The 57,276-nt window shown below is 69.1% G+C and carries 51 protein-coding genes, 1 tRNA gene and 1 pseudogene (1 of these 53 only partly in view); 23 read left to right on the top strand and 30 right to left on the bottom strand.

Annotated features, from left to right (window positions below; translation table 11 throughout):
* Positions 1 to 888, bottom strand: the 5' portion of a protein-coding gene (locus tag AC5Y43_RS21405) for an SDR family oxidoreductase (RefSeq protein ID WP_499975785.1). 45 nt of this gene lie to the left of the window's left edge; only the first 888 of its 933 coding nucleotides appear in the window; the start codon lies at positions 886 to 888; the stop codon falls past the left edge of the window.
* Positions 889 to 952: 64 nt separating this feature from the next.
* Between AC5Y43_RS21405 and AC5Y43_RS21400 the strand changes: the two genes are divergently transcribed.
* Positions 953 to 1,840, top strand: a complete 888-nt coding sequence (locus AC5Y43_RS21400; RefSeq protein ID WP_499975783.1) for a helix-turn-helix domain-containing protein — start codon at positions 953 to 955, stop codon at positions 1,838 to 1,840.
* Here AC5Y43_RS21400 and AC5Y43_RS21395 read toward each other — a convergent pair.
* From AC5Y43_RS21395 to AC5Y43_RS21370, 6 genes are all read right to left on the bottom strand, one after another.
* Complete coding sequence (locus tag AC5Y43_RS21395) at positions 1,837 to 3,111, bottom strand: amidohydrolase family protein (RefSeq protein ID WP_499975782.1); 1,275 nt, start codon at positions 3,109 to 3,111, stop codon at positions 1,837 to 1,839. The genes AC5Y43_RS21400 and AC5Y43_RS21395 overlap by 4 nt on opposite strands.
* A 262-nt stretch (positions 3,112 to 3,373) precedes the next feature.
* Positions 3,374 to 3,449: transfer RNA gene (locus AC5Y43_RS21390), tRNA-Ala, on the bottom strand.
* Between the two features lie 51 nt (positions 3,450 to 3,500).
* Entirely contained in the window at positions 3,501 to 4,511 is a 1,011-nt protein-coding gene (gene sepX / locus AC5Y43_RS21385; protein ID WP_499975779.1) for a divisome protein SepX/GlpR, read from the bottom strand.
* 172 nt (positions 4,512 to 4,683) lie between these two features.
* On the bottom strand, positions 4,684 to 5,337 hold the full coding sequence (locus AC5Y43_RS21380) for a GNAT family N-acetyltransferase (protein ID WP_499975777.1): 654 nt from the start codon (positions 5,335 to 5,337) through the stop codon (positions 4,684 to 4,686).
* A 15-nt stretch (positions 5,338 to 5,352) separates the two neighbouring features.
* The gene (gene glp, locus AC5Y43_RS21375; RefSeq protein ID WP_499975776.1) at positions 5,353 to 6,642 is read right to left on the bottom strand and encodes a molybdotransferase-like divisome protein Glp; all 1,290 of its coding nucleotides are present in this window, start codon (positions 6,640 to 6,642) and stop codon (positions 5,353 to 5,355) included.
* 40 nt (positions 6,643 to 6,682) lie between these two features.
* Positions 6,683 to 7,594 (bottom strand): UTP--glucose-1-phosphate uridylyltransferase, encoded by a 912-nt coding sequence (locus tag AC5Y43_RS21370; RefSeq protein ID WP_499975775.1) that lies wholly within the window; start codon positions 7,592 to 7,594, stop codon positions 6,683 to 6,685.
* 77 nt (positions 7,595 to 7,671) lie between these two features.
* On the opposite strand from AC5Y43_RS21370, the gene AC5Y43_RS21365 reads away from it, so the two are divergent.
* The 4 genes from AC5Y43_RS21365 to mscL all read left to right on the top strand — a co-directional run bounded on the left by AC5Y43_RS21365 (position 7,672) and on the right by mscL (position 9,968).
* Entirely contained in the window at positions 7,672 to 8,265 is a 594-nt protein-coding gene (locus tag AC5Y43_RS21365; protein ID WP_499975773.1) for a 5-formyltetrahydrofolate cyclo-ligase, read from the top strand.
* A 75-nt stretch (positions 8,266 to 8,340) separates the two neighbouring features.
* A complete protein-coding gene (locus AC5Y43_RS21360) occupies positions 8,341 to 8,688 on the top strand; it encodes an FmdB family zinc ribbon protein (protein ID WP_499975772.1) in 348 nt (115 codons plus the stop codon).
* Positions 8,689 to 8,753: 65 nt separating this feature from the next.
* Positions 8,754 to 9,437, top strand: coding sequence for an SAF domain-containing protein (locus AC5Y43_RS21355; protein ID WP_499975770.1), 684 nt, complete (start codon positions 8,754 to 8,756; stop codon positions 9,435 to 9,437).
* 66 nt (positions 9,438 to 9,503) lie between these two features.
* Complete coding sequence (gene mscL / locus AC5Y43_RS21350; RefSeq protein WP_499975768.1) at positions 9,504 to 9,968, top strand: large-conductance mechanosensitive channel protein MscL; 465 nt, start codon at positions 9,504 to 9,506, stop codon at positions 9,966 to 9,968.
* A gap of 7 nt (positions 9,969 to 9,975) precedes the next feature.
* Here the strand turns inward: mscL and AC5Y43_RS21345 are convergent, their stop codons facing one another.
* The 5 genes from AC5Y43_RS21345 to rpmF form a co-directional block, all read right to left on the bottom strand.
* Positions 9,976 to 10,536, bottom strand: coding sequence for a MogA/MoaB family molybdenum cofactor biosynthesis protein (locus tag AC5Y43_RS21345; RefSeq protein ID WP_499967408.1), 561 nt, complete (start codon positions 10,534 to 10,536; stop codon positions 9,976 to 9,978).
* Positions 10,536 to 12,011, bottom strand: coding sequence for a S1C family serine protease (locus AC5Y43_RS21340; RefSeq protein WP_499975765.1), 1,476 nt, complete (start codon positions 12,009 to 12,011; stop codon positions 10,536 to 10,538). Before AC5Y43_RS21340 ends, AC5Y43_RS21345 begins: the two co-directional genes overlap by 1 nt.
* 72 nt (positions 12,012 to 12,083) lie before the next feature.
* Positions 12,084 to 13,622: a HAMP domain-containing sensor histidine kinase gene (locus AC5Y43_RS21335; protein ID WP_499975761.1), complete on the bottom strand. Its 1,539-nt coding sequence runs from the start codon at positions 13,620 to 13,622 to the stop codon at positions 12,084 to 12,086.
* A complete protein-coding gene (mprA, locus tag AC5Y43_RS21330) occupies positions 13,622 to 14,308 on the bottom strand; it encodes a two-component system response regulator MprA (RefSeq protein WP_499975757.1) in 687 nt (228 codons plus the stop codon). The genes AC5Y43_RS21335 and mprA overlap by 1 nt, the downstream gene beginning before the upstream one ends.
* Positions 14,309 to 14,382: 74 nt before the next feature.
* Entirely contained in the window at positions 14,383 to 14,556 is a 174-nt protein-coding gene (rpmF, locus tag AC5Y43_RS21325) for a 50S ribosomal protein L32 (protein WP_007168835.1), read from the bottom strand.
* 270 nt (positions 14,557 to 14,826) lie between these two features.
* On the opposite strand from rpmF, the gene AC5Y43_RS21320 reads away from it, so the two are divergent.
* The 7 genes from AC5Y43_RS21320 (at position 14,827) to AC5Y43_RS21290 (ending at position 23,954) form a co-directional block, all read left to right on the top strand.
* Positions 14,827 to 16,536, top strand: a complete 1,710-nt coding sequence (locus AC5Y43_RS21320; RefSeq protein WP_499975754.1) for an acyclic terpene utilization AtuA family protein — start codon at positions 14,827 to 14,829, stop codon at positions 16,534 to 16,536.
* Positions 16,533 to 17,681, top strand: coding sequence for an acyl-CoA dehydrogenase family protein (locus tag AC5Y43_RS21315; RefSeq protein WP_499975750.1), 1,149 nt, complete (start codon positions 16,533 to 16,535; stop codon positions 17,679 to 17,681). The genes AC5Y43_RS21320 and AC5Y43_RS21315 overlap by 4 nt, the downstream gene beginning before the upstream one ends.
* The gene (locus tag AC5Y43_RS21310) at positions 17,678 to 19,273 is read left to right on the top strand and encodes an acyl-CoA carboxylase subunit beta (protein WP_499975747.1); all 1,596 of its coding nucleotides are present in this window, start codon (positions 17,678 to 17,680) and stop codon (positions 19,271 to 19,273) included. The genes AC5Y43_RS21315 and AC5Y43_RS21310 overlap by 4 nt, the downstream gene beginning before the upstream one ends.
* Before the next feature lie 5 nt (positions 19,274 to 19,278).
* On the top strand, positions 19,279 to 21,261 hold the full coding sequence (locus tag AC5Y43_RS21305; RefSeq protein WP_499975744.1) for an acetyl/propionyl/methylcrotonyl-CoA carboxylase subunit alpha: 1,983 nt from the start codon (positions 19,279 to 19,281) through the stop codon (positions 21,259 to 21,261).
* The gene (locus AC5Y43_RS21300; RefSeq protein WP_499975741.1) at positions 21,258 to 22,424 is read left to right on the top strand and encodes an acyl-CoA dehydrogenase family protein; all 1,167 of its coding nucleotides are present in this window, start codon (positions 21,258 to 21,260) and stop codon (positions 22,422 to 22,424) included. The genes AC5Y43_RS21305 and AC5Y43_RS21300 overlap by 4 nt, the downstream gene beginning before the upstream one ends.
* Entirely contained in the window at positions 22,424 to 23,209 is a 786-nt protein-coding gene (locus tag AC5Y43_RS21295) for an enoyl-CoA hydratase family protein (RefSeq protein ID WP_499975739.1), read from the top strand. Before AC5Y43_RS21300 ends, AC5Y43_RS21295 begins: the two co-directional genes overlap by 1 nt.
* A 124-nt stretch (positions 23,210 to 23,333) precedes the next feature.
* Entirely contained in the window at positions 23,334 to 23,954 is a 621-nt protein-coding gene (locus tag AC5Y43_RS21290) for a DUF1707 SHOCT-like domain-containing protein (RefSeq protein WP_499975738.1), read from the top strand.
* 31 nt (positions 23,955 to 23,985) lie between these two features.
* Here the strand turns inward: AC5Y43_RS21290 and AC5Y43_RS21285 are convergent, their stop codons facing one another.
* The 7 genes from AC5Y43_RS21285 to AC5Y43_RS21255 form a co-directional block, all read right to left on the bottom strand.
* Positions 23,986 to 24,834: an aldo/keto reductase gene (locus AC5Y43_RS21285; RefSeq protein ID WP_499975736.1), complete on the bottom strand. Its 849-nt coding sequence runs from the start codon at positions 24,832 to 24,834 to the stop codon at positions 23,986 to 23,988.
* 13 nt (positions 24,835 to 24,847) lie between these two features.
* Entirely contained in the window at positions 24,848 to 26,824 is a 1,977-nt protein-coding gene (locus AC5Y43_RS21280) for a vWA domain-containing protein (protein ID WP_499975734.1), read from the bottom strand.
* Positions 26,817 to 28,202, bottom strand: coding sequence for a sigma 54-interacting transcriptional regulator (locus AC5Y43_RS21275; RefSeq protein WP_499975732.1), 1,386 nt, complete (start codon positions 28,200 to 28,202; stop codon positions 26,817 to 26,819). The genes AC5Y43_RS21280 and AC5Y43_RS21275 overlap by 8 nt, the downstream gene beginning before the upstream one ends.
* 41 nt (positions 28,203 to 28,243) lie before the next feature.
* Entirely contained in the window at positions 28,244 to 29,815 is a 1,572-nt protein-coding gene (gene purH, locus AC5Y43_RS21270; RefSeq protein ID WP_499975731.1) for a bifunctional phosphoribosylaminoimidazolecarboxamide formyltransferase/IMP cyclohydrolase, read from the bottom strand.
* Positions 29,816 to 29,822: 7 nt separating this feature from the next.
* Positions 29,823 to 30,452 carry a phosphoribosylglycinamide formyltransferase gene (purN, locus tag AC5Y43_RS21265; RefSeq protein ID WP_499975729.1) on the bottom strand — a complete coding sequence of 210 codons (630 nt, stop codon included), beginning with the start codon at positions 30,450 to 30,452 and terminating at the stop codon, positions 29,823 to 29,825.
* 90 nt (positions 30,453 to 30,542) lie between these two features.
* Positions 30,543 to 31,844 (bottom strand): cell division protein PerM, encoded by a 1,302-nt coding sequence (locus tag AC5Y43_RS21260; protein ID WP_499975728.1) that lies wholly within the window; start codon positions 31,842 to 31,844, stop codon positions 30,543 to 30,545.
* A gap of 39 nt (positions 31,845 to 31,883) precedes the next feature.
* Positions 31,884 to 32,774: a DUF5336 domain-containing protein gene (locus AC5Y43_RS21255; protein WP_499975727.1), complete on the bottom strand. Its 891-nt coding sequence runs from the start codon at positions 32,772 to 32,774 to the stop codon at positions 31,884 to 31,886.
* A 217-nt stretch (positions 32,775 to 32,991) separates the two neighbouring features.
* Between AC5Y43_RS21255 and AC5Y43_RS21250 the strand changes: the two genes are divergently transcribed.
* The gene (locus tag AC5Y43_RS21250; protein ID WP_499975726.1) at positions 32,992 to 33,840 is read left to right on the top strand and encodes an LLM class F420-dependent oxidoreductase; all 849 of its coding nucleotides are present in this window, start codon (positions 32,992 to 32,994) and stop codon (positions 33,838 to 33,840) included.
* 57 nt (positions 33,841 to 33,897) lie between these two features.
* On the opposite strand, the gene AC5Y43_RS21245 is transcribed toward AC5Y43_RS21250, so the two are convergent.
* From AC5Y43_RS21245 to sucC, 3 genes are all read right to left on the bottom strand, one after another.
* Positions 33,898 to 35,427, bottom strand: coding sequence for an acetyl-CoA acetyltransferase (locus AC5Y43_RS21245; RefSeq protein ID WP_499975724.1), 1,530 nt, complete (start codon positions 35,425 to 35,427; stop codon positions 33,898 to 33,900).
* An 82-nt stretch (positions 35,428 to 35,509) separates the two neighbouring features.
* Positions 35,510 to 36,412 (bottom strand): succinate--CoA ligase subunit alpha, encoded by a 903-nt coding sequence (sucD, locus tag AC5Y43_RS21240; protein WP_499975721.1) that lies wholly within the window; start codon positions 36,410 to 36,412, stop codon positions 35,510 to 35,512.
* A gap of 16 nt (positions 36,413 to 36,428) precedes the next feature.
* Positions 36,429 to 37,592, bottom strand: a complete 1,164-nt coding sequence (sucC, locus tag AC5Y43_RS21235; RefSeq protein WP_499975719.1) for an ADP-forming succinate--CoA ligase subunit beta — start codon at positions 37,590 to 37,592, stop codon at positions 36,429 to 36,431.
* A gap of 241 nt (positions 37,593 to 37,833) precedes the next feature.
* Between sucC and AC5Y43_RS21230 the strand changes: the two genes are divergently transcribed.
* Positions 37,834 to 38,922, top strand: a complete 1,089-nt coding sequence (locus AC5Y43_RS21230) for a M23 family metallopeptidase (RefSeq protein ID WP_499975716.1) — start codon at positions 37,834 to 37,836, stop codon at positions 38,920 to 38,922.
* A 1-nt stretch (position 38,923) separates the two neighbouring features.
* Entirely contained in the window at positions 38,924 to 39,499 is a 576-nt protein-coding gene (locus AC5Y43_RS21225) for a hypothetical protein (protein WP_499975714.1), read from the top strand.
* 11 nt (positions 39,500 to 39,510) lie between these two features.
* Here the strand turns inward: AC5Y43_RS21225 and pcrA are convergent, their stop codons facing one another.
* Complete coding sequence (pcrA, locus tag AC5Y43_RS21220) at positions 39,511 to 41,946, bottom strand: DNA helicase PcrA (RefSeq protein WP_499975713.1); 2,436 nt, start codon at positions 41,944 to 41,946, stop codon at positions 39,511 to 39,513.
* A 133-nt stretch (positions 41,947 to 42,079) separates the two neighbouring features.
* On the opposite strand from pcrA, the gene ric reads away from it, so the two are divergent.
* Positions 42,080 to 42,757, top strand: a complete 678-nt coding sequence (ric, locus tag AC5Y43_RS21215) for an iron-sulfur cluster repair di-iron protein (protein ID WP_499975711.1) — start codon at positions 42,080 to 42,082, stop codon at positions 42,755 to 42,757.
* A 78-nt stretch (positions 42,758 to 42,835) separates the two neighbouring features.
* Here the strand turns inward: ric and AC5Y43_RS21210 are convergent, their stop codons facing one another.
* Positions 42,836 to 44,854 (bottom strand): PPE family protein, encoded by a 2,019-nt coding sequence (locus AC5Y43_RS21210; RefSeq protein WP_499975708.1) that lies wholly within the window; start codon positions 44,852 to 44,854, stop codon positions 42,836 to 42,838.
* 393 nt (positions 44,855 to 45,247) lie between these two features.
* Between AC5Y43_RS21210 and AC5Y43_RS21205 the strand changes: the two genes are divergently transcribed.
* Positions 45,248 to 45,565 (top strand): chorismate mutase, encoded by a 318-nt coding sequence (locus tag AC5Y43_RS21205; protein ID WP_499975705.1) that lies wholly within the window; start codon positions 45,248 to 45,250, stop codon positions 45,563 to 45,565.
* Positions 45,566 to 45,650: 85 nt separating this feature from the next.
* Positions 45,651 to 47,315, top strand: coding sequence for a glucose-6-phosphate isomerase (gene pgi / locus AC5Y43_RS21200; RefSeq protein ID WP_499975703.1), 1,665 nt, complete (start codon positions 45,651 to 45,653; stop codon positions 47,313 to 47,315).
* Here pgi and AC5Y43_RS21195 read toward each other — a convergent pair.
* Positions 47,312 to 47,881, bottom strand: coding sequence for a TetR/AcrR family transcriptional regulator (locus AC5Y43_RS21195; protein ID WP_499975902.1), 570 nt, complete (start codon positions 47,879 to 47,881; stop codon positions 47,312 to 47,314). The two genes, pgi and AC5Y43_RS21195, sit on opposite strands and share 4 nt — an antisense overlap.
* Before the next feature lie 92 nt (positions 47,882 to 47,973).
* Between AC5Y43_RS21195 and AC5Y43_RS21190 the strand changes: the two genes are divergently transcribed.
* Positions 47,974 to 49,293 (top strand): oxygenase MpaB family protein, encoded by a 1,320-nt coding sequence (locus AC5Y43_RS21190; RefSeq protein ID WP_499975702.1) that lies wholly within the window; start codon positions 47,974 to 47,976, stop codon positions 49,291 to 49,293.
* A gap of 206 nt (positions 49,294 to 49,499) precedes the next feature.
* Here the strand turns inward: AC5Y43_RS21190 and AC5Y43_RS21185 are convergent, their stop codons facing one another.
* The 4 genes and pseudogenes from AC5Y43_RS21185 to cobF form a co-directional block, all read right to left on the bottom strand.
* Positions 49,500 to 50,249 (bottom strand): SDR family oxidoreductase, encoded by a 750-nt coding sequence (locus AC5Y43_RS21185; RefSeq protein WP_499975700.1) that lies wholly within the window; start codon positions 50,247 to 50,249, stop codon positions 49,500 to 49,502.
* Between the two features lie 41 nt (positions 50,250 to 50,290).
* On the bottom strand, positions 50,291 to 50,761 hold the full coding sequence (locus AC5Y43_RS21180) for a zinc finger domain-containing protein (RefSeq protein ID WP_499975898.1): 471 nt from the start codon (positions 50,759 to 50,761) through the stop codon (positions 50,291 to 50,293).
* A gap of 150 nt (positions 50,762 to 50,911) precedes the next feature.
* Positions 50,912 to 51,154, bottom strand: a pseudogene (locus AC5Y43_RS21175) (DNA-formamidopyrimidine glycosylase family protein); the annotation flags it as partial.
* A gap of 63 nt (positions 51,155 to 51,217) precedes the next feature.
* Positions 51,218 to 51,964: a precorrin-6A synthase (deacetylating) gene (cobF, locus tag AC5Y43_RS21170; protein ID WP_499975699.1), complete on the bottom strand. Its 747-nt coding sequence runs from the start codon at positions 51,962 to 51,964 to the stop codon at positions 51,218 to 51,220.
* 119 nt (positions 51,965 to 52,083) lie between these two features.
* On the opposite strand from cobF, the gene AC5Y43_RS21165 reads away from it, so the two are divergent.
* The 4 genes from AC5Y43_RS21165 (at position 52,084) to AC5Y43_RS21150 (ending at position 56,286) form a co-directional block, all read left to right on the top strand.
* On the top strand, positions 52,084 to 52,992 hold the full coding sequence (locus tag AC5Y43_RS21165; RefSeq protein WP_499975697.1) for an AurF N-oxygenase family protein: 909 nt from the start codon (positions 52,084 to 52,086) through the stop codon (positions 52,990 to 52,992).
* On the top strand, positions 52,989 to 54,224 hold the full coding sequence (locus AC5Y43_RS21160; protein WP_499975696.1) for a DUF4873 domain-containing protein: 1,236 nt from the start codon (positions 52,989 to 52,991) through the stop codon (positions 54,222 to 54,224). Before AC5Y43_RS21165 ends, AC5Y43_RS21160 begins: the two co-directional genes overlap by 4 nt.
* Before the next feature lie 322 nt (positions 54,225 to 54,546).
* Complete coding sequence (locus AC5Y43_RS21155) at positions 54,547 to 55,320, top strand: STAS domain-containing protein (protein ID WP_499975694.1); 774 nt, start codon at positions 54,547 to 54,549, stop codon at positions 55,318 to 55,320.
* A 96-nt stretch (positions 55,321 to 55,416) separates the two neighbouring features.
* Complete coding sequence (locus AC5Y43_RS21150) at positions 55,417 to 56,286, top strand: LLM class flavin-dependent oxidoreductase (protein WP_499975693.1); 870 nt, start codon at positions 55,417 to 55,419, stop codon at positions 56,284 to 56,286.
* A 10-nt stretch (positions 56,287 to 56,296) separates the two neighbouring features.
* On the opposite strand, the gene AC5Y43_RS21145 is transcribed toward AC5Y43_RS21150, so the two are convergent.
* Positions 56,297 to 57,094, bottom strand: a complete 798-nt coding sequence (locus AC5Y43_RS21145; protein WP_499975896.1) for an enoyl-CoA hydratase/isomerase family protein — start codon at positions 57,092 to 57,094, stop codon at positions 56,297 to 56,299.
* Positions 57,095 to 57,276: the final 182 nt, after the last annotated feature.

Here is a 57,276-nt window from a genome sequence, read left to right as displayed (position 1 = left end):
GACGTCGACCAGGTAGTCGGGTGCGCCGCGCGCCAGGATCGACGCCGCCTTGCGGCTCACGACGTCGTCGGCGGGCGTGGGTGGGCCCATCATCCAGAAGCGGTCCGCCCGGATGCCGTCCACCACCTGGTCGGCGACGGTCTCGAGCGGGGTGAACTCGACGTGTGCGCCGGCGGCCTCGAAGCGGGCCACGACCTTGTCCAGCGTCTGGTCGGGGGTGCGACGTTGTTGGGTCGGTGCGTAGCGCTGCGGGCGGTGCCGCCACGACTCCCAGATGCCGGTGTTCAAAAAGCCGCCGGGGAACAGGACGTGCGCCCGCACCCGTGTGCCGGTCATCGCCAGGTGCGTGTAGAGGCTCTCGCTCAGGCAGAGCACCGCGGCCTTGGTCATCGGGTAGACCGCCTGGCCGGGTCCGCCCATCGCGCCGCGGGCGATCGGCGCGAAACCGCCGTTGCCCGAGCAGGTGTTGACGACGTGCCCCTCGCCCTGCTCGAGCAGGAGGGGCACGAAGGCCTTGATGCCGTGGATGACGCCCAGCACGTTGACGTCGATCCCCCAGCGCCAGTCGGCCAGGTCGTGTTCCCACATGTAGCCCTCGGAGACCCCGCCGGTGCCGGCGTTGTTGCACACCACGTGCACGGCGCCGAAGCGTTCGAGAGCGTCCTTGGCCAGCGCCTCGACCGAGGAGTAGTCGGTGACGTCGGTGACCACGCCGGCCGCCTCGATGCCGTCGCCGGTGAGTTCGCGGGTGGCCGCGTCCAGGGGTTCGGCGAGGACGTCGGCGAGCACCACCTTCATGCCCTCGCGGCCGAAGCGCCTGCCCATGGCCCGGCCGATGCCACCGGCGCCGCCGGTCACGACCGCTACCTTGCCCCGAAGGTCCGTCATCGTGAGCATCGTCACACGGTCGCGCATATCACCGCAAGAAGTCGCATTATGCGACCATTGGCGGGTGGCTCCGCGCCCCTCCCCGCAGACCGAACGGGTCGTGAACCTGTTCGAGCTGTTGGCGGGTGATGGGGGCGGCGGCATGACGTTGGCCGAGGTGTCGCGCCACCTGAGCGTGCACAAGGCCAGCTGCCACTCGATGCTGTCCGAGTTGCTGCGGGCCGGCTGGCTGCTGCGCGACCCCGTCGCCAAGACCTACCACCTCGGCCCCGCGCTGGTCCGGTTCGGCCGGGAGGCGGCGAGCCGCTATCCGGCGCTGGTGTTGGCCCGCTCCGCGATGGCGGAGCTGGCGGCCACGACGGGCGCGCATTGCGTCGCCTTCTCGGTGAGCGAGGATCACTCCACCGTCGTCGATCAGGTCCGCAGCCCGCGCGGTGGCGGCCACCCGATGCCGGTCGGCACCCAGTTTCCCCACCGCCCGCCGTACGGCGCGTCGACCGTTGCCTGGGCCGGGCTTCAGGCGCGCGAGCGCTGGCTGGCCGCCTTACCCGACGGCGTGCGCGGCCGCTACCGCGAGGCCATCGCCGCCGCCGCCGAGCGCGGCTACGCGGTCGGTCTGCACATCCTGCCCGATCTGCGGCTGCGCGAGCTGGCCCAGATCGTGCGCAGCGCCGAGGTGCGTTCCACCCGGCTCAGCCAGCTGGCGCAGGAGTTGACCGACGAGCTGATCCACCAGGAGGACTGGTTTCCGGTCAGCCTGGACCCGGACCGTACCTACGAAGTGAGCCACATCGACTCCCCGATCCTCGAGCCGGGGCCGCGCATCGCGCTGATGCTCAGCCTGGTCCCCAGCGCCGAGCCCATGAGCGGCGCGGCGGTCACCCGGGTTGGGGCGCAGCTCGCCGCGGCGACCCGACGGCTCAGCGCCGCCCTGGCCGAAGAGTCCGGTTAGCGCCGTTCCGGGGCCACCCGCTTGAGGGCCAACCCGCCTTCGAACGGCCGGAAGCCGAACGCGGCCGGTGCTTGATAGCCGGTGTCCTCGAGGGGCGTGTGCACCTCGGCGACGGTGGGCCCGATCTTGGCGGCCACCGGAACCAAGGCGTCGAGATCGAAACGGTAGAGGCGAGCGGCGTTGCCGCCCAAGATCTTTCGGCAGGCGTCCTCGGGCCTGTCGTGCAGGGCCCAGCGGATCGCCAACTTCGAGTGCGGCGCGAAGCCCTCCTCGTGGGGGTAGTCGCTGCCCCACATGATGTGGTCGGGCCCCATGAAGTCGATCATTCCGCCCTCGTACGGCGTCAGCTCGGTGGCCAGATAGCAGTTGCGCTGGGTGTATTCACTCGGCGTGAGGGTCAGCTCGTCGACCGACGACCCGCCGAACATTCCGTAGGTGCGGTTGCCGGCGTCGGACTTCATGGTGGGCACCATCGCGTCGAGAATGGCCAATTGCCCGGGCACCCAAAAGGTTCCCTGCTCGGTCGGCACGAAGCGCAGCGTCGGATGCCGCTCGAACACGCCGGCCAGGATCAGGTGGCCGAGGGTGCGCTGCGCCCAGATGGCCATCTCGGTGATCAGCACCGCGTTGGACGCGGGCTGGTCCATTGGCATCTCGGGACTTCCGGCCCCGGCATGCTGGACGATCGTCAGGTCCAGGTCGGCGCACAGCGCCCAGAGCCGTTCGTAGCGGGTGTGAAACAGTGGGGCGACTTGCGGGTCGCCGGGCGAGACCGGCGGAAGGAGCACGCCGCCGAAGCAGTCCTGTTCGGCGCCCCAACGGATTTCGTCCAGCGCCAGCTCGACGTCGTTGGGAAAGACCTGGATCAATCCTCGGCGCCGGGCCGGGGCCAGCGAGCAGAAGTCGATCTGCCACCGGTTGTGGGCCTGCACACCGGCCCAACGCTTTTCGAATTCGTCCCGCGTGCGGGGCAGGCTGATGGTGATGTTGGGGGTGGTCGGGAAGAACGGCGGCACCGTGTTGGGCAGCAGCACCTCGGCGGCGACGCCGTCGGCGTCCATTTCCGTGATCCGAAGGTCGTGGTCCCAGTTGCGGTTGGCCGTGGCCACGATCAGGTCGTCGAACGGGCTGGCGTAGGCCTTGGCCCACGCGTCGAACTCCTGGTGCAGCCGCGCCGGCAGATACGGCTTGTAGTCGTAGAGGTCCGCCCCGGCATGGGTGTCGGTCGAGATGACGACATAGCGATCCAGCGTGTCCCAGGTAGTAGCCATCGCACCTCCGTCGGTACGTCGAGTGTAGGAGAACGGGTCCCGAGCGCGAAGGACCTGTCCCGGTGACCGAGACGACGGCGCTGCGCTAAGTGCCGAGCTGCCGGTACCTCTGCGAGCGGTAGGGCAGCACGCCTGTTCAGCGACGATCTCGACGACGTCGCAGCGGATCTGGATGCGGCGATGCGCGCTGCCGGGACACAGCGGGCCCGACCGGAGATTGGGGCCGGGCCCAGCCCAAAAATCGTACTGACCTGCTCAAATGTGGTGGAGCTAAGGGGATTCGAACCCCTGACCTTCTCGATGCGAACGAGACGCGCTACCAACTGCGCCATAGCCCCTGATCGCTAGCAGGCTACCAGCCCCGGCACCAACAAACCGAACCGCCGGCGCTACTCGCCGACGGCGCGCGGCAGGTCCCGCGGCCAGCCGAACGTGCGCATCGGCATCGCGTAGTCGAGGTGCTCGAAGATCGGGTCCTCGTCGTCGATCTCGAGCACGACGGCGCCGGGGCGCCGCAGCCGCGAGGGGACCAGGTCGTACTCGCGGTCGTAGGCGTTCTCCACACCCAGACGCGCGCGGGCCATCCGCTGCATCCGGCGGCGGCGCACCCGCTCCTCGATCCGGGTCTGGCGACGCAGATAGGCCAGGTACAGCAGGGTCACCGCGGTGGCGGCGCCGCACACCCACCAGGCCGTCCGCGAAATCTCGAACGCGGCCGTGGCCGTGCCCACCAGGACGACGGCCATCACCATCAGCACCCGCTTGCGAAAGGCGTACTTGCGCGCGCTGACCGCCGCCGCCGTCTTCGGGTCGAATCGGCGCCGCCGGGATGCGCCCTGCGGGACGAACGCCCGCGGATCCTCGTCCTCGTCGCGATCGTCCTCGGGCTCCAAACCCGAAGAGTCCTCGACGTATTCGTACTCGTCGTCGGCCTCGGTGTGCTGCGCGACGGCGTCGGTCTCGGACTCGTCGGCCTCCTCCGGCTCGGCCACCTCGGCACTGACGCCAGCCGGGAGTGCGCCGGAATCCTCGATGACGTCGACGTCGAGGTAGTCGGGCTCGGCCTCCCCGGCGGCCTCCACGACGGCCTCCACGGCCGCGGCCTTCACGATGACCGGACGCGCCGCCAGGGCGTCGGTGTCCCCCTCCGGCTCCTCGGCATCCTCGTACTCGTCCTGGTCAACCGCGTCTTCCTCCGGCTTCCAGTGCGGGTCGCTGCGATGACCGGCGGCGGGCCCGCCGCGCTTCAGCAGCCGGGAACCGTTGACCACCCGGGTCGCCAGCGCCACGTCGCTGGTGCGCCGCACGGCGTCGCGCTTGCTGATGAGCATCGGAACCAGCACGAACAGCCACAGCACCACGAGCGAGATCCACAACAGCGACTGCGGGATGCTTGGCATGATGTCTTGCTCCTAACTGGACCTGACCCCCGCGAGGATGGCCGGCGCGGCCGGGCCAAGGTGACCAGCACAATTACACACCTGTAATTTGCCTCTCACAAGCACCACATGTCACTCGTGTCGCGCTAGCCACATTCCCGGGCACACCCGCCCCGCCCGCGGACCCGAAGGTTCACGCCCAGCCGGCCTGTCCGGCGCGGACCAGCGTCGATGCCGCCGACCCCTGCACCTCTTCGGCCGTGATGGCCATCAGCAGGTGGTCGCGCCAGGCCCGGTCCACCTCGAGGTAGCGCTGCAGCAGGCCCTCTTCCCGGAACCCGACCTTTGCCAGCACGGCGCGGCTGGCGGCGTTCTCCGGGCGCACGGTGGCCTCGACGCGATGCAACATCACCGGACCGAAGCAGTGGTCCAGGCCCAGGGCCAGCGCCGCCGTCGCCACCCCGCCGCCGGTGGCCGAGCTGGACACCCAGTAGCCGATCCACGCCGAGCGCAACGCCCCATGCGTGACGTTGCCGATGGTCAGCTGGCCGCAGAACCGCCCGTCGAGCTCGATGACGTAGGGCAGCATGCGGCCCTTGCGGGCCTCGGCGCGCAGGCCCGAACACAACGCCGGCCACGCGGCAACCGTGTGCCGGATCGTCCAATCGCCGTCGGCGCTGGGCTCCCAGGGCTCGAGGTGCGCGCGGTCGGCCAACCGGATCCGGCTCCACTGCGCGCCGTCGCGCATCCGCACCGCGCGCAACCGGACCACGCCGGCGGGCACCCGCAGCGGTCCCACATCCAGGGGCCAACCGGGATGACGAGAAGTGTTGCGCAGCAGGTTCATCGGGAGTAGGTCTGCCTAGCCGCGCTGGGCCAGGAACGCGACGTCGACGATCTCCCCGGTGCGGATCTGCTCGGCGCCGCTGGGCACCACGACCAGACAGTTCGCCTCGGCCAGGGTCGCCAGCAGGTGCGACGACCCGGGCGCCCCACCGAGGGCCTGCACCAGGTATTCGCCGCTGTCCTGGTCGCGCATCAGCTGACCGCGCAGGTAGCCCTTGCGCCCGACGACCGAGGTGATCGGCGACAGGGCGCGGGCCTGCACGATGCGGCGCATCGGCTGGCGCTTGCCCAGCGACAGCCGGATCAGCGGCCGCACCATCACCTCGAAGACCACCAGCGCGCTGACCGGGTTGGCCGGCAGCAGAAACGTCGGCACGCCCTCGCGGCCCAGCTGCCCGAAGCCCTGCACCGATCCCGGGTGCATGGCGACGCGCACGACCTCCATCTCGCCGAGCTCGGAGAGCACCAGGCGCACCGCCTCGGCGGCCGCGCCGCCGACCGCGCCGGCGATCACCACGACCTCGGCACGATTGATCTGGCCCTCGACGACTTCGCGCAGCTGCCTGGGGTCGTTGCTGACGATGCCGATGCGGTTGACCTCCGCGCCGGCGTCGCGCGCGGCCGCCGCCAACGCGTAGGAGTTGACGTCGTAGACCTGCCCGTTGCCCGGGCTGCGGGTGATGTCGACCAGCTCGCCGCCCACCGCGATGACCGACAGCCGCGGGCGCGGATGCACCAGCACCCGGTCGCGGCCCACCGCCGCCAGCAGCCCGACCTGCGCCGCGCCGATGATCGTTCCGGAGCGCACCGCGACGTCCCCGGGCTGGACGTCGTCGCCGGTGCGGCGCACATAGGCGCCCGATGGCGCCCCCCGGTAGACCCGCACGTGCGAGGTGCCGCCGTCCGTCCAGCGCACCGGCAGGACGGCGTCGGCCAGGGTGGGCAGCGGAGCGCCGGTCTGCACCCGCACAGCCTGCCGCGGCTGCAGCCGGCTGGGTGTGCGCGAGCCGGCCTCGATCGTTCCCATCACCGGCAGGACCAGCCCGTCGCGCCCGTCGTCCTCGCCGGCCGCCTCGCCGGACGGCTCCCCGAGGCTGTCGACGCCGACCTCACCGATGCCGAGCACATCGACGCTGCGCACCGCGTAGCCGTCGATCGCGGCCTGATCGAACCCGGGCATGGGCCGCTCGGTCACCACTTCTTCGGCGCACATCAACCCCTGCGCCTCGGCGATGGCCACACGGATCGGTCGCGGAGCCACCGCGGCCGCCGTTATCCGGGCCTGCTGCTCTTCAACAGAACGCACAAGCGCGCCTCTCTGCCGTTATCGGCGCGTCACCACCCGGCTACTGCTCGGTCAGGCCCAACCGCGCCACCAACCATCGCCGCAAATCCGGGCCATAGTCGTCACGATCCAATGCAAAGTCAACCGCAGCCTTCAGGTACCCGCCGGGATTTCCCAAGTCGTGTCGGGATCCGCGATGCACGACGACGTGCACCGGGTGGCCCTCGTTGATCAGCAGCGCGATCGCGTCGGTGAGCTGCACTTCGCCGCCGGCGCCCCGGTCGATGCGGCGCAGCGCGTCGAAGACGGCGCGGTCGAGCACGTAGCGCCCCGCGGCGGCATACAACGACGGGGCGTCCTCGGCCCTGGGCTTTTCGACCATCCCGTTGACTCTCAGGACGTCGGGATTGTCACCGCCCGGAACCGGCTCGACGTCGAAAACCCCGTAGGCGCTGATCTCTTCGGGCGCCACTTCGATCGCACACAAAACCGTGCCGCCGTGGTCGGCCCGCACCTTCGACATCGTCTCCAGGACGCCGGTGGGCAGCACCAGGTCGTCGGGCAGCAGCACCATGACGGCGTCCTCGTCGGCCGCCAGCGTGGGCTCCACGCAGCCGATGGCGTGCCCCAGCCCGAGTGGCTCGGCCTGCACGACGGACTCCACCTTGATCAGCTGCGGCGCGCGCCGCACCTTGTCGAGCATGGCCTTCTTGCCGCGCGCCTCGAGCGTGCCCTCGAGCACCAGGTCTTCGACGAAATGCGCGACGACGCCGTCCTTGCCCTCGGAGGTGACGATCACCAGGCGCTCGGCGCCGGCCCCGGCGGCCTCCGCGGCGACCAGCTCGATGCCCGGCGTGTCGACGACCGGCAGCAGTTCCTTGGGCACGGTCTTGGTCGCGGGCAAAAAGCGCGTACCCAGGCCGGCCGCGGGGACGATCGCCGTGAAGGGGATCGGAACTTCGGGGCGGGACATTGTTCAAACGATAACTCTCGTCGGGTACGCCGAGGCGGTGTGGCGGCGCGCGCGCCGGGCCTGTCATGGTTGACGGCATGGCAGCCCCCGGCAAGGCGGAGTTGCGCGGGCAACTGCTGGCCGGGCGGCGTCGCGTTGCTGACGACGTGCGGGCCGCGGAGGCGCGCGCGCTCAGCGAGCGGCTGAAGCCGGTGGTCGACGGCGCGAGCACGGTCTGCGCGTACGTGCCGGTGGGCACCGAGCCGGGGTCGATCGAGATGCTGGACATGTTGCTGCGCCACTGCGCGCGGGTGCTGCTGCCGATCGCCCGGACCAGCGACACCGACGAGCCGTTGCCGTTGCGCTGGGCGGAATACCGGCCCGGCCGGCTCGTCCCCGGACCCTGGGGGCTGCTCGAGCCGCTTGGACCCCCGCTGCCGGAAGCGGTCCTGACCGAGGCCGCCGTGGTGCTCGTGCCTGCGCTGGCCGTCGACCGCCGCGGCGTGCGACTGGGCCGCGGGCGCGGGTTCTACGACCGCTCGCTGGACGGCCGCGACCCGCGCGCGCGGCTGATCGCGATCGTGCGCGACGGGGAGCTCGTCGACGAGCTGCCCGCCGAGCCGCACGACGTGCCGATGACCCACGCGCTGACGCCCGGGCGCGGCCTGATCACGCTTGTCAGCGGGGAATGATCGCGATCACGTGGCGGTTCTAGCACTTGAGACGGTAGAGTGCTAATGCAGCCCGACAGAATTTCGGAGGTTTTCGTGCCGACCTACAGCTACGCGTGCACCGAGTGCGACGACCGCTTCGACGTTGTGCAGGCCTTCACCGACGACGCGCTGACGACCTGTGAGAAGTGCTCCGGCAAGCTGCGCAAGCTGTTCAATTCCGTGGGCGTGGTGTTCAAGGGCAGCGGCTTCTACCGCACCGACAGCCGCGAGGACGGCAAGAAGTCGAAGAGTTCCACCACCGCATCCAGCGATACGCCCTCGAGCTCCGGATCGAGCGACAAGGCGGCCTCCAGCGACAAGAACGGCTCGAGCGACAAGGGCGCCCCTTCCGAGAAGTCCACCAGCAGCGCCACGCCGGCCACCGCCGCCGCGTCGAGCTGACGGGTTATCCACAAGCCCGCTTTTGACCCACACCGCCGGCGCCGCCGCGCGGCTACCGTTGCGGCGTGGGGCAACCATCGCTGAATCCGGCGCTGCTGCGCCGGATTTCGGCGTCGCTGCGCCCCGACTGGACCCGCACCGTGCTGGCCCGGCGGGTGGCCGCGGGCGGGCTGGTCGTGCTGGCGGGCATCGCCGCGCTGCGCTCCAACCCCGACGGCGACTACGCCGACGTGGTGGTGGCCGCGCGCGACCTGCGCCCGGGCGCCGCGCTCACCGCCGACGATGTCCGGCTCGAAAGGCGTTCTAGCGCAACGCTTCCCGAAGGGTCGCAGGCCGAGCTGACCGCCGTGGTGGGCTCGACGCTGGCCGGCCCCACCAGGCGTGGCGAGGTGCTCACCGACGTCCGCCTGCTGGGCAGCCGGCTGGCCGAGGCCGCAGTCGCGTCCAAGGCCGGGCCCGGTGCCCGCATCGTGCCGCTACACCTGGCCGACGGCGCCCTGATCGACATGGTTCGGGCCGGCGACGTCGTGGACGTGCTGGCCGCCCCGGCCACCGACGCGCCGGCACCGGGCTCCCCCGCCGTGACCAAAGTGGTAGCAACTGACGCCGTCGTCGTGCTTGTTTCGGCCAAGGCGAAGGCCCAGGCTGCCGATAGCGACCGCGTAGTGTTGGTTGCGCTGCCGGCTCGCGTGGCGAACACGGTGGCAGGCTCGACGCTGGGCCAGACGGTGACGCTGACCCTGCACTGAGTACCTGGCCGCTGTTGGGCACGCGATCGATAGCAAACTCTGTCCAGTCCAGAAAGGGCCTGCCCAATGCTCAAAGGGTTCAAGGAGTTTCTCTCGCGCGGCAATATCGTCGACCTGGCCGTCGCGGTGGTCATCGGTACTGCCTTCACCGCGTTGGTCACCAAGTTCACCGACAGCATCATCACGCCCCTGATCAACCGGGTCGGGGTCAACCAGCAGTCCAACGTCGGCGCCCTCAAGATCGGCATCGGCGGCGGCCAGACCATCGACCTGAACATCCTGCTGTCGGCCGCCATCAACTTCGTCCTGATCGCGGCCGTCGTGTACTTCTTCGTCGTGCTGCCCTACAACACGCTGCTCAAGCGCGGCGAGGTCGAGCAGGCCGACGACGCCCAAGTGCTCCTGCTCACCGAGATCCGCGACCTGCTGTCGCAAACGGCCAACGGGGACTCGCCGGGCAAACACGGAGGCGCCGCAGGCACGACGCCCCCGCCGGAGTACGGGCCCCGCGCGGACGCCGAATCGCGGTGAGCGGCGCCTAAATTTCCAGGCTCGACAGCTGGCCGATGATCTGCGCGGCGAGCGGGTTCAGCGTCGCCATCCCGTCACGCACCGCGTAGCGGGAGCCCGCGAGGTTGACCACCAGCGTGCTGCCCGACACCCCGGCCAGCCCGCGGGACAGCCCGGCGTCGGTGATGCCCGCGGACAGCCCCGAGGCGCGGATGGCTTCGGCGATGCCCAGGATCTCTCGATCCAAAATCTCCCGGGTTGCCTCCGGCGTGACGTCGCGGGGGGTGACGCCGGTGCCGCCGACCGAGACCACCAGGTCCACCCCGCCGATCACCGCGGTGTTCAGCGCGTTGCGGATCTCCACCTCGTCGGCCGCGACGGCCACCACACCGTCGACGACGAATCCCGCCTCGGTCAGCAGCTCGGTGACGAGCGGGCCGCTGTGGTCCTCCTCGTCGCCGTGCGCGGTGCGGTCGTCGACCACCACGACCAGCGCCCGGCCGACCACCAACTCCGCGCCCGTTTCCATGGGTGCCACCGTATATCCGAGGTCCGACAATCCGGCCGCCGAGGGCTCATCGACTCTCATCACTGATCCGCCTTGCCGAGGGTGACTTGCACGGTGCGGCTACCGCCGCCGGGATCCTGAAACGTCAGCGAGACCTTGTCGCCGGGGGCCTTGGACCGCACCGCGGCGACCAACGCGTCGGCGCTGCTGATCGGGCGGTCGTCGACCTTGGTGACGACGACCCCCTTGGGCACACCGGCCGTCGCGGCCGCACCGTTCGGCACGACCTCGACCACCTTGGCGCCCGGCGTGCCCTTGTCGCTGGTCACCTGGACACCGAGCGAGGCGTGCGTCGCCTTGCCGGAGCTGATCAACTCGTCGGCGATGCGCTTGGCCTGGTCCACCGGAATCGCGAAGCCGAGACCGATAGAGCCGCTTTGCGCATCGGGCGAATCGGCGCCCAGCGTGGCGATCGCCGAGTTGACGCCGACCAGCTGACCGCTCATGTTGACCAGCGCCCCGCCGGAGTTACCCGGGTTGATCGCGGCGTCGGTCTGAATCGCGTCCAGCACGGTGTTCTGGTTGCCGGTCTCGCCGGTGGTCGACACCGGCCGGTTCATCGCGCTGATGATTCCGGTGGTCACCGTGCCCGACAGGCCCAGCGGGGACCCGACCGCCACCACCGGCTGGCCGACCCGCAGGTCCGACGACGAGCCCAGCGAAATGGGGGTCAGGTTGGAGGCGCCCTGGACCCGGATCACCGCGATATCGCTGGTGGGATCGGCGCCGACGACCGAGAACGGCGCGGTGCGGCCGTCGGAGAAGGTCACCGTCGTTTTCGGCTGCGGGGCACCCGGGCCGCCCGGGGCCGGTCCGCCAGGTCCGCCCGGCTTGGCCGCCGCGGCGGCGACGACGTGGTTGTTGGTCAGGATCAGCCCGTCGGTCGACAGGACGATGCCCGAGCCCTCTTCGGACTGACGGCCGATGTCGGTCTCGAGCATGACGACGCTGGGCACCACCTTGGCGGCGACCTGTTCGACGCTGCCCGCCGGCATGTTCGCGGCCGGGACGCTGGGGACGACGCCCGGGATGATGCTGTGCCCGTTGCCGCCCGTGGCGTTCGTGCCCAGTTCGACGGCGGTGGCGGCCGCGCCGCCGATGCCGGCCGACACGACCGCGATCGCCAGCGCGCCCACGGTCAACAGGCCTGCGCGGGAACGCTTTTGGGGTGCCGGCCCGGGTCCGCCCGGACCCATCGGCGGCAGCATGTGGATCGGTCCCGTTCCCGTTCCGCCGGGGACGGGACCCGCGCCGGTGCCGCCGGAGATCGGGCCCGGCCCGGTGCCGCCGGGCATCCGGACCGGCCCGGTGCCGCTGAACGGCTCGTAGGGCCGGCGGTATTGCGCCGTCGGCTGGGCCTGCTGATAACGCCAGTCGAACTGCTGGTTGTACGGCTGCTGGCGCCCTTGGGCATAAGCGGGCGGAACAGGCTGATTAGGCCCGGTGCGGTATCCCGGCTGCTGCGGCGGTGGCGAATACCTCGGGTCATTCGTCATGACGCTACGTCGCTCTTCCTGTATATCGGTATGTAGGGCTCGATCTGGCTCGAGTCCAACACTAGCTGCGAACTACCTTGCCTGCGCGGACTGAGAGTCCACTGAGATAACGTTCGCCGATTCCCGTGAGTTCGCCGCGCTGCTCGGCGCGGGCGCGGCCGGCCCCGTCTGCTCGGCGTCGGGCCCGTCCGCCGGATAGGCCGAAACCGGCGCCGGGCGGCCGGGCAGCAGCATGTAGATGGAGGTGCCCGGGGGCTGGCCGCCGGGCATCGTGTCCTCGACGCGCAGCAACCCGCCGTGGGCGAGCACCACCTTCTTCACGATCGCCAGCCCGAGCCCCGAGCCCGGCATCGCCCGCGCCGTCGTCGACCGGTAGAACCGCTCGAACACCAGACGGCGCTCGTGCACGGGGATGCCCGGCCCCTGGTCGGACACCACCAGTTCGGCGTGCGACGGGTCGAGTTGGCGCAACGTGATGTCGACGCGGCCGCCAGTCGGGCTCCACTTGGCCGCGTTGTCCATGAGGTTGAGCACCGCGCGCGACAGCCCCGCGGCGTCGCCGTGGACCTGCCAGCCGATCGCCTCGACGTCGAAGTGAATGTCGTTGCGCCGCCGCCTAACCCGCTCCAGGCTGCGATCGATCACCTCGGACATGTCGACCGTTTCCTGCACGACTTGGCCGGCGTCGTCGCGGGTGAGGTCCACCAAATCGCCGACCAGCGTGGACAGTTCCTCGATCTGCGCGAGCACGTCGGCACGCAGGCCGACCATCTCCTGTTCGGGTAGCCGCGGCGCGCCGGGCTCCATCGAGGCCATCAGCAGCTCGACATTGGTGCGCAGCGACGTCAGCGGGGTCCGCAGTTCGTGCCCGGCGTCGGTCACCAGCCGCGCCTGCCGCTCCCGCGACTCCGCGAGGGCCCGCAGCATCAGGTTGAAAGCCTCAGTGAGTCTGGCCAATTCGTCGCTGCCGAACACCGGGATGGGTCGCAGGTCGTCGGTGCGCGCCACCCGCTCGGTGGCCCGGGTCAGGCGAGCCACCGGACGCAACCCCGCCCGGGTGACCATGCCACCGGCCACCGCGGCGACCGCCACACCGACCCCGCCGACGATGAGCAGCACCCAGCGCAGCTTCGTCATCACCGCCTCGGTGGGCTTGAGACTCTTGGACAGCAGCAGTGAACTGCCGTTGGGCAGGTGGATGGCGAGGATGCGTTGGTCGGCCGCGGTGCGCCGTGACATGAACAGCTCGCCGCTGATGACGGCCTTCTCGGTGGACCCGACCGGCAGGATCTGGCCCGGCTGGTTGGCGGTGTAGACGGAGTGGCCCGGGTTCACCAGCATCGCGTTGACGTCGGAGTAGGCGGTCCCCTCGATAGCCTTGCCCGGGTCCGCCGCCAGCGAGCCACTGGCGATCAGCAGCTGCGCGCGGCTCTGCAGCTGGTTGTCGATGTCGCTGTAGAGCGCCGCCGAAATCACCGCGTACACAGCGAATGCCATCAGCACGACGACCATCGCCACCATCGACATCGCCAGCAGCATGACGCGCCACCGCAACGACAACGAGCTGGTGGCTCGCAGCGGTGCGCGCCCGCGCCGGCGGAACCGGATCATCAGGGCGGCGTCTCCCGCAGCACATAGCCCACCCCGCGAACCGTGTGGATCAGCCGCGGCTCGCCCTCGGCCTCGGTTTTGCGGCGCAGGTAGCCGACGTAGACCTCCAGCGCGTTGCCGGAGGTGGGAAAGTCGAATCCCCACACCTCTTCGAGGATGCGGCTGCGGGTGAGCACCCGGCGCGGGTTGGCGATCAACATCTCCAGCAACGAGAACTCGGTGCGGGTCAAGCTGATTCGGCGTTGCCCGCGGGTCACCTCGCGGGTCACCGGGTCCAGGGTGAGGTCGGAGAAACTCATCGCGACCGACTCGGCGTCATCCTCGGGCTTGGTGCGGCGCAGCAGCGCGCGCATGCGGGCCAGCAGCTCTTCGAGGGCGAACGGCTTGGGCAGGTAGTCGTCGGCGCCGGCGTCCAGGCCGGCGACCCGCTCGGAGACCGAGTCGCGCGCGGTGAGCACCAGGATCGGCAGGTCGTCGCCGGTGCTGCGGAGCTGGCGGCACACCTCGAGGCCGTCCAGCCGCGGCATCATCACATCCAGCACGAGCGCGTCGGGCCGATCGCTGGCAATCATGTCGAGGGCCTCGACCCCGTCGTGGGCCAACTCGACCGAATAGCCGTTGAAGGAAAGCGACCTACGCAGCGACTCGCGCACCGCGCGATCGTCGTCGACGACAAGTATCCGCACGGCCACTAGTTTCGCCCGAGCGCCTGAGAGCGGGCTGAGAGACGCGCCGCGCGTTTGCCGAGACTTCTGTCAGGCTAGCGGCGGTCGAGATCGATGAGGCCGAGGCGGGCCGCCTTGAGCAGCCGGCGCGGCACCTTGTGCTTCTGGCCGGCCACCGTCACACCGACGAGCTCGGTCTTCGTGGCCTTCCACTGGGCGCGGCGGCTTCTTGTGTTCGCGCGCGACATCCTGCGCTTGGGTACGGCCATGGCTTTGGGGGCCTAACTCCTCGTCCGGGGCTTCTTCGGGCATGTCGCGCGACGTGGCCGGTCCGGCCGAACGTGCGACGATTGGGTATCAGAATAGTCGGTGGCCAGCCGGTCGCCAAAACGGCGCCCGGCGTCCGCTCCGCCGCCCAACAGCGCCGAGATCGCCGTAAGGGCAATCTCGTCGCATCCGGAGCCGACCGGGCATCCTTGACGTGACACCCGCGGTACCCGCTAACCTACCGAGTGGTTGGTTGATTGGAGGACGCGCGCATGGCCCCTGCTGGCAACGCCGGCGCCGTCAGAATCGCGAACTGCTCCGGGTTCTACGGCGACCGGCTCTCGGCGATGCGCGAGATGCTCACCGGCGGTGATGTCGACTACCTGACCGGCGACTACCTGGCCGAACTGACCATGCTGATCCTGGGCCGCGACCGGATGAAGCACCCCGAACGCGGTTACGCCAAGACCTTCCTGACCCAGCTCGAGGACTGCCTGGGCGAGGCCCGCGACCGCGGGGTGCGCATCGTCGCCAACGCCGGCGGGCTCAACCCGGCGGGCCTGGCCGGCGCGATCCGCGCGCTGGCCGAGCGCCTCGGCGTCCCGGCCCGCGTGGCCCACGTCGAGGGCGACGACCTGCGGCCGCGCGCGGCCGAGCTCGGGCTGGGCGACCCGTTGACCGCGAACGCCTACCTGGGCGCATGGGGCATCGTCGACTGCCTGGCCGACGGCGCCGACGTCGTCGTCACCGGCCGGGTCACCGATGCCTCGGTGATCGTCGGGGCGGCCGCCGCGCACTTCGGCTGGGGCCGGGCCGACTACGACGCACTCGCGGGCGCCGTCGTCGCCGGCCACGTCATCGAATGCGGTGTGCAGGCCACCGGCGGCAACTACTCCTTTTTCACGGAGGTGCCGGATTTGATCCACGCCGGCTTCCCCCTTGCCGAGGTCCACGCCGACGGCTCCTCGGTGATCACCAAGCACCCCGGCACCGGCGGTCTGGTCAGCGTCGACACCGTCACCGCGCAGCTGCTCTACGAGGTCACCGGCGCTCGCTATGCCAACCCCGACGTCACCGCCCGGATGGACAGCTTCGAGCTCTCGGCCGACGGCCCCGACCGGGTGCGCATCGCCGGCGTGCGCGGCGAACCGCCGCCGCCCACCTACAAGGTGTCGCTGAACAGCATCGGCGGGTTCCGCAACGCGATGACGTTCGTGCTGACCGGCCTCGACATCGAGGCCAAGGCGGAGTTGGTGCGCCGCCAGCTCGAGGCCGCGCTGAGCGTCAAGCCCGCCGAGCTGCAGTGGACGCTGGCGCGCACCGACCATGTCGACGCCGACACCGAGGAAGCCGCCAGCGCGCTGCTGCACTGCGTCGTCCGCGATCCCGATCCCGCCAACGTCGGACGTCAATTCTCCTCGGCGGCGGTCGAATTGGCGTTGGCCAGCTATCCCGGCTTCCACGTAACCGCCCCGCCCGGCGACGGTCAGGTCTACGGCGTGTTCACCGCGGGCTACGTCGACGCCGCGAAGGTCCCGCACGTCGCGGTGCATGCCGACGGCGCCCGCGTCGAGATTCCCTGCGCCACCGAGACTTTGGAACTGGCGCCCGCCGACCCACCGCCGTTGCCGGAGCCATTGGCGGCGGGCCCGGTGCGCCGGGTGCCGCTTGGTTTGATCGCCGCCGCCCGCAGCGGCGACAAGGGCGGCTCGGCCAACGTCGGGGTCTGGGTGCGCACCGACGACCAATGGCGCTGGCTGGCCAACACGTTGACCGTCGAGCTGTTCCAACAGCTGCTGCCCGAGGCGGCGGACTTCGAGGTCACCCGCCACGTGCTGCCCAACCTGCGCGCGCTGAACTTCGTCATCGACGGCATCCTGGGCCGGGGCGTCGCCTATCAGGCGCGCTTCGACCCCCAGGCCAAGGGACTGGGCGAATGGCTGCGCGGCCGCCACATCGACATCCCGGAAAGGTTGCTGTGAGTATCTGGACCACGCCCGAACGCGAGCAGCTGCGAAAGACGGTGCGCTCGTTCACCGAACGCGAGATCCTGCCCCACACCGACGAGTGGGAGCGCAGCGGCGACCTGCCACGCGAGTTGCACCGCCGCGCCGGGTCGGCCGGCCTGCTGGGTGCGAACTTTCCCGAGGCGGTCGGCGGCGGCGGCGGGGACGGCGTGGACGCGGTGATCATCTGCGAGGAGGTGCACCAGGCCGGCGCGCCCGGCGGCGTCTTCGCGTCGCTGTTCACCTGCGGCATCGCGGTGCCGCACATGATCGCCTCCGGCGACGTCCGGCTGATCGACGAGTTCGTACGGCCGACGCTGGCCGGCGAGAAGATCGGCGCGCTCGCGATCACTGAGCCCGGCGGCGGTTCCGACGTCGGTCACCTGCGCACGGCGGCGGTTCGCGATGGCGATCACTACATCGTCAATGGAGCCAAGACCTACATCACTTCCGGGGTGCGCGCCGACTACGTCGTCACGGCGGTACGCACGGGCGGGCCCGGCGCGGCGGGGGTTTCGCTGCTGGCCATCGAGAAGGGCACGCCCGGTTTTGAGGTCAGCCGCAAGCTGGACAAGATGGGCTGGCGGTCCTCGGACACCGCGGAGCTGTCCTTCACCGACGCACGAGTGCCGGCCGCCAATCTCGTCGGCGCCGAGAACAGCGGCTTCGCCCAGATCGCCCAGGCCTTCGTCGCCGAGCGGGTCGGCCTTGCCGCACAAGCGTATTCGAGCGCGCAACGCTGCCTGGACATCACCGTGGCCTGGTGCCGCGACCGAGTGACGTTCGGCCGGCCGCTGATCTCGCGGCAATCGGTGCAGAACACGCTGGCCGAGATGGCCCGCCGCATCGACGTCGCGCGGGTCTACACCCGACACGTGGTGGAGCGCCAGCTCGCCGGGGAGACCAACCTGATCGCGCAGGTGTGTTTCGCCAAGAACACCGCCGTCGAGTCCGGCGAATGGGTCGCCAACCAGGCCGTCCAGCTGTTCGGCGGCATGGGCTACATGGCCGAATCCGAAGTCGAACGCCAATACCGGGACATGCGAATCCTGGGCATCGGCGGCGGCACTACCGAGATCCTGACCGCCCTGGCCGCCAAAACCCTGGGATTCCAATCATGACCGTCTTGCAAACGACGCTCGACCCGAGTTCGACCGCCTACGCCGACGCGGCGTCCACCGCGACGCAGCGGCTCGAGGAGATCGGCGCCGAACTCGCCAAAGCCCTTGCGGGTGGCGGTCCCAAGTACGTCGAGCGCCACCACGGCCGCGGCAAGCTGACCGCACGGGAACGCATCGAGCTGCTCGTCGACCCCGACGCCCCGTTCCTGGAGCTGAGCCCGCTGGCCGCGTACGGCAGCGCGTTCCAGGTCGGCGCCAGCATCGTCACCGGCATCGGCGTGGTGGCGGGCGTGGAATGCATGATCGTGGCCAACGACCCGACGGTCAAGGGTGGCACCAGCAACCCCTGGACGCTGCGGAAAATATTGCGGGCCAACCAGATCGCGTTCGAAAACCGGCTTCCGGTCATCTCCCTGGTGGAGTCCGGCGGGGCCGACCTGCCCACCCAGAAGGAGGTGTTCGTCCCGGGTGGGCGGATGTTCCGCGACCTGACCCGCCTGTCGGCGGCCGGGATCCCGACCATCGCGCTGGTCTTCGGCAACTCCACCGCGGGCGGGGCCTACGTCCCGGGGATGTCCGACCACGTGGTGATGATCAAGGAGCGCTCCAAGGTCTTCCTCGCCGGGCCGCCCCTGGTGAAGATGGCCACGGGCGAGGAATCCGACGACGAATCCCTGGGCGGTGCCGAAATGCACTCCCGCATCTCGGGTTTGGGCGACTACTTTGCCGTCGACGAGCTCGACGCCATCCGGATCGGTCGGCGCATCGTGACCCGCCTCAACTGGGTCAAACAGGGCCCCGCCCCGGCGCCGGTGACCGAGCCGCTGTTCGACGCCGCGGAGTTGATCGGCATCGTGCCCGCCGACCTGCGCATCCCGTTCGACCCGCGCGAGGTCATCGCCCGCATCGTCGACGGGTCGGAATTCGACGAGTTCAAAGCCATGTACGGCTCGTCGCTGGTCACCGGCTGGGCCCGGCTGCACGGCTACCCGCTGGGCATCCTGGCCAACGCGCGCGGCGTGCTGTTCAGCGAGGAGTCGCAGAAGGCCACCCAGTTCATCCAGCTGGCCAACCGGTCCAACACCCCACTGTTGTTCTTGCACAACACCACCGGCTACATGGTGGGTAAGGACTACGAAGAGGGCGGGATGATCAAGCACGGGGCGATGATGATCAACGCCGTGTCCAACTCGACCGTCCCGCACATCTCGTTGCTGATCGGCGCGTCGTACGGGGCCGGCCACTACGGCATGTGCGGGCGTGCCTATGACCCGCGTTTCCTGTTTGCCTGGCCCAGCGCCAAGGCCGCCGTGATGGGCGGTGCCCAGCTGTCGGGCGTGCTGTCGATCGTGGCCCGCGCGGCGGCCGAGGCCCGCGGGCAGCAGGTCGACGAGGAGGCCGACGCGGCGATGCGCGCGGCCGTCGAGGGCCAGATCGAAGCCGAGTCGCTGCCGATGGTGCTGTCGGGAATGCTGTACGACGACGGCGTGATCGACCCGCGCGACACCCGCACCGTGCTGGGAATGTGTTTGTCCGCCATCGCCAGTGGCCCGATCAAGGGGACGTCGAACTTCGGCGTCTTCCGGATGTGAGCGTCATGGGAATCACCCGAGTGCTGGTCGCCAACCGCGGCGAGATCGCCAGGCGCGTGTTCGCCACCTGCCGACGGCTCGGCCTTTCCACCGTGGCCGTGTACACCGACCCCGATGCCGCCTCACCGCACGTCGCCGAGGCCGACGCGCGGGTGCGGCTGGAAAAGACCAACGACTACCTCAACGCCGACGCGATTATCGCCGCCGCCCGCGCCGCCGGCGCCGACGCCGTGCATCCCGGCTATGGATTCCTCTCGGAGAACGCCGAGTTCGCGGCGGCCGTGACTGACGCCGGCCTGGCCTGGGTCGGTCCCCCGGTGGACGCGGTGCGCGCGATGGGCTCCAAGATCGAGTCCAAAAAGCTGATGGCGGCCGCGGGTGTTCCGGTGCTCGACGAGCTCGACCCCGACACCGTGACGGAGGCCCAGCTGCCGGTGCTGGTCAAGGCGTCCGCGGGCGGCGGCGGTCGCGGGATGCGGGTGGTGCGCGAATTGTCCGCCCTGACGGGCGAAGTCGAGGCGGCGCGGCGCGAGGCGCAGTCGGCGTTCGGTGACCCCACGGTGTTCTGCGAGCGCTACCTGCCCACGGGACACCACGTGGAGGTTCAGGTCCTCGCCGACACCCACGGCACGGTGTGGGCCGTCGGGGAACGGGAGTGCTCGATCCAGCGCCGCCACCAGAAGATCATCGAGGAGGCGCCCTCGCCGCTGGTCGAGCGCACACCGGGCATGCGCGCCAAGCTGTTCGACGCGGCCCGGCTGGCCGCCGGTGCGATCGGCTACACCGGGGCCGGGACCGTCGAGTTCCTAGCCGATGACGACGGCGAGTTCTACTTCCTGGAGATGAACACCCGCCTGCAGGTCGAGCACCCGGTTACCGAGGAGACCACCGGGGTCGACCTCGTCGAACTGCAGCTCGCCGTCGTCGATGGTGCCCGCCTCGACCCTGAACCGCCCGTCGCGCAGGGGTATTCGATCGAGGCGCGGCTCTACGCCGAGGACCCCGCGCATGGGTGGCAGCCGCAGGCCGGCGTGATGCACACGTTCGCGGTCCCCGCGGTGCGGGCGGAGTTCGACTCGCTGGGGCGGCGGAGGGGCGTCCGCCTGGATTCCGGGATCGTCGACGGGTCCACGGTGTCGATCCACTACGACCCGATGCTGGCGAAGGTGGTCTCCTACGCCCCCACCCGGCGGCAGTCGGCGCGCGTCCTCGCCGACGCGCTGGCCCGGGCCCGCCTGCACGGCGTGCGCACCAACCGCGAGCTGCTGGTGAACGTGCTGCGGCACCCGGCGTTTCTCGACGGCGCCACCGACACCGCGTTTTTCGACACCCACGGCCTGGCGCAGCTGTCCGCACCCCTGGCCGACGAGGCGGTGGTGCGACTGTCGGCCGTCGCCGCCGCGCTCGCCGACGCCGCGCACAACCGCGCGACGGCTCACGTGCTGGGCTCGCTTCCCAGCGGGTGGCGCAACCTGGCGTCCGGCTACCAGGTCAAGGCCTACCGTGACGACACCGACACCGAGCACCACATCGAATATCGTTTCGGCAGAGACGCGTTGGCGCTGCCCGGTGACGAGTCGATACGACTCGTGGCCGCCACCGAGGACGAGGTGGTGCTGGCCGCCGGCGGGGTAGATCACGCCTTCTCGGTGCGGCGCCACGGTCAGGACGTCTACGTCGACTCGGCCCGCGGACCGGTTCACCTGGTGGCGCTGCCGAGGTTTCCCGAGCCGGGTTCGGCTGTCGCCCAAGGCTCGTTGGTGGCGCCCATGCCGGGAAACGTGATCCGCCTCGGTGCCGCGGTCGGCGACACGGTGACCGCCGGGCAGCCGCTGATCTGGCTGGAAGCCATGAAGATGGAACACACCATCACCGCACCGTCGGACGGTGTGCTCGCCGAGCTCGACGTCACGACCGGTCAACAAGTCGAAGTGGGCGCCGTCCTGGCGAGAGTGGACGCGCCGCAACCAGAAGGGGATGCACCGTGACCGATACCAGCTTCGTCGAAAACGAGGATCGCCGGGCGCTGCGCAAGGCGGTGTCCGAGTGGGCGTCGAACTACGGCCAGGACTACTACCTGCAGAAGGCCCGCGCGCAGGAGCACACCACCGAATTGTGGTCCGAGGCGGGCAAACTCGGCTTCCTCGGGGTGAACCTGCCCGAGGAGTACGGCGGGGGCGGCGCCGGAATGTACGAGCTGTCACTGGTCATGGAAGAGATGGCGGCGGCGGGCAGCGCGCTGCTGCTGATGGTGGTGTCACCAGCCATCAACGGCACCATCATCAGCAAGTTCGGCACCGAGGAGCAGAAGAAGCGCTGGATCCCCGCGATCGCCGACGGCACGCTGACGATGGCGTTCGCGATCACCGAACCCGACGCCGGCTCCAACTCGCACAAGATCACCACGACCGCCCGCCGCGACGGCAGCGACTGGATCCTCAAGGGCCAGAAGGTTTTCATCTCCGGGATCGACCAGGCTCAGGCGGTACTGGTCGTCGCTCGCACGGAGGAGGCCAAAACCGGCAAGCTGCGCCCCGCGCTGTTCGTCGTGCCCACCGACGCGCCCGGCTTCACCTACACCCCGATCGAGATGGAGCTGATCAGCCCCGAGCGCCAGTTCCAGGTCTTCCTCGATGATGTCCGGCTGCCCAGCGACGCGCTCGTCGGGGCCCAAGACGCCGCGATCGCCCAGCTTTTCGCCGGCCTGAACCCCGAGCGCATCATGGGCGCGGCGAGCTCGGTGGGCATGGGGCGGTTCGCGCTGAACAAGGCCGTCGACTACGTCAAGACGCGCCAGGTCTGGTCAACCCCCATCGGTGCCCACCAGGGTCTGTCACATCCGTTGGCGCAGTGCCACATTGAGGTTGAGCTCGCGAAGCTGATGATGCAGAAGGCCGCCGCGCTCTACGACAGCGGCGACGACATGGGCGCGGCCGAAGCCGCCAACATGGCCAAGTACGCGGCGGCCGAGGCAGCCAACCGCGCCGTCGACCAGGCCGTGCAGTCGATGGGCGGCAACGGGCTGACCAAGGAGTACGGCGTGGCCGCGATGATGACCTCGGCCCGGCTCGGACGCATCGCCCCGATCAGCCGGGAGATGGTGCTGAACTTCGTCGCGCAGACGTCGCTCGGCCTGCCGCGAAGCTACTGATGGACACCCTCGTCGAATACGCCGGACCGGCCGACACCGGCGGCCCGGTCGCGCGGCTGACGCTGAACTCGCCGCACAACCGCAACGCGATTTCCACCGCGCTCCTCACCCAGCTGCACCAGGGGCTGCGGCAGGCCGCGGCGGACCCGGCCGTGCGGGTGGTGGTGCTCGGACACACCGGAGGCACGTTCTGCGCGGGCGCGGACCTGAGCGAGGCCGGCGGCGGCGACGACCCGTTCGACCTGGCCGTGGCGCGGGCCCGCGAGATGACCGCATTGCTACGCGGCATCCTCGAATTGCCGGTGCCGGTGATCGGCGCTATCGACGGGCACGTGCGGGCAGGCGGGTTCGGCCTCGTCGGCGCCTGCGATCTGGTGGTCGCCGGTCCGCGCAGCACCTTCGCGCTGACCGAGGCGCGCATCGGTGTCGCCCCGGCGATCATCTCGCTGACGCTGCTGCCGAAGATTTCGGCGCGGGCCGCGGCGCGCTACTACCTGACCGGCGAGAAGTTCGGCGCGTCGGTGGCCGCGGAGATCGGGCTCGTCACGCTGGCGGCCGACGACGTCGACACCGCGGTGGCCGAGTTGGTCGCCGGCGTCAGCCACGGCTCCCCGCAGGGCCTGGCGGCGTCGAAGGCACTGACGACGGCGGCCGTCCTGGCGGGGTTCGACCGCGACGCAGAACGGCTCACCGAGGAGTCCGCGCGGCTGTTCGTGTCCGACGAAGCCCGCGAGGGCATGACGGCGTTTCTGCAGAAGCGTCCCCCTAGTTGGGCAAACGTCTAACGACCCGCAGAGGCGTGGAGAAGCGGCGCAATTTGCCTGGCGAAATCCGGTCCCACCTGGGCGGAAGGTTGCAGTTTAGCCAACCCACTTGCAGCAAAACTTCTACGTCGTACGCTCGTGGATGATGAGCAACTCAGCGCAGCGCGACACCCGCGCTACCCGCGATGACGGGGACACGCGTGACGAGGCGTCGCGCGCGGCCGACACCGACCGCATTCAGGTCGCGCAGTTGCTGGCGTATGCGGCCGAGCAGGGCCGCCTGCAACTCAAGGACTACGAGGACCGACTGACGCGCGCCTACGCGGCGACGACTTACGAGGAACTGGATCAGTTGCGGGCCGACCTGCCCGGCGCGATGCTGAGCCCGCGCCGGGGCGGCAAACCCAATCCCGCGCCATCGATGTTGCTGCTGGCGCTGATGAGCGGGTTCGAGCGGCGCGGCCGGTGGAACGTTCCCAAGAAGCTGACCACGTTCACCTTCTGGGGCAGTGGCGTGGTGGACCTGCGCTACGCCGACTTCACCTCCACCGAAGTCGACATCCGCGCCATCTCGATCATGGGTGTACAGAGCATCCTGGTGCCGCCGGAGGTCAACGTCGAGATCCACGGCCACGGTGTGATGGGCGGCTTCGACCACAGCGTGCTGGGCCAGGGCACGCCCGGCGCACCGAAGGTGAAGGTTCGCGGCTTCTCGCTGTGGGGCGGCGTGGGCATCAAGCGCCGCGCTCGCCGGCCGCGGGGGTAGCGCCAGACGCGTTGCGCCGCACGCGTTCCCGCTAGTCCGGCACGTAGTCGAACGTGTCGGGGTGCGGGCCCCGACGGCCCGATTCGCCCCTGTTCAGCGCCGAGATCGCATCCATGTCGGAGCCGTCGAGCTCGAAGTCGAAGATCTCGAAGTTGGATCGGATCCGTTCCGGCGTCACCGATTTGGGGAAGACGACGTCGCCGCGCTGGATGTGCCAGCGCAACACCACCTGCGCCGAGGACTTGCCGCGGGCATCGGCGACGCGGTTGACCACCGGGTCGCTGAGCACCTTGCCCTGGGCGATCGGCGACCACGCCTCGGTGACGATGCCGTGCTCGCGCCCATAGCCGCGGACCTCCTCGTTGCCGAAGTACGGGTGGACCTCGATCTGGTTGACGGCCGGGACGGTGCCGGTTTCGGCGGCGAGCCGAGCCAGGTGCGCGGGTTGGAAATTCGAGACGCCGATGCTGCGGGCGCGTCCGTCATTGGCGAATTCCTCGAGGACCTTCCAGGTGGACACGAAGTCGCCGCCGTAGAGCGTGGGTAGTGGCCAGTGGATAAGAAACAGGTCGACATAGTCGGATTCCAGCGCGCGCAGCGTCCTGTCGAATGCGCGGCGCGCATCGTCGGGTCCGTGCGCGCCGTTGTTGAGCTTGCTGGTGACGAACACCTCGGCGCGGTCGAGACCGGCGTCGCGAATACCTTGCCCGACTTCCTTTTCGTTGCCATACATCTCGGCGGTGTCGATGTGCCGGTATCCGACGTCGAGGGCGCGCTTGACGGCGGCGGCGGTTTCGTCGGGCTTGATCTGAAACACGCCGAAACCCAGCTGCGGGATGCGCGCGCCGTCGTTGAGTTCGATCGTCGGAACGGTGTCCACGGTTTTCCCTCCGTTATCGGCGGCGGCGCGAGCGCAGGTAGTCACCCACGACGGCGGCGCCCAAGCCGTCGAGATCGGGCACCACCACGCGGCCCTCGACGCGCCGGGCGACCTGATCGATGAACCGCGCCAGGCCGGGGTCGTTGCCCAGCCGGAAGATCGTCACCTGCGCACCGAGCCTGGCCATGTCGTCGAACCCGCGCACGGTGTGGGCGATGGTCCGCGGGTGCGGCGGATAATCAAAGAAAACCGACGTGCCGTCGCCGTCGAAGTCCTCCAGGTGGGCGGTGGGCTCGCCGTCGGTCACCACCAGCACGACGGGCTGCGCGTTGGGGTGCCGACGCAGGTGGCGGCCCGCCAGCGCCAGCGCGTGGTGCAGGTTGGTGCCCTGCTCGTAGACGCCCTCCAGCCCGGTCAGCTCGGCGGCGGTCACCGTGCGGGCGTAGCGGCCAAAGGCGATGATCTGCAGGGCATCCGAGCGGAAACGCGTGCACACCAGGTGGTTGAGCGCCAGCGCGGTCTGCTTCATGGGCAGCCAGCGGTTCTCCATCACCATCGAAAACGACGTGTCGACCAACAGTGCCACAGCGGACTGGGTGCGCGTCTCGGTTTCCGAGATCTCGACGTCGTCGACGGTCATCCGAATCGGCCCATCGTCAAGAGTCGCCGTTCCCGCCTGGCGCAGCACCGCGTTGGTCAGCGTGCGGGGAATGTTCCACGGCTCGGTGTCACCGAACTGCCAGGGCCGGGTCGCGCCGGTCAGCTCGCCCGCGGCGCCGGCGCGCCGGTGATCGCGCTCGCCGCGGCGACCGGAAAGCTGTTGTGCCACATCGCGTAAAGCCGTCTCGCCGAGCCTGCGCATCGCCTTCGGGGAGAGCCGCCACTGGCCGTCGGAACCGCGGTCTAAGAACCCCTGATTGACCAGCGCGCGCTCCAACTCGGCGAGCGTGCGGGCGTCGATGGCCGCCTGGTCGCCGAGCTGGCGGGCCAGCGCGTCGAGGTCGACGTCGTCCATGGTGGCACCGGGATAGCTTTGCGACAGCTGCTCGGCCAGCTGTTCCAGCTCGGCGATGTCGGACAGCGCCTGGGTGCCCTCGCCCATGCCGAACGGGTTGTCGCCGGAGAACTGTTCGGACCCGTTCCAGTCCTCGCCCGGCCGCGCGGCCTGCAGGTGCGCGTCGAGCCGATTCAGCGCCTCCATCAGCGCCGGGGACCCGAATGCCTGCTGCGCCAAGGCATCCAGCTCGGCGCGCTGGTCGGCGCTCAGGCTGTTGCGGAAGCGCTGGGCGGCGGCGGCGCGCTTGGCCAGCGAGTCCAGCAATTCCTCTACGTTGCGCGGGTTCTCGGGGAAGAACTCGCCGTGCTTGTCCATGAAGTCTTCGAAGTCTTGCTGCGAGTCTTGTCCTTTGGCGTGCTTGTCCAGCAGCTCGTTGAGGTCGTTCAACATCTCGTTGACGCGCTGGCGGTCCTCGTCGGTGGCGCCCTCCAGCGCCTGCTTCATGCCCGCGAAGCGTTGGTCCAGCATCTCGCGGCCGAGCAGATCCTTGATCTGCTCGTACTTTTGGCGGGCCTCGCCGCTGCGCCAGTTGTAGTCGGAAAGCTCCTGCACGGCCTTGGCCGGCGACGCAGGCAGCGCGTCGAGCTGCAGCTCGCCGAACCGTGCGTCGTCGTCCAGCGCGCGGGCCAGCTCCTTGCGCTCGGCCAGCACGGCCTCGTCGAGCAGCTTTTTGATCTCCTGCAGGGTGCCGTCCAAGTTGTTGCGGCGCAACAGATCCCGTCGGCGCCGGTTCGCCTCGGCCGCCAGCCGATCGGCCCCGCGCATGTTCTCGGTGCCGCGCCGCAGCAACTCCGACAGCGCGCGCCGCGGCGAGGTGCCGGCCATGACGTCCTGGCCGATCTGTTCGAGCGCCTCGCGCAAATCCACCGGCGGCGCCAGCGGGTCTGGCCCGCCGGTATACGCCGAGTATCGCGACGAATGCCCTCTAGCCATAGACGGTTTGGCCCTCCCCGGACACCTTGTCGATCCGCTTGGCCAGATACAACGCCTCGAGCGCCAGTTCCAATGCCGCGGCGCGCTCGCCCTCGGATTCGGCGTGCAGCTTGGCCGCGATCTTGTCCACCACGTCCAGGCCTCCGACTGCGGCCAGCACGTCCTTGGCCGACACCCGCTCGCCGGTCGTCACCGCGGAACCTCCCTCGACCGCGGAAACCAACGAACCGACGTCGATGCCGCCCAGCACGCGGGCGGCGGTGTCGGCGGTCGCGCGGCGCAGCAGGTGCTCGAGCACCGCCTGCTCGCGGCCTTCCTCGCCGGACTCGAATTCCAGCTTGCCGCGCAGGACGTCGATCACCGTGCCCAGATCGACCACCCGGGCCACCGGGTCGGTCTCCCCCAGCACCGCGCCGCGGTGCCGGGCCGCGGCCGCGACGGTCTCGGTCGCCGCGATCGCGAACCGCGCCGACACCCCGGACCGCTGGTCGACCGAGTTCGACTCCCGCAGGTAGCGGGCGAACCGCGCGATCACCTGCATCAAATAGTCGGGCACCTGCGCGCTGAGGTGGGCTTCCTGCACGATCACGCCGACCTCCGCCTCGAGCTCCAGCGGGTAGTGGGTGCGGATCTCGGCGCCGAACCGGTCCTTCAGCGGGGTGATGATGCGACCCCGGTTGGTGTAGTCCTCGGGGTTGGCGCTGGCGACCACCAGCACGTCCAGCGGCAGGCGCAGCGTGTACCCGCGGACCTGAATGTCGCGCTCCTCCATGACATTGAGCATCGACACCTGGATGCGCTCGGCGAGGTCGGGCAGCTCGTTGACCGCCACGATGCCGCGGTGCGCGCGCGGGATCAGCCCGTAGGCGATGGTCTCCGGGTCACCGAGGCTGCGGCCCTCGGCGACCTTGATCGGGTCGATGTCACCGACCAGATCGGCGACGCTGGTGTCGGGGGTGGCCAGCTTTTCGGTGTAGCGCTCGCCGCGGTGCTTCCACGCCACGGGCAGGTCGTCGCCCAGGGTCGCGGCACGGCGGATCGACTCCGGCGTGATCGGGGTGTACGGGTGCTCGCCCAGCTCGGCCCCGTCGATCACCGGGGTCCACTCGTCGAGCAACCCGATCAGCGCCCGCAGCAGCCGGGTCTTGCCCTGGCCGCGCTCGCCCAGCAGGACGAAGTCGTGGCCCGCGATCAGCGCCCGCTCCAGCTGGGGCAGCACGGTGTCGTCGAAGCCCAGGATCCCGGTCCACACCTCGTCACCCTCGGCCAGCGCCGTGAGCAGGTTTTCCCGGATTTCCTGTTTGACGCCCCGCTCGCGGTGGCCGGCGGCGCGCAGCTCGCCGAGGGTGCGGGGCAGATTACTCGGTGATGGCACCACTCCACGCTACGCGGTGGGCAAAACGCTCACGCGCCGAGCGTTCAGTGAGCGAAATGACGGGCCCCGGTGAGATACAACGTGACGCCGGCGCCAGCCGCCGCCGCGGTCACCTCGTCGTCGCGCACCGATCCGCCCGGATGCACGACCGCCTTGACCCCGGCGGCGGTCAGCGTCTCGAGTCCGTCCGGGAACGGGAAGAACGCGTCCGAGGCGGCGACCGCGCCGCGGACCCGGTCGCCGCCGCGCTCGACGGCAAGCCGGGCCGCGTCTACCCGGTTGACCTGACCCATGCCGACGCCGATGGTGGCGCCGTCGCCGGCGATGACGATCGCGTTCGATTTGACCGCGCGGCAGGCGCGCCACGCAAAGACCAGGTCGGTCAAGGTTTTCGGGTCCGCCGGCGATCCGGTCGCCAGGGTCCAGTTGGCGGGGTTGTCGCCGTGCGCGTCGAGCTGGTCGCGTTGTTGGACCAGCAGGCCGCCGCTGACCGGCCGCAGTTCGGTGCCGCCGGCCAGCGGCTCCGAGGCCACCAGCACGCGGATGTTCTTCTTGCGCGTCAACGCGTCGACGGCGCCCGGCGCGTAGACGGGTGCGACGATCACCTCCGTGAAGATGGTGCTGACGTACTCGGCCATCTCGAGGCTGACTTCAGTGTTCGTCGCGATCACCCCGCCGTAGGCGCTCAGCGGATCGCATTCGTGGGCCTTGCGGTGCGCGTCGGCGACCGATGCCGACGAGATCGCGATCCCGCACGGGTTGGCGTGCTTGATGATCGCCACACATATCTGTTCGTGGTCGAAGGCCGCCCGCCACGCCGCGTCCGCGTCGGTGAAGTTGTTGTAGGACATCTCTTTTCCGTGCAGCTGCTCGGCCTGCGCCAGGCCCGGCCAGGCACCCGGGTCGCCGTAGAGGGCCGCCTGCTGGTGCGGGTTCTCGCCGTAGCGCAGCATCGCCGTGCGCCGCCAGCTGCCGGCGAGCCACCGCGGGAACGCCGTGGCCGGATGTTCGGGCGCCAGTGTCGACTCCATCCAGCTCGCGACGGCGATGTCGTAGTCCGCGGTGTGCTGAAATGCCAACGACGCCAACCTTTTGCGCTCGGCGAGGGTAAACCCGCCGCTGCGCACCGCGGCGAGCACCCCGTCGTAGCCGAGCGGGTCGGTGACCACCGCCACGCTGGGGTGGTTCTTGGCGGCCGCGCGGACCATGGACGGCCCGCCGATATCGATCTGCTCGACGCACTCATCGATACCCGCACCGGAGCCGACGGTTTCGCTGAACGGGTACAGGTTGACGACGACCAGTTCGAACGCCGCGATCCCGAGCTGCTCGAGCGCAGCCGCGTGCTCGGGTTTGCGTAGATCGGCCAGCAGACCGGCATGCACCCGCGGGTGCAGTGTCTTGACCCGGCCGTCGAGCACCTCGGGGAAGCCGGTCATGTCCTCAACGCGCGTGACCGGAATCCCTTTGCCGGCAATGGTCTTCGCCGTCGAGCCGGTCGAGACGATCTCCACGCCGGCAGCACTGAGGCCCTGAGCAAGGTGCACCAGCCCGGTCTTGTCGTAGACGCTGATCAACGCTCGGCGGATCGGCCTTCTTGCGTCGTCGGTGCTCATGCGGTGCTCATCCTATGGTTGCCTTTCTCCCGACCACCGTCACGCCGCGGGTCGCGATCGCGGCCACCACGTCCACCAGCAGCTGCCGTTCGGTCACTTTGATGCGCTCGTGCAGGGCTTCTTCGTTATCGCCGTCGAGCACCGGAACGGACTGCTGGGCCAGGACCGGCCCGGTGTCCGTACCGGCGTCTACCAGGTGCACGGTACAGCCTGTGAGCTTCACGCCGTAGGCCAGCGCGTCGGCCACCCCGTGCGCACCCGGGAAGGCGGGCAGCAGCGCGGGATGCGTGTTGAGGATCCGCCCGTCAAAGCGTGAAAGGAACTGCGGCCCCAGGATTTTCATGAAGCCCGCCGACACCACCAGATCGGGCGAATGCGCGGCCGCGGCCTCCGTGATGGCCGCGTCCCAGGCGCCGCGGTCGGGGTGGTCGGCCAGCCGGACGGTGAAGGCGGGCACCGACGCGGCCTCCGCGATCTTTGTGGCCGGGCAGTCACGGTCGGCGCCGACGGCCACGATGCGGGCCGGGTAGTCGCCGATGGCCGCGTCGATCAGTGATGCCAGCAGCGAACCGGTGCCCGATGCCAGCACCAACACCCGCGCCGGCGCGCTCGGGGGCACGTGGAGCGGTTGCTGCACAACGGCGAGCCTACTGGTGCGCCTCGCCGCGCCGACTCTGCGTCCAGCGCTACCCACCCGGGCGTGTCGCCGCACTCAGCGCAGATTCGGTCACGCCGGGGGCGGGGTGTGGTCGTCGGCCGGTTCGTCGCCCGGCGCCTCCGCCGCCGGCTCCTCCGGCGCCTCCGCCGCCGGCGCCTCGTCCGGCTCGTCGAAAAACTCGGCGAAGTCTGCGGGCTCACTGGCAGCCGCGGGGGCGCGGCGCCGGCGCGTTATCCCCCCGGCCATCACCACCGTGGCCCAGCCGACGACCGCGAACCAGAAGAACACGCCGACCACCAGTGCCCCCTGGTCGACGCCGACATGACCGAAGTTGCCCAGCCGGCCGCTGGCGCCGTAGGCGAGCAACGACATCGCCAACGCCCCGGCGACCGACGCGACCAACAGCTTGGCCAGCGCCGGCAGCAGCGGCAGCGGGTGCCGGGCGCATTGCTGCCCGACCGCCACGCCGGATGACGCGCCGACGATGAGCAGCGCCACCCACACCGGGCCCAGCGGCGGCGTCGGGGCCGCGGCCAGAATCGGCAGCGCCGGGATGTCGCCGCCGAAAACGGTGAACGGGCTGAACGTCGCGAAACCGAGGTGCGCGCTGGAGCCGACCGCGATCGCCGACGCGCCCACGATGACGTTGGGCGCGTACAGCGCGGACAGCACGGTGAGGCTGAACTGGCCGAATATCGAATCGGTGATCCCGTAGAGCTCTTGCATCGTCGCCCAGTGCACGACCAGCGATCCCGCGGTCACCAGCCCAGACAGCCCGAGCAACGCCAGCACCCCGGCCGCCGCCGCGCGCAGGGAATCAGCGAGCCAATCGGGCAGCGGCGACGCGGCCAGCGCCCGCCGGCCCACCCGGGACCACACCCCGATCGCGGCCCCGACGGCGTGCACCACCAGCACGCCGCCGAACGCGCGCAGGGCGCTGGGTGTCTGCAGCTCGGTGATCACCGTCGACGCGTCGTGGATGACCGCCAGCGCGATCGCGGTCAGCAGCAGTGGCCCGCCCAGCGCCGAGGCGATTACCCAGCGGATCACCAGCCAGGACGAAGACGGCGAGGTGGCGCGCGCGCTGCTGCGCGCGGTGGCCCACACCATCAGGACGACCGGCAGCAGGGGCAGCACCCCCAGTTCGCGTCCGCCGATCGAGATCGGCACCTGGTGCACGGCGAGCCACATGCTCGCGATGGCGCCCAGCGCGCCGGTCATGTCGCTGTTGGCGATCAGCAGCTGCAGCAGCGTGACCGCCGCAACGATGCCCAACGCGACCACCGCCGGCCCGAACGCCACCCGGACAAGGTCGCGCGCCTGGCGAGCGCCCGCTGCCGCGTTGTCCGCGCTTTCTGACACCGTTTTCACTCTTGACGCACGTGTCCGGCTACGCGCGAGAGCCCGGGGTCAGGCCGGCGCCGGCCCGGACGGCGAGGACGGCGACTGCTGCTGGTCCCCGGTTTGGCTCGAGTAGTCGGTCTGGGATTCGCCGCCACCCGACGAGGGCGGCGGACTGAAGCTGGGGAAGCCGGTCGGCGGCGTCGACGACCCGTGCTGCTGCGTGGTCGGTTGGGGCCCGGACTGCGGCGTGGGCTGGGCGCCGAATCCGCCGGTCGGGATCGAGGCCTGAGTCGGGGCCTGGCTCTGGCTCGACGGGTAGCCGCCGTACTGGGATCCGTACGACGAAGGCTGGGGCGACTGCTGTCCCCCGTGCTGCTGGGCACCCGGCTGACCGTAGTACGGCTGCTGTCCGTACTGCCCGTATTGGCCGTATTGGCCGTAGCCCGCGTACGGGTCGTACTTGGGCCGCGGTTTGGGCGCGGTGATGACGCCGGAGTCCAGCAGCAGGGCGGCGACGGCGGCGAGCGCCTGGAGAATGGCGCACGCGACCAGCGGCCACATCGCCCACCCGATCGCGAAACCGGCGGGCGTGTTGACCGTCTCGGTGATCGCCAGTAACGCGCCCAGCACCGCGATCACCGCAACGATTCCGCCGCGGGCCGTGGCCTTGGGCAGCAGGCCGATCCCGGCCAGCAGCGCGGCCAGCACCGCGGCGATCACCGCGAAGCCGGCGTCGCCGGCGCGTCCACCGCCCGGAGCGAGCTCGGCGCTGATGGTGAACGTCGGCCCGAAATTCAGGAGGTATACCGCCAGGCCGAGCACCAGCACGGCGAGGTTCAACATCTGCGGAAGCTTGCTTTCGCCGTCGTCGGTCTTGGCGAACGACGGGGTGGCGCCCGGGTAGGAGCCGCCTGGCTGCGCGGGTTGATATCCGGAACTGCCGGGCGAGTAGGTCATGGCTCCTCCTGTTGCTTCCAGTGCCTTCAAGTCGTCTAGTGGCGCCACATTGCAGAGCGACGCTGTGCGTGCGGGCGCGCCGCCTCGCTCACACCTTCCCCTTGTTCGCGCTGCGACGCGATCGATCAACCACGCTAGCGCACCTTCGGGCCTGCGCGCCGGGGCGATCGGCCCACCCGCTTGCCCCACAGAGGTAGAACACGTTCTAATTCGGGGCATGGATTACGGGCTTGTGCTTTTCACCAGTGACCGCGGCATCTCCCCGGCGGCAGCCGCCAAGCTTGCCGACGACCACGGCTTCCAAACCTTCTACGTACCGGAACACACCCACATCCCGATCAAGCGCCAAGCGGCCCACCCGACCACCGGCGACGCGTCGCTGCCGGACGACCGCTACATGCGCACCCTGGACCCCTGGGTAAGTCTGGGCGCGGCCTGCGCCGTCACCTCGCGGGTGCGGCTGTCGACCGCGGTGGCGCTGCCCGTCGAGCACGATCCGATCACGTTGGCGAAGAGCATTGCCACCCTTGACCACCTCTCGGGCGGCCGTGTCAGCCTCGGGGTCGGCTTCGGCTGGAACACCGACGAGCTCGCCGACCACGGGGTGCCGCCCGGGCGGCGCCGCACCATGCTGCGCGAGTACATCGAAGCGATGCGGGCGTTGTGGACGGAAGAGGAAGCCGCCTGCGACGGCGAGTTCGTCAAGTTCGGGCCCAGCTGGGCCTGGCCCAAGCCGGTGCAGCCACACATCCCGGTGCTGGTGGGTGCGGCCGGAAACGAGAAGAACTTCAAGTGGATCGCGCGCAGCGCCGACGGCTGGATCACCACCCCGCGCGACTTCGACATCGACGAGCCGGTCAAGTTGCTGCAGGACACCTGGGCGGCCGCCGGCCGCGCCGGCGCCCCGCAGATCGTCGCGCTGGACTTCAAACCCGTCCCCGAGAAGCTCGCGCGCTGGGCCGAGCTCGGGGTGACCGAGGTGCTGTTCGGCCTGCCCGACCGCGCCGAGGACGAGGTCGCCGGCTACGTGGAGCGGCTCGCCGGCAAACTGGCGGCGCTGGTTTAGCGCGAGCAGACACAAAAGCACCGCGACACGCCGTGCGGTGCGTGCTTTTGTGTCTGCTCAGCGCGCGAAGCAGCGGTTGCCGTAGTCGAACGAGCGCACCAGGACCTCGTGTCCGAGGGGGTCGCCGTCGATCAGCAGCGCGATCAGTTCCTCGTCCTCGGTGGTGGACAGGAACCGGCTGCCGTCGTCGAGGCGACCGAAGATGATCCCGGTGGGGCGCCCGTCGTCGCGCCGCACGGTGTAGGTCTCGACGGTCCCGACGCCGTCGGCTTTCTCGGTCACGGCCTCGGTCGGCGCGCCGTCGATCTGCGCCTGCAGCTGCGCGTTGCGATCCGGCTGCCACGGCGCGGGAGTGGTGGAGTACACCCCGACCGAGTACTTGCTCAGGATGCCGCCGTTGGCGCCGACGAGGCCGAACTGCCCTGGCGTGCTTCGCATTTGGGTGACCGTTTCGGCGACCGCGTGCATGGAGTAGTTGTTGCCCGCGCCGCCGAAGAACGGCAGCCCGCCGGTCAGGGTGAGCCCGCGCGCGTCGTCGGTCGCGATGCCCATGCCATCGCAGATGTTGAACACCGGCACCGGAAAGCAGCTGTAGAGATCGAAGGTGGCGACGTCGTCGATGCCGATGCCGGCCATGCCCAGCGCCTCACGCACCGCCAGCACGGCGGACGGGGCGTGGCCGAGGTCCGGCCGCTGCAGCAGGGGCTGCTCCTCCAGGTCGACATGGCCGTGCAGGTACACCCAGTTGTCCTCCGGCACACCCAGCCGGCGCGCCGCCCCGATCGACATCAGCAGCGCCGCGGCCCCCTGGTTGACCTGGTCGCGCGCGACCAGCAGCCGCGGGTAGGGCTCGGAGATCATCCGGTTGCCCTCGGTCACCGTGATCAGCTCGTCCACGGTGCGCTCGACTGGCGCGGCGGCGAACGGATTCTTCGCGGCGATCTTGGTGAACGGCGCGAACAACTCGCCCATCTGCTGGCGGTATTCGGCCGGGCCGAGCCCGGTCCCGGCCCGCCGGGCGTTTTCCAGCAGCGCGTATTGAATTGGCGCACTGGTCAATCCGTGAATGACGGTGTAGCGCGAGATGAGTTTCTCAATACCGTGACCGCGGTCTTCCAGGTCGCCGTCGACGGTTTCGGTGAAGTCCGGCTTGGTTTCGGCCTTGGCGAAGTGCCGCAGCGTCGAGGTCGCGTCCGACCCGAAGACGAGGGCCACCTCCGAGCGGCCCGCGGCGATGTCGGCGGCCAGCTCGCTGATCAGGTGCTGGGGCCCCTGCCCGCCGACGATTTCCAGAAGCGCCCGAACGGGTTGGGCGCCAAGGCGATTGGCCACCGAGCGCGGATAGTTGTTGGACCGTCCCAGCACCGCGGTGGCGACGGGCCCGGAGATCTCGAACTGCCGGACGCCGGCCACGGTGTCGACGGCGGCGGCCACCGCGTCGAAGACGGCACCGCAGTCGACGAGGGCGGCCCGGGCGGCGGCGGTGGCCAGCTCCACCGGTGACATCGCGGCGTAGCCGGGGTCGTCGATGCGCTCGGCGGCCTGCCCGACGCCGACGACGACGGGGGTGTGCGCGTCCAGATTCATAGCTCAACTATCTACCGGAGGTGTCGCGGCGGCCTGCACCCGGGGTGCCCCGCAACCCCGGCCTGCCGTAGAACGGGACGCCCTACAGGCTCTTGAGGATCTCCCGGGCCAACGCGGCCGTCTCCGACGGGGTCTTGCCGACCTTGACGCCGGCGGCCTCGAGGGCTTCCTTCTTGGCCGCGGCGGTGCCCGACGACCCGGACACGATCGCGCCCGCGTGGCCCATCGTCTTGCCCTCCGGGGCGGTGAATCCGGCCACGTAACCGACGACCGGCTTGGACACGTGGGCCTTGATGTAGTCGGCGGCGCGCTCCTCGGCGTCGCCGCCGATCTCACCGATCATCACGATGACCTTGGTGTCGGGGTCCTTCTCGAAGGCCTCGATGGCGTCGATGTGGGTGGTGCCGATCACCGGGTCGCCGCCGATGCCGATCGACGTCGAGAACCCGAAATCGCGCAGCTCGTACATCATTTGGTAGGTCAGCGTGCCGGACTTGGACACCAGACCGACGGGTCCGGCGCCGGTGATGTTGGCCGGGGTGATGCCGACCAGCGCCTGGCCGGGCGTAATGATGCCGGGGCAGTTCGGCCCGATGATGCGGGTCTTGCCACCCTTCTCCAGGTTGTAGGCCCAGGCATATGCGCTGTCCTGCACCGGGATTCCCTCGGTGATGACCACCAGCAGCGGGATCTCGGCGTCGACGGCCTCGATGATGGCGTCCTTGGCGAACTTCGGCGGCACGAAGATGATCGACACGTCGGCGCCGGTCTTTTCCATGGCCTCCGCGACGCTGCCGAACACCGGCAGCTTGACGATCTGCCCGCCCTTGTTTTCGTGCGTGACGGTGGTGCCGGCCTTGCGCGCGTTGACGCCGCCCACGATCTGGGTGCCCGCCTTGAGCATGCGGGCGGTATGCACGGTGGCCTCGCTGCCGGTGATGCCCTGAACGATGACCTTGCTGTCTTTGGTCAAAAAGATTGCCATGTCGTGCGGTCCTTTCTCAGGCGCTGGCCAGCTCGGCGGCCTTGTCGGCGGCCTCGTCCATCGTCGCCACCATCGTCACCAACGGGTGGCTGGCGTCGGTCAGGATGCGACGGCCTTCTTCGACGTTGTTGCCGTCGAGCCGAACCACCAATGGCTTATTGGCTTCGGCGCCAAGGATTTCCAGCGCCTTGACGATGCCGGTGGCCACCGCGTCGCACGCCGTGATCCCGCCGAAGACGTTGACGAACACGCTCTTGACCTGCTCGTCGCCCAGGACCACGTCCAGGCCGGCGGCCATCACCTCCGCGGAGGCGCCGCCGCCGATGTCGAGGAAGTTGGCCGGCTTGACGCCCCCGTGCTTCTCGCCGGCGTAGGCGACGACGTCGAGGGTCGACATCACCAGGCCCGCGCCGTTGCCGATGATGCCGACCTGGCCGTCCAGCTTGACGTAGTTGAGGTCGTTCTCCTTGGCCTTGAGCTCCAGCGGGTCGGTGGCGTCGCGGTCCTCGAACTCGGCGTGCTCGGGGTGGCGGAAGTCGGCGTTCGCGTCGAGGGTGACCTTGCCGTCCAGCGCCAAAATCCGGTCGTCCGGGGTGCGCACCAGGGGGTTGACCTCCACCAGCGTCGCGTCCTCGGCGACGAAAAGCTCCCACAGCTTCGAGATCGTGACGGCCGCGGCGTCGAGCACCTCGGCGGGCAGATGACCCTGCTCGGCGATCGAACGCGCGGTCGCCACATCGACACCCGTGACGGCGCTCACGGGGACCTTGGCCAGCCGGTCGGGCTTGGTGGCGGCCACCTCCTCGATCTCCATGCCGCCCTCGACGGAGCACATCGCCAGGTAGGTGCGGTTGGCGCGGTCGAGCAGGAAGGAGATGTAGTACTCCTCGGCGATGTCGCTGGCCTCGGCGACCAGCAGCTTCTTCACGACGTGGCCCTTGATGTCCAGGCCGAGGATGTTCTGGGCGTGCTGATAGGCGTCGTCGGGCGTCTCCGCGTATTTGACGCCGCCCGCTTTGCCGCGGCCCCCGATCTTCACCTGCGCCTTGACCATCACCGGGCGGCCGATCTCCTCGGCCACGGCGCGAGCGCCCTCCGCGGTGTCCGTGACGCGACCGGGCGTGCTCGGTACGTTGTGCTTGGCGAACAACTCTTTTGCTTGATACTCGAAAAGGTCCATGTGCTCACTGTCTTCGCTCGGCGTGCTGCGGGGCCTCTGGCACTTTATCCACCCGCCGACCGGCTGCTACCGTCGCGTCCACCGATGTGGCAGAGCTCACGGCATACCACCACGCCTCGAAAGTGATGCGAATCACAATATTAGTTGGGTTCTCGGTCCACGGTTGCCAGCCCCGTCGGTTAGCGGCTACCTTTCCTAGGGTCCAGATAACGTTATGGTCACGATACGAGGACATTTCAGCTTGTCGCAGCATCGTTTGACTCGTTCTTCTCCCGTATCGGGCGTGGTCAGGGTAGGTCGCGCAGCGGGCGGCCGGTGGGCGGAGCCCCACCGCAATGAAGTCACCGAAATTCTCCCGCTCGACGGGTTCGACTTCGACGACTTGGAATTCCTCGACGAGCCCGGCGAACTCGACGACCTCGACTTCAGCAACGACTCGACGTTCGACAACGAAGCGCAGGTGCTGCTCGCTCCCGAACTCGACGACCTGCACGACGTCGACGACCTGGCCCCGCTGCGGCTGGCACCAGCCGTAGCGGCCGCAGTGCGGCCCGCGACGACCGAACCCGCCGACCGTCCCAACCACTCGGACATCACCGACGTCATCCCCGCGATACGGCGCGGCGGCCAACACCGCAAACAGCCCACCAGCGCGGCCCGGGGCCGGCTGCTGATTTCGGCGATGGCCGCGGGCGCGGCGGCCGCCGCGGCCCACACGGCGACCAGCCACGCCGACGCCCCCAAAACGGAGGCCGTGCTGGCCGCCAACGCGTCGGCGCTCGCCGGCGGGCCGGGCGCGAACACGATCCGCGGCGCTCAGGTGGTGGCGGCCCAGCCCTCGGCGAACGCGGCGGTGCACAACGCCGAACTCGCCCGGGGTGTGGCCTTCGCCAACGATCGCGCCCAGCGCGAGGCACGGTTGCAGCAGCCCCTCTATGTCATGCCGACGAAGGGGATCTTCACGTCCAACTTCGGCTACCGGTGGGGCGTGCTGCACGCCGGGATCGACCTGGCCAACTCGATCGGAACGCCGATCGTCGCGGTGTCCGACGGTGTCGTGATCGACGCCGGGCCGGCCGCCGGTTACGGGATGCTGGTCAAGCTCCGTCACGCCGATGGCACGGTCACCCTCTACGGCCACGTCAACACGACGATGGTCAGCGTCGGCCAGCGCGTGATGGCCGGTGACCAGATCGCCACCATGGGCAACCGCGGCAACTCCACCGGACCGCACCTGCACTTCGAGGTGCTTCAGGGCGGCACCGAAAGGATCGACCCGCTCCCATGGCTTGCTAAGCGGGGTCTCAGCGTCGGCAACTACGCTGGCTGAGGTGACTTCGCCGAAGGATCCGCCCGCTGCTGCGCCGTCCCCCGAGACCGCCGCGGGGCCCTCGGAATCGCACACGCGGATCATCCGGCGGGCACCGACCGGGCCGATGCCCGTCGTGCCGGAGTCCCCGACCACACAGATCCCGCCCCAGCCGTCTCCCTATCCGGGCGCGGGCCGGCACGCAGGTGTTGCGGGCCTGGGCGGCCACGAGCCGGACGGCCGCACCGTCGTCGCCGCCTGCGCCGCCGGCATCGTCAGCGGATGGGCCACGTCGGTGGTGGCCACCGACCTGATCGCCGGCTGGTGGCGAACCGATCGGCTGTTCTGCATCGCGGTCGCGTTTCTCGCCTTGGTGTTTGCGGTCACCACCATCTCGGGCGTCATCACGTTGCTGCAGCACCGCGACGTCGGGCGCTATCTCATTCTGGCCGGCGCGGTGGTCGCGGTACTGACTTACCTCGGTGTCTTCATCGCCGGAGCCCGGGTCGCATGGATCGTGCATGCGCTTCCCGTGCTGCCGATCGCCACGGCGGTGCTGGTGCTGCTGCCGCAGACCAAGCGCTGGCTCGACGCGTAGCCCTCGGCGGGCTAGAGCTTGCTGATCGGCGCGTGGTTGTGCATCAGCTTCACCCTGCCCGAGCTGCCGAAGTCGATCAGCGACATGGCCGATTCGCCGACGCCGGAGACCTCCTCGACGCGGCCGAGTCCGTATTTGTCGTGGGTCACCCGATCTCCTGGTTCCAGCACCAGCAGCGGGCGCTTGCCCGCCGACCGGGCCGGCGCCGGACGCGGGGTGCCGAACCGGCCCGCACCGCTAACCGGCGCGCTGAACGACGGTGCGGGTGCGCTGCGCCGCCAATCGATGAGCTCCTGCGGAATCTCGCGCAGGAACCGCGATTCCGGATTGAGCATCGGCTGTCCCCACGACGACCGGACGATGGCTCGGCTCAGATACAGCCGCTGCCGGGCCCGGGTGATACCGACGTAGGCCAGCCGCCGCTCCTCCGACAGTTCGGTGGGGTCGTCCAGCGAGCGCATGTGGGGGAACATCCCGTCCTCCCAGCCGGTCACGAACACGACAGGGAACTCCAGGCCCTTAGCGGTGTGCAGCGTCATCATGGTCACCATGCCCGCGCCGTCCTCGGGAATCTCGTCGCTGTCGGAAACCAGCGAAACCCGTTCCAAGAACTCCGCCAGCACACCGGTATCCGGCACGTCTTCATCATCGGGGGCCTGCAATGACTCACCGAGCGCATCCGCGTTCGCCCGGTCGATGCTGAATTCGTGTGCGACGCTGACGAGTTCGTTGAGATTGTCCAGCCGCGCCAACTCCTGCGGATCGGTGGAAGACTCCAGCTCCCTGCGGTACCCGGTCCGTTCGAGCACCAACTCGACCAGGTCGCCGAGATCGTCGTCCAGGCGGCCGCGCAGCTCGTCCAGCAGCTCGACGAAACCCGAGATCGCCTTCTCCGCGCGGGAATTCAGCATCGGCACCTTGCCCTCGGCCGCGGCCACGAGCGCGTCGGCGAAGCTCGCTCCGGTGTTCTCGGCGTACACCGCCACACAGGCCTCGGCACGATCACCGATGCCGCGGCGCGGCGTGTTGAGGATGCGCCGCATGCTGACGGCGTCACCGGGGTTGTCCAGCACCCGCAGATAGGCGACGATGTCGCGGATCTCCTTGCGCTCGTAAAAACGCACTCCCCCAACGACTTTGTAGGGAATCCCGGCACGGATGAAGACCTCTTCGAACGACCGTGACGAGTTGTTGGTGCGGTAGAACACCGCGACGTCGTTGTAGGTGATCTCGCCGTTCTCGGCGAGCGCGTCGATCTCCTCGGCGACGAATCTCGCCTCGTCGTGCTCGTTGTCGGCGACGTAGCCGACGATCAACTCGCCCGCGCCCTCGGCGGTCCACAGTCGTTTGTCGCGGCGCCCGGAATTGCGGGCGATCACCGAGTTGGCCGCCGACAGGATGTTCTGCGTCGACCGGTAATTCTGTTCCAGCAAAATGGTCGTCGCGTCCGGATAGTCGCGTTCGAAGTCCTCGATGTTGCGGATGGTGGCGCCGCGGAACGCATAGATCGACTGGTCGGCGTCGCCGACCACGCACAACTCGGCCGGCGGCACCTCATCGGATGACTCGCCGCCTGCGCCGGGCTGATTCGGCGGTCCCAGCTTCACCTCGCCTCCGCCGGCCCCCGGGCCAGCTCCGGCGGGCCTCGCTGAACCACCGCGGCCGGCCAATTCCCGCACCAGCACGTACTGCGCGTGGTTGGTGTCCTGGTATTCGTCGACCAGCACATGCCGGAAGCGCCGCCGGTAGTGCTGGGCGATCTGCGGGAAGGCCTGCAGCACCGCGACGGTTTCCCCGATCAGGTCGTCGAAGTCCAGCGCGTTGGCCGCCCGCAGCCGCCGCTGGTATTCGCCGTAGACGCTCGCCACCGTGCGGGACAGCTCGCCGGAATCGTCGGTCAGGTCCGACACCGCCTGATGCGCGTCGATCAGCTCGTTCTTCAGGTTGGAGATGGCGTTGGCCAGCAGCCGCGGCGAGTAGCGCTTGATGTCCAGCCCCATGTCGCGGCCGATCATCTGCAGCAGGCGCCGCGAATCGTCGGCGTCATAAATCGAGAAGTTGGAGTTGAGCCCGTCGATCAGCGACGCCTGGTTGCGCAGGATGCGCACACAGGTGGAGTGGAACGTCGACACCCACATGGCGCGCGCCCGGGGGCCCACCAGCCGCACCACGCGTTCACGCATCTCCGCGGCGGCCTTATTGGTGAAGGTGATGGCCAAGACCTGTCCGACGCCGACGCCCCGGGCGGCGATCAGGTACGCGATGCGCCGGGTCAGCACCGCCGTCTTACCCGAGCCCGCGCCCGCCACGATCAGCAGCGGTGAACCCTCGTGCACCACCGCCTGGCGCTGTTGTGGGTTGAGGTCGTCGAGCAGCCCCCGGCTGGCTGAGGACGCGTCAGGGACAGGAAACGCGCTCGTCACAGCGTCGGTCAGGTATCGGGTCATGACGCTCCTAACCTACCGCCGGACGGTGACATCCGGTGCAACCCTCGCCTTGCCGCCCGGCCCCGAAATAAATACGAGCGAGGGTGTATTAATTACACTGCGACCTGTCTCACCCACCCACAAGGAGATTGCGATGGCCACCTACAGCTCCGAGACCATTCTCGGCGATGTCATCACCGCCGACCCTTCGCGCACCCGAATATTGGACCGGTTCGGCATCGACTATTGCTGCCATGGCCAACGCCCGATCGGGGCGGCGTGCAGCGAGGCGCAGATCGACGTCGACGAGGTTCTCACCGCATTGAACGGCGAGGACCCCGGGCCGCGGGCCGACTGGGCGGACATGGCCGACGCGGCACTGATCGAGCACATCGTGGACACGCACCACCGGTTCCTGTGGGACGAATTCCCGCGGATGTGGGCGCTGGTCGACAAGGTGGCCCGGGTGCATGGAGACAACCACCCCGAACTCGAGCAGCTCCGAGATGCGTTCGGCGAACTGCGCCAAAAAGTCGAGACTCATCTGCGCACCGAGGAGAGCACGATCTTCCCCGGGCTGCGCACCCGCGGTGACGCCGCAGTCGCCGGTGAACTGCGCGCCGCGCTGGAGCAGAACATGAAGGAACACGACGTCGCCGGTGAATTGCTGGCAGAGCTGCGGGAGCTCACCAGCGGCTACGCAGTCCCCTCAGACGCCTGTGGGTCGTACACGGCGATGTTGGCCGGTCTGCAAGAGATCGAATCCGACCTGCACCTGCATGTGCATAAGGAAAACAACGTCCTGTTCAGGCGGGTGCTTGCCACCGTGTGATCCCGCCGGAACCGGGTCTGGCGGGAGCGCCTCACGCGTTCGCGCATCTCCGCGGCGGCATTGTTGGTGGAGGTCGGACTAGTTGCTGAAACCCGACTGCCGATCGCCCGTGTTGTTGGCGCCCGAGTTATGCGTGCCCGAGTTCTGGTAACCGGAGTTGCCGGTGCCCGAGTTGCCGACGCCCGAGTTGTCGGTGCCGGAGTTGAAGAAGCCCGCGTTCCCGGCGGGACCGGTGTTTGCGTAGCCGATGTTGAGGTTGCCCTTGTTCGAGATGCCCACGTCGTTGGTTCCGCTGTTGTAGAAGCCGGTGTTGTTGTTGCTGGTGTTGAAGAAGCCGGTGTCGTGCTGGCCCACGTTGCCGTAGCCCTCGTCGTTGGACCCGGTGTTGTTGAATCCCGAGTTCGCGTTGCCGTTGTTGTTGAAGCCCGAGTTTCCGGTGCCGGTGTTGCCGAAGCCCGAGTTCGCCGCGCCGGTGTTGGTCGCACTGCCGAAGCCGGTGTTGACGTTCCCCGCGTTCCCGGCGCCGGTGTTGGTGTTGCCGGAGTTCCAGAAGCCCGTATTCGTGGCGCCCGCGTTGCCGAAGCCGGTGTTGTGCAGGCCCGAGTTGCCCCAGCCCACGTTGCCGGCGCCGGCGTTCCCGAAGCCGACGTCTCCGTTGCCCGCATTGAAGGCCCCCATCGACAGGGCCCCGGAATTGGCGAAGCCGAAGTCGTCGTGTCCGCCGTTCCAGAAGCCGACGTCGCCCACGCCGGAGTTTCCGAAGCCGACGTCGGTGCCGGCTGAGTTCCAGAAGCCGGTGTCCAGGCTTCCCGAGTTCCACAGGCCCGTGTTGGTGCTGCCGGAATTGGCGACGCCGGTGTTGAAGTTGCCCGAGTTTCCGATGCCCCAGTTTCCGTTGCCGGAGTTGAAGAAGCCGACGTTGTTGTTGCCCGAGTTGAAGAGCCCGATGTTGCCGGTGCCGCCGTTCAGTCCATTGAGGTTGATGCCGAACTGGTTGTCGCCGGTGAGCCCGATGCCGAAGTCGTTGTTGCCGGTGTTGCCGAAGCCGATGTCGAAGTTGCCGCGGTTTCCGGCGCCGATGTTGCCGTTGCCCAAATTGCCCATCCCGACGTTGGAGTTGCCGGTGTTGCCGCTGCCGAGATTGCCGACGCCGGTGTTGCCGAAGCCGTAGTTGGTGGTGCCGGTATTTCCACTGCCCACATTGTTACTGCCGGTATTGCCGCTACCCAGGTTGGCCGTGCCGCTGTTTCCGCCACCCACATTGGAGCTGCCGAAGTTTCCGCTGCCGATATTCGCATTACCGTGGTTTCCGCTGCCCAGGTTGGAGTTGCCGATATTTCCGCTGCCCAGGTTGAAGCTCCCGATGTTTCCGCTGCCGCCGTTGAGGATGGCGGGCTGGCTCGACGAGGGTCCCTGGTTTCCGGTGCCCACGTTGAGATTGCCGATGTTCCCGCCGCCCAGGTTGGCGTTGCCGGTGTTGCCGCTGCCCATGTTCACGCTGCCCTTGTTGCCGTCGCCCGCGTTGGCGGCGCCGATGTTGCCGACGGGCGAGAGTTGGCCGAGGACGGCGGGCAGGGTCTGCAGCGCCTGCTCCAACGGGGTCAGGGCCGCGGCGGCTTCGGCCGCCCCGGCGTGATAGCCGACCATTGCGGCGACGTCCTGCGCCCACATCTGCTCGTATTCGCATTCGGCGGCCGCGATCGCAGGTGCGTTCTGCCCGAACAGGTTCGACACGACCAGCTGAACAAACTGGTTGCGGTTGACGCTCACGGTGAGCGGGTGCACCGTCGCCGCCAGCGCCGACTCGAACGCGCCCGCGACCGCCCGGGCCTGCCCGGCCGCGTCCGATGCCCGCGTCGCCGCCGCGGCCAGCCAACTCGAATACGGGCTCGCCGCGGCCATCATCGCCACCGAAGCCGGACCCTGCCACGCCTCGCCCGTCAGGCCCGATGTCACCGCGGAAAACGACGACGCCGCCGAGTTCAGCTCGGCGGCCAGGCCGTCCCAGGCCGCCGCGGCAGTCAGCATGGGACCAGACCCCGCCCCGCTGAACATCAGCAACGAATTCAGTTCAGGTGGAAACACGAGAAAATTCATTTCACAGCCCTTCCCTAAGCGCCCGAATCGCTTGCAGCCTACGGTTATCGCGACTGAATCTCGCGCATTTGGCGGCCATCAATTTCCGGTGGACTGAATTCAGCCAAGAAAAGCGCCACGCCCGCGGCCTCCCGGAGCGATACCGCTCGCGCCGATAATGACGGCGTTGCGGAGCGTTTCTTTGCGCGGCCCCCGCCGTTGGTGGCAGACTTCGGTGGGTGCTCACCAAGCAGCGCCATCGGCAGCTCTCGACCAGCGACTGGCCCCGGGAGTGGATTGGCCGATTTTTCTACGGGTACCGGCCAGCGGTGCCCGTGGCCTAGCTGCTTTCGCAGAGCCCCGTGGTCCGCTTCCGGATTCGGGGCTCGTCTCTTTTGTGAGGCCCGATAACGGATGAGACCAGAACCCCCACATCACGAGAACGCGGAGTTAGCCGACATGAACATCGAGACGGTCGAGTCCCCAGAGACTACCGACATTGACCAGTTGCGCCAGGAGATCGACCGGTTGGACGCCGAGATCCTTGCCGCGGTGAAGCGGCGCGCCCAGGTTTCCCAGGCGATCGGCAAGGTGCGCATGGCCTCCGGCGGCACCCGGCTGGTGCACAGCCGCGAGATGAAGGTCATCGAACGCTACAGCGAGCTCGGCCCCGAGGGTAAGGATCTCGCGATGCTGCTGTTGCGGCTGGGCAGGGGCCGGCTCGGCCACTAGAGCGGGACGTCATCAGCGCTCACTCCCCCAGCTTCGCGGAGGTACCCCCAGCGCCGCGCTCGCGACCGTCACTACTGTCGAAAACATGACCTCCCTGCAAACCATCCCTGACATCACCGCCACCCCGGCGTGGGACGCCCTGCGCAGGCATCACGAACAAATCGGCAACACCCATCTCCGCCGGTTCTTCGACGACGATCCCGATCGTGGTCGCGAACTCACCGTGACGGTCGGTGACCTCTACGTGGACTACAGCAAGCACCGCGTCACCCGGGAGACGTTGCGGCTGCTCGTCGACCTGGCGCGGACGGCGAACCTCGAAGAGCGCCGCGACCAGATGTTCTCCGGTGTGCACATCAACACCTCGGAGGACCGTGCCGTGCTGCACACCGCGCTGCGGCTGCCGCGGGACGCCGAGTTGGTGGTCGACGGCCAAAACGTCGTCGAGGACGTGCACGCCGTGCTCGACAGGATGGGCGAGTTCACCGACCGGCTGCGCAGCGGCGAGTGGACCGGGGCGACCGGGAAACGGATCAGCACCGTCGTCAACATCGGCATCGGCGGGTCGGACCTGGGCCCGGTGATGGTCTACCAGGCGCTGCGCCACTACGCCGACGCGGGGATCTCGGCGCGCTTCGTCTCCAACGTCGACCCCGCCGACCTGATCGCCACGCTGGCCGACTTGGACCCCGCCACAACGCTCTTCATCGTCGCGTCGAAGACCTTCTCGACGCTCGAGACGCTGACCAACGCGACCGCCGCGCGCCGCTGGGTGACCGAGGCGCTGGGAGATTCGGCGGTAGCCAAGCATTTCGTGGCGGTTTCCACCAACAAACGCCTCGTCGACGAGTTCGGCATCAACACCGACAACATGTTCGGGTTCTGGGATTGGGTCGGGGGGCGTTATTCGGTCGACTCGGCGATCGGGCTGTCGTTGATGGCGGCCATCGGCCGGGAAGCCTTCGCCGATTTCTTGTCCGGATTCCACCTCGTCGACGAGCACTTCCGCACCGCCCCGCTGGAGTCGAACGCGCCTGCGCTGCTTGGCCTGATCGGGCTGTGGTACTCCAATTTCTTCGATGCGCAGTCCCGCGCGGTGCTGCCGTACTCGAACGACCTGGCCCGGTTTGCGGCCTATCTGCAGCAGCTGACCATGGAATCCAACGGGAAGTCGACGCGCGCCGACGGCACGCCGGTCACCACCGACACCGGCGAAATCTTTTGGGGCGAACCGGGAACCAACGGCCAGCACGCGTTCTATCAACTACTGCACCAGGGCACCCGGCTGGTGCCGGCCGACTTCATCGGCTTCAGCCAGCCCATCGACGACCTCCCCACCGCCGAAGGCACCGGCAGCATGCACGATTTGCTGATGAGCAACTTCTTCGCGCAGACCCAGGTGCTGGCGTTCGGCAAAACCGCCGAGGAGATCGCCGCCGAGGGCACGCCCGCCGACATCGTGCCGCACAAGGTGATGCCGGGTAACCGGCCGTCGACGTCGATCCTGGCCGACCGGCTCACCCCATCGGTGCTGGGCCAGCTGATCGCGCTGTACGAGCACCAGGTCTTCACCGAGGGCGTGGTCTGGGGCATCGACTCGTTCGACCAGTGGGGGGTCGAGCTGGGCAAGACGCAGGCCAAGGCGCTGCTACCGGTGCTCACCGCCGACGACGCACCCGCGGCGCGGTCGGACAGCTCGACCGACGCGCTGGTGCGTCGCTACCGCGCCGAACGAGGCCGCACGGGTTAGGGCGTGACGAGCTCGGACCCGAAGCGCCGCACAAAGGTTCGCAGGCGCTCCACGGTCGCGGTCTGTGGATCGCCGAGGTGCAGCTGCAGCAGCTCGCGGCCGGCGGCGTGCAGGATCCGCGCGGTGTATTCCGGTTCGTGCAGGGCGGGATTGGCGCGCAGCAGTTCCCGCACGAAGAACTCGAGCACGACCTCCTGAGATTGCGCCAGGCGGGCATACAACTCCGGCGGCGCGCCCTGCGGCGGGAACAGGAACAGCCGCCAGGTTGCCGGGTAGGCGTCGACGGCGGCCAGCACCCCGTCGAACGCCACCACCAGCGACTGGTCCTCGGCGACGGCATCCAGCCCGGAGATGGCCTCGGCGAATTGCGCGCCGGCCCGCGCCGCCTCCCGGTCGATCAGCGCGACGAACAGCCCCGCCGGGTCGCCGAAGAGCTGATAGATCAGCGACCTGTTGATGCCGGCCTGGCGCGCGATGCGGTTCGGCGTCGCGGCGTGAAATCCCTCGGCGTCGACGATCGCTTGGGTGACGTCGAGGATCTGCTCGCGCCGCCCCTCGGCGGTCATGCGCCGCTTCGGTTGGGCCGCGCTCATGCTTGACAGCATAACTAACAACTTGTGAGTATTACTCACTAAGTGTGAGTTAGCGGGAGGTTGTGATGGTCACGTACTACCCCGAGCTGGCGCGGCGCGTCCGAAGCCAACGCGAGCTGCAGCCCGACCTCTACGGCGACTTCGACTTCGACCGGCAGCCGGACCGGCTGGCCACCGAGTCCGACGTCGAGTCCGCCCTGCCCGCCTGGATCGCCGACCGCGCGCCGATCCTGGAAGACGACCGCGTCATGGAGCTGATCAGCACGGCCACCCTGCTCGGCGACGTCGTCGCCGATCCCTATGCGGCGCTGATGAATTCGTACAGCGTCGCCCACCTCATCGAGATGCTCAAGACCGCCTGCCGCGAAGGGGTCGACGCGGTCCCCGACGCTCCTCCCGAACTCGCCTCGTTCATCGCCGCCATGGAGGCAGCCCCGGAGTGGATCGACTTCGACTTGGTCCGCGAGGGCGCGCGCCAAGAGCGCATCCCCGCGGCGCTGCTGGCCCCGTTCATCACACGCGGAGCGTTCATCGCAACCTTCACCAACACCTACGCCGCGCTGCCGATGGCCCTGACCGGCGCGCTGTCGGGCAAGCGCGCCGCCCGGCGAGTCAACGAGACGGCGAGCTTCTTCGCCGTCACCACCCTGCCCGGCGCGCTGGACCGGTACGGACCCGGCTTCGAGGCTGCCGCCATGGTCCGGCTGATGCACTCGATGGTCCGCTACAACGCCCTGAAGAAATCCGACAAATGGGATGTCGCCGTCTACGGCATGCCGGTGCCGCAGGTCGACCAGATGCCCGCCGGCATGATCGGCCAGTACCTGTTGGCCCGCAAGGCGCGTCAGGAGGGCCGCACGAAATTCACCAAACAGGAACGCGCCGCCGTCGAATTCGCCAGGTACCGCTGCTTTCTGCTGGGCCTGCCGCCCGAACTGCTGCCCTCGGAGCCCGCGGACATCATGCACGTCATGCACGCGCGTTCGGCGCTGCTGCGCGACGGGTTTGACGACATCTGCCGCGAACTCGTCAGCGGCACGATGGCCGCCTACCTGCGGCCCGGCACCAGCCTGTTCGACCGCTGCGCCGAGGCGGTCGAAAAGAGCTTTTCCAAGCTCACTTTCGTCCGCACGTTCTGCAACGGTGACCGCGAGGTCGCCGACGCGATGGGCGTCTCGCTGGACCCGACGGACCTCCTGCGCGTCGCCCTGACGGCGCCGTTCATCATCGGGCGTTTCACCGCCGTCCAGCAGGCCAGCCGCATCCCGGTGCTCCGGGAGATCACCGACGCGTACGTCATCGGGCTCCTCAAGCTTCGACTGGCGACCTACGGCAAACCCGAATTCACCACCGACGCAGCGCATTACACGCCGGCCCCGGTCTAACCGCCTCGCGCGGGTTCCCCCCCGCTCGCGCGGGTTCCCCCCCGCTCGCGAGGGGCCGCAAATGCACGCGTTCACACGGCGTGTCGCGTACAAACACGCACCCTCGCGGGAAGGGGACCTCGCGGGAAGGGGACCTCGCGGGAAGGGGACCTCGCGGGAAGGGGACCTCGCGGGAAGGGGACCCCCCGCGGGAAGGGCGCGAGAAGCTAGGCGAAGCGCTTGGTCAGCGGAGGTGGCAACACCCGCAACAGTTGCACCAGCGGCGCCCACGGCCACCGCGGCACCACCGCGCGCCCGGGCTCGCGCTCGATCGCGTCGACGAGCGCCTTGACGCCGGTTTCGTTGTCCACCATCAACATTGTGCTCGACGACTTCGCCGTCATCTCCGACTCGATGTAACCGGGTTCGATCGCGGTCACCTTGATGGGGCCGCGCGAGTATTCGGCGCGCAGCGATTCACCCAAGGAGGTCAGCCCGGCTTTGCTTGCGCAGTACGCGGCTTTGACTCCGGGCACACCCTTGTTGCCCAGCACCGAGGAGATGAGCACAAGATGGCCCGAACCACTCTTGGTGAACATCTCCAACGCGGTTTCGATCTGCACCAGCGCCGACACCAGGTTGGTCTCGATCGTCGCCTTGTTCGCCCAGAGCTTTCCGGAGCCCAGCTTCGCGCCCTTGCCGATGCCGGCGTTGACCACGACGCGGTCGATGCCACCGAGCTCGTCGCTGATGTCGGCGAAGACCTTCGGAACCTGCTCGTGGTCATTGACATCCAGCGCCGCGACCGCGATCTTGATGCCCGGATACTGTTGCGCCAGTTCGGCTTTCAGCTCGTCGAGCCGGTCGGTGCGACGCGCGCAGAGCCCCAGGTCACGGCCCTTGGCGGCGAACGAGCGCGCCATCCCGGCGCCCAGGCCGGAACTGGCGCCGGTGATGAGGATCTTCTGGCGAGTCACCCGGGCAGCATATCGACAGGTGTCAAGTCGCGTCCCGGCGACTACTTGAGCAGCCGCGACAGGCGCCGGTCGGCGAGTACCTTGCCCCCGGTCTGGCACGTCGGGCAGTACTGAAATGACTTGTCCGCGAACGACACTTCACGCACCGTGTCCCCGCATACCGGGCACGGCAGCCCGGTGCGGGCATGCACGCGTAGCCCGGAGCGCTTCTCCCCTTTGAGCATTGCGGCCCCCTGGCCGACCGAGCGGCTCACCGCGTCGGTGAGCACCGAGATCATCGCGTCGTGAAGGGTGGTCAGCTGTTCCTCGGACAGCTTGGCCGCGGTGGCGAACGGCGAAATCTTCGCGACGTGCAGGATTTCGTCGCTGTAGGCGTTGCCGATGCCGGCGATCACCTTCTGGTCGGTGATCACGGTCTTGATCCGGCCGGTGTTGCCGGCCAGTACCCCGGCCAGGTCGGCGGGGCTGAGCTCCAGCGCGTCGGGGCCCAGAGCGGCGATGCCGGGCACCAGCTTGGGGTCGTCGACGAGCCACACCGCCAGCCGCTTCTGCGTGCCGGCCTCGGTGAGGTCGAAGCCGGGGGCCACGCCGGGGGTGCCGAGGTGCACGCGCAACGCGATGGGTCCCTTGCCGGGACGCAGCGGCGCGGCGGCGAGCTTGTCGGACCACCGCAACCAGCCGGCGCGCGAGAGGTGGGCGATCAAGAACAGCCCCCCGGCGCGCAGGCCGAGGTATTTGCCCCATCGCTCGGCGTTCTCGACGGTCTGGCCGTACAGGGCGGTGGTCGGCGGGTCGAAGGTTTTCAGCACGGAGAACGCGGCTACGTCGACGCGGCCGACGGTCCGGCCCACCGCGTGGCGCCGCAGGTGGTCGACCAGCGCTTCGATCTCCGGGAGTTCGGGCACCTGTTCAGTCTGCCGATCGCGTTGCCGGGGTGTCCATGTGCCCCACCCTCGTTTACGGATGGGCTATGAATCCCCCGGCGCCCGCAACAGATAGGTGTCCATGATCCAACCGTGCCGGGCGCGGGCTTCGGCGCGCAGCGCCGCGATGCGGGCGCCGACATCGCCGACGGTGCCCGCCACCAGCAGCTCGTCGTCCGTGCCGAGATAGGCGCCCCACCAGATCGCGGTCTCGGGCGGGCACGCTTGAAACGAGCACTCGGCGTCGAGCATGACGACCGCCGAGCCGGCCAGCCCGTGCGCGCGCAGCTGCCGGCCGGTGGTGATCAGCACGGGTTCGCCCACCTCATTGAGCGGGATGCGGTGTCGCGCCGTCAGCGCCTGCACCGCGGTGACGCCCGGGATGACATCGAAGGTGAACTCCACCCGCGCCGCCACCGCCTCGAGGATGCGCAGCGTGCTGTCGTAGAGCGACGGGTCGCCCCAGGCCAGGAAGGCGCCCACGCCGTCGGCACCGAGCTCGGCCGCGATGGCGTCCGCCCAGATGGCCGCGCGGCCCGCATGCCACTCCGACACCGCCTCCCGATAGTCAGTGCCAGAGCGTTTGGGGTCGGGCAACTCGACGAAGCGGTATCCGGGCTCGCGGATGAACCGGGCACAGATCTGCCGGCGCAACGCCACCAGGTCGCTTTTGGCCTCCCCCTTGTCCATAGCGAAGAAGACGTGGGTGTCGTTGAGCGCCTCGATCGCCTGGACGGTCAGGTAGCGGGGGTCCCCGGCACCGATGCCGATGACGTGGATGTGCCGGCTCACGTGGGTCAACCTAATTGAAACCGCAAACATCTAGCCCAAGACCTCAGGTACCCAGTACCATGGGTACTGCGTACCTGTTGCGTTCTGCCATAGTCGGAAGCACCGAAGGGGCACCAGCGATGACCACCACTGCGATGAAGCCAAACGGGCCAAGTCGTGAGGAGTTCTCGGACCGCCTGCTGAAGGGCTCGGTCAAAAAGTCCTACGAGCCCGTCGTCGACATCGACTGGGACGCGCCGCTGGACCCGGACAAGTTCTATCTGCCGGCGAAGCTGGTCTCGTTGTACGGCACGCCGATGTGGGACGAGATGACCCGCGAGCAACAGATCGAGCTGTCCCGCCAGGAATTGGTCAACACGCTGTCGGCCGGAATCTGGTTCGAGAACATCCTCAACCAGTCGCTGCTGCGCACCATCCTGCACAAGGACCCCACCAGCCGCTCGACGCATTACAAACTGACCGAGCTGGGCGACGAGACCCGCCACATGGTCATGTTCGGCAAGGCCATCGAACGCATCGGCGCAAAGCCGGTGCGCCCGCGACGGTTTCACCGGTGGATCATCAACGCGCTGCCGCTGGCGTTCCAGCGCGGCTCGATGCTGTGGGTGGCCGCGCTCATCGGTGAAGAAATCTTCGATTCGCTGCAACGGCAGATGATGGACGACCCCGAGTTGCAGCCGATCATCCAGCGGCTCATGCGGATTCACGTCACCGAAGAGGCCCGCCACATTCAGTTCGCCCGCGACGGGGCACGCAAACGCGCCGCGGAGATGCCACGGCTCAACCGCTGGTTCATGGCCAACATCAACGGCCTGGGCGGCTACTTCTTCAACTACCTGTTCTCCAACCCGATCCCCTATGCGCGCGCGGGCCTGGATGCCAAGCGGGCACGAAAGATCGCGCGCACCAGCGCCCACCGCTACGAGACGCAGATCGCCGGATTCGCCCCGCTGGCAGGGTTTTTGACCGAAGTGGGCCTGCTGGGCCCGATCGCGCGCCGCGGCTGGAAGCGCAGCAGGTTTCTGTGACCCGGGCGCCCGAGCCCTGCCATCGCGCAGTCGTCATCGGCGCGGGCGCCGACGGCCAAACCGCTCGGGCCGCGCTGCGCAGCGTCCCCGGCGTCGCGATGCTCGACACGGCGCACGGCCGCGAGGTCCGCAGTTCACGCTTCGACGACGACACCGACAGCTGGCTGCTGACGACGACCGCGGGCGAAACGATGCGGGCGCGCGTCGTCGTCGCCGCCTACCGACCGGTGCAAACCCCGTGGCTACCGCACATCGCCGGGCGCGACGCCTTCTCGGGTGAGTCCTTCCACGCGGCGCAGTGGCCGCCCGGTTTCGACCCGGCGGGCGAGCGGGTCGCGGTCGTCGGCGCCGACGCCACCGCCGGTCATCACCTGCCGGCGCTGCTCGAGTCCGCGGCTTCGGTGACGGTCTTCGCGCACGCACCGCGCCGGCTCGTCGACGAGCTGCCGTTGCCCGCCACCCGCGCGCGGCGCTGGCTGGGCCGGCGCATCCGCCCGGGCGCCCACGGGCGGCCGCGGGCGGCGCTGGTGGGATCGGCGATCACCGCCATCGGCCCGTCGGGAATCCGCACCGCCGACGGGGTAGAGCACGGCGCCGACGCCATCGTCTACGGCACCGGGTTCGCCATCGCCGATGAGGTCCCGGACGACACGCTGATCGGCGCCGGCGGAGTGACCGCCCGACAGGCCTGGCGCGACGGCATGGAGCCCTACTTCGGGGTCGCCCTGCACGGCTTCCCCAACTACTTCTTCGTCGGCGGACCCGACACCGGCGCCCAGGCCCACTACGTCGCCGCGTGCGTGGAGTTGATGGAGCGCAGCGACAGCACCCGCATCGAAGTGCGCCGCAGCAGCCACCGGGTGTTCAACGAGCGCGTCTACGTGAGACCCGCGCAGCCCCAACCGGTCGCCAAGGCCTTCGACGTGTCATCCGCCACGCCCGGGGACGACACGACCTACGAGGGCTCGGCGACGCTGACCGTTGCCGGCGCCGAGCATCCCGTGCGCGTCCGGCTCGCCGGCCGGCTGGACCCGATCGACGGCCGTTACCACTGGCAGGGCACGGTGTTCGGGTCCGCGGCGCAACCGCTGCCCGACGACACGCTCGCCCAGGCGCGGACCGCGACGCTGACCGTCGGCGAGCGCAGCGCGCCCGCGCGCATCGTCGAACGGACGCCGTGGGGCACGCACACCGTGTCCGGGGTCGGGGCTCCGCCGTACACGCTGAGCTGACCCCCGGCTTGCCGCGCACCGCGCCGCGCGCGGGTTTTCCGGCTGTCGCGGTTGGGTAACCGGGAGAGTCCGATTTTCTTCGCAATGGGGAGATTGGCCACGCGGGCGTAGCGGGCGACCGGCATTTCAGCGCCGACCCGCCTGCGCAGCGGCCAGTCGAGGAGCGGGGTATGGAAGTAGCGGCAGGCCGGATGACGCAGTCGCAACCTTTTTCTTCCAAGTTGGGAATGCCTGCGCCTACATTGCTAGGGAGACACGCGCGCTCGCATGCCTTTGGTCCTCGGGTCGCGGTCGGCGAGGATGGAGCCCTGACGCGAAAGGGGTGGCTGACGTGAGCGCGCTAGCCGAGTCGCCGAGCTCCCTGGCCGTTGCGGCGCGCACCGATCAGTCGGTCGTCGTCCTCACGGTCGAAGGCGTGCTCGACAGCAGCAGTTCCGCGGCGCTGCGCGACATCATCATGAAGGCCACTCTCGACGAGCCGTCCGCCGTGGTCGTCAACGTCTCCGGACTTCAGGCGCCCACGAAAGTCCCGTGGTCGAGCGTCCTCGGCGTGCGCTGGCAGGTTCACACCGGGCCCGACGTGCCGATCCTGCTGGTCTGCGCCGATCGCGCGGCCCGGGAGACCATCACCGACAGCGGGGTCACCCATTTCATGCCGGTGTACGCCACGGAGAAGTCGGCGCTCAAAGCGATCGACCGGCTCACCCGTCGCAACGTGCGCCACGGCGATGCCCAGTTGCCCGCCAACCTGACCAGCCTGCGCGAGTCGCGCCGCCTGGTCCGCGAGTGGCTGACCGAGTGGTCGCAGCCCGTGCTCATCCCGGTCGCGCTGGTAGTGGTCAACGTGTTTGTCGAGAACGTGCTGGAACACACGTCCAGCGTTCCTATGATGCGCGTCGAGACCGACGGCACGTCGGCGACCATCGCCGTGTCCGACGGCAGCAGCACACCCGCCGTGCAGTTGCCGGCGCCGGAGCAGGGCATCGACGTGTCCGGCCTGGCGATCGTCGACGCGTTGTCGCGCGCGTGGGGCAGCACCCCGACCTCGTCGGGCAAGACGGTCTGGGCCGTCATCGGGCCCGAGAACCAGCTTTAACCAGCCTCGGCGGTTGTCAGCGGGCCCCCGCGTGGGTAAAACTAGAACACGTTCTAATGTGATCGGGTTCGCCACGGCCCGAGGAAGAGAGATGACGTGCGGTTCAGCTTTGCGGAGTCACTGACCGACCCTTCGTATTACATCCCGCTGGCCAAGGCGGCCGACGAGGCCGGCTACCACAGCATGACGATCGCCGACAGCCTCGCCTACCCGTTCGAGTCCGACTCCACATACCCGTACACGCCCGACGGCGGGCGCGAATTCCTGGACGGCAAGGAGATCATCGAGGCCTTCGTGCTGGCGTCGGCGCTGGGTGCGGTGACGACGAACTTGCGGTTCAACTTCTTCGTCCTCAAGATGACCGTCCGGCACCCGGCGCTGACGGCCAAGCAGGCGGGCTCGCTGGCCGCCCTGACCGGCAACCGGCTGGGACTCGGCGTCGGCACCAGCCCGTGGCGCGAGGACTACGAGTTGATGGGTATCCCGTTCGCCAAGCGCGGCAAGCGGATCGACGAATGCATCGAAATCGTCAAGGGCCTCACCACCGGCGAGTACTTCGAGTTCCACGGCGAGTTCTACGACATCCCCAAGACCAAGATGAGCCCCGCTCCCACCCAACCGATTCCGATTTTGGTCGGTGGCCATGCCGACGCCGCGCTGCGGCGCGCGGCGCGCCTGGACGGGTGGATGCACGGCGGGGGCAGCGACCCCGAGGAGCTCGACCGCCTGATCGCGAAGGTCAAGAAGTATCGCGAGGAAGACGGCAAGACCGGGCCGTTCGAGATCCACGTGATCTCGATGGACGCCTACACCGTCGACGGCATCAAGCGGCTCGAGGACAAGGGCGTCACCGACGTCATCGTGGGCTTCCGGTATCCCTACATCCAGGGACCCGACACCGAGCCGCTGGAGAAAAAGATCCGCAACATCGAACGGTTCGCGGAGAAAGTGATGTCGAAGGTCTAGCGGCGCTGCGTCACAGGGGATCCCAATTCGGTGCCCGTTTCTCCCGGTGCGCCATGGCCGCCTCGGTCGGATTGTTGGTGAAACCGCTGAGGATCTGGGTGCGGTTCTCCAGCTCGATGGCGTGCCGCAAGCTCGGCGCGTCCAGCGCCGCGTTGAGGCCGATTTTGGTCTGCCACACGCCATACGCGTTGTTCTCCGCAATCGAGCGGGCCAGCTCGAGCGCCGCGGTCATCAGCTCATCCGGCGCCACCACCTCGTGCACCAGCTTGATGCGATAGGCCTCCGCCGCGTCGATGATGCGGCCGGTCAGCATCAGCTCGCGCGCCACCCCCGCGCCGACGATCTTCGGCAGCAGGTAGCTGGTGCCCATGTCCATCGACGAGAAGCCGGCCTTGATGAACACCGATCCGAACCGCGCCCGGTCGGACGCGACGCGGATGTCGCTGACGAGCGTGAAGGCCAGCCCGCCGCCGACCGCGACGCCGTTGACCGCGGCTATCACCGGGATCGGCAGCTCGTAGATCCGGGTGAACAGCTCGGCCAGCCGCACCTGGGCGTCGTAGTTGACCTTGAACGCGGGGCTGCTCGGGTGGGGCCTGGTCCAGGGTTCGCCGGTGCCGCTCAGGTCGGCGCCGGCGCAGAATCCCCGGCCGGCGCCGGTCAGGATCGCGACCCGGTGCTCGCCCCGGCCGAGGGCGTCGAGGGCCTCGTCGACTCCGTCGATCAGCGATCCGTCGATCGCGTTGAGGCGCTCCGGCCGGTTGAGGGTGATGCGGGCGATGTTGTCGTCGACCGTTTCGAATTCCACTGACGCTTCCGGTTTGGGCATCCCCAAACCGTAGGCGATGCGGCCTACAGCGTCGGGGCCACCGCCACCATGGCCGCCGCGGCACGCGCGGCCGCCACCCGCAGCCCGCGGCCCGTCATCACCGACGAGTACGCCTGTTCCTAACGGCGAGAGTGCAACTACCGACACCCGCTCTCGGGAAA

This window comes from Mycobacterium sp. NGS57 (assembly GCF_059812405.1).
The sequence above is the reverse complement of the archived record's forward strand: the minus strand, read 5'-3'. Positions and strand labels throughout refer to the sequence as shown.

What these genes read in the sequence shown, in the direction of transcription:
- AC5Y43_RS21380 (WP_499975777.1), bottom strand. Translation starts at nt 5,337, where the DNA reads ATGAACCTGCTGCGCAACACTTCTCGTCATCCCGGTTGGCCCCTGGAT.
- pgi (WP_499975703.1), top strand. Translation starts at nt 45,651, where the DNA reads ATGACCTCCCTGCAAACCATCCCTGACATCACCGCCACCCCGGCGTGG.
- AC5Y43_RS21345 (WP_499967408.1), bottom strand. Translation starts at nt 10,536, where the DNA reads ATGAGAGTCGATGAGCCCTCGGCGGCCGGATTGTCGGACCTCGGATAT.
- AC5Y43_RS21295 (WP_499975739.1), top strand. Translation starts at nt 22,424, where the DNA reads ATGGACACCCTCGTCGAATACGCCGGACCGGCCGACACCGGCGGCCCG.
- AC5Y43_RS21305 (WP_499975744.1), top strand. Translation starts at nt 19,279, where the DNA reads ATGGGAATCACCCGAGTGCTGGTCGCCAACCGCGGCGAGATCGCCAGG.
- AC5Y43_RS21165 (WP_499975697.1), top strand. Translation starts at nt 52,084, where the DNA reads ATGACCACCACTGCGATGAAGCCAAACGGGCCAAGTCGTGAGGAGTTC.
- mscL (WP_499975768.1), top strand. Translation starts at nt 9,504, where the DNA reads ATGCTCAAAGGGTTCAAGGAGTTTCTCTCGCGCGGCAATATCGTCGAC.
- AC5Y43_RS21335 (WP_499975761.1), bottom strand. Translation starts at nt 13,622, where the DNA reads ATGATCCGGTTCCGCCGGCGCGGGCGCGCACCGCTGCGAGCCACCAGC.
- ric (WP_499975711.1), top strand. Translation starts at nt 42,080, where the DNA reads ATGGCCACCTACAGCTCCGAGACCATTCTCGGCGATGTCATCACCGCC.
- sepX (WP_499975779.1), bottom strand. Translation starts at nt 4,511, where the DNA reads ATGCCAAGCATCCCGCAGTCGCTGTTGTGGATCTCGCTCGTGGTGCTG.
- pcrA (WP_499975713.1), bottom strand. Translation starts at nt 41,946, where the DNA reads ATGACCCGATACCTGACCGACGCTGTGACGAGCGCGTTTCCTGTCCCT.
- AC5Y43_RS21340 (WP_499975765.1), bottom strand. Translation starts at nt 12,011, where the DNA reads ATGACGAATGACCCGAGGTATTCGCCACCGCCGCAGCAGCCGGGATAC.
- AC5Y43_RS21280 (WP_499975734.1), bottom strand. Translation starts at nt 26,824, where the DNA reads ATGGCTAGAGGGCATTCGTCGCGATACTCGGCGTATACCGGCGGGCCA.
- purH (WP_499975731.1), bottom strand. Translation starts at nt 29,815, where the DNA reads ATGAGCACCGACGACGCAAGAAGGCCGATCCGCCGAGCGTTGATCAGC.
- AC5Y43_RS21205 (WP_499975705.1), top strand. Translation starts at nt 45,248, where the DNA reads ATGAGACCAGAACCCCCACATCACGAGAACGCGGAGTTAGCCGACATG.
- sucC (WP_499975719.1), bottom strand. Translation starts at nt 37,592, where the DNA reads ATGGACCTTTTCGAGTATCAAGCAAAAGAGTTGTTCGCCAAGCACAAC.
- AC5Y43_RS21190 (WP_499975702.1), top strand. Translation starts at nt 47,974, where the DNA reads ATGGTCACGTACTACCCCGAGCTGGCGCGGCGCGTCCGAAGCCAACGC.
- AC5Y43_RS21210 (WP_499975708.1), bottom strand. Translation starts at nt 44,854, where the DNA reads ATGAATTTTCTCGTGTTTCCACCTGAACTGAATTCGTTGCTGATGTTC.
- sucD (WP_499975721.1), bottom strand. Translation starts at nt 36,412, where the DNA reads ATGGCAATCTTTTTGACCAAAGACAGCAAGGTCATCGTTCAGGGCATC.
- AC5Y43_RS21245 (WP_499975724.1), bottom strand. Translation starts at nt 35,427, where the DNA reads ATGAATCTGGACGCGCACACCCCCGTCGTCGTCGGCGTCGGGCAGGCC.
- AC5Y43_RS21365 (WP_499975773.1), top strand. Translation starts at nt 7,672, where the DNA reads ATGGCAGCCCCCGGCAAGGCGGAGTTGCGCGGGCAACTGCTGGCCGGG.
- rpmF (WP_007168835.1), bottom strand. Translation starts at nt 14,556, where the DNA reads ATGGCCGTACCCAAGCGCAGGATGTCGCGCGCGAACACAAGAAGCCGC.
- AC5Y43_RS21395 (WP_499975782.1), bottom strand. Translation starts at nt 3,111, where the DNA reads ATGGCTACTACCTGGGACACGCTGGATCGCTATGTCGTCATCTCGACC.
- AC5Y43_RS21250 (WP_499975726.1), top strand. Translation starts at nt 32,992, where the DNA reads ATGGATTACGGGCTTGTGCTTTTCACCAGTGACCGCGGCATCTCCCCG.
- AC5Y43_RS21320 (WP_499975754.1), top strand. Translation starts at nt 14,827, where the DNA reads ATGGCCCCTGCTGGCAACGCCGGCGCCGTCAGAATCGCGAACTGCTCC.
- AC5Y43_RS21290 (WP_499975738.1), top strand. Translation starts at nt 23,334, where the DNA reads ATGAGCAACTCAGCGCAGCGCGACACCCGCGCTACCCGCGATGACGGG.
- AC5Y43_RS21370 (WP_499975775.1), bottom strand. Translation starts at nt 7,594, where the DNA reads ATGTCCCGCCCCGAAGTTCCGATCCCCTTCACGGCGATCGTCCCCGCG.
- AC5Y43_RS21195 (WP_499975902.1), bottom strand. Translation starts at nt 47,881, where the DNA reads ATGACCGCCGAGGGGCGGCGCGAGCAGATCCTCGACGTCACCCAAGCG.
- AC5Y43_RS21255 (WP_499975727.1), bottom strand. Translation starts at nt 32,774, where the DNA reads ATGACCTACTCGCCCGGCAGTTCCGGATATCAACCCGCGCAGCCAGGC.
- AC5Y43_RS21310 (WP_499975747.1), top strand. Translation starts at nt 17,678, where the DNA reads ATGACCGTCTTGCAAACGACGCTCGACCCGAGTTCGACCGCCTACGCC.